The sequence below is a fragment of the Paraburkholderia sediminicola genome (assembly GCF_046027355.1).
In the GTDB taxonomy this organism is placed as follows: Bacteria; Pseudomonadota; Gammaproteobacteria; order Burkholderiales; family Burkholderiaceae; genus Paraburkholderia; species Paraburkholderia sediminicola_B.
Window position 1 is genome coordinate 230,077 of the sequence record NZ_JAQQEK010000007.1, and the last position, 55,611, is coordinate 285,687.

Sequence of the window (55,611 nt, forward strand, 5' to 3'; positions counted from 1 at the left end):
ACCACCAGGCCCTGACGCTTCTGCAGCGTGGCGATGAAGGTCGCCGCTTCGATCAGCGAATCATGCGTGCCGGTATCGAGCCACGCGTAGCCACGGCCCATGATTTCGACTTCGAGCGCGGCGTTGGCGAGATAACGCGAGTTGACGTCGGTGATTTCAAGTTCGCCACGCGGCGACGGCTTGATGTCCGCAGCGATGTCGCACACCTGCTTGTCGTAGAAGTACAGACCCGTGACCGCGTAGTTCGAACGCGGCCTGGCCGGCTTCTCCTCGATCGACAGCGCGCGGAACTGCTTGTCGAATTCGACCACGCCATAACGTTCAGGATCGTGCACGTGGTACGCAAAGACCGTGGCGCCTTCCACTTTCTCATTGGCGCGCTCGAGTTGCTTCGCGAGATCGTGGCCGTAGAAAATGTTGTCGCCGAGAATCAGCGCCGACGGATCGTTGCCCACAAAGTCCCGCCCGATGATGAACGCCTGCGCGAGTCCGTCCGGCGACGGCTGAACCGCGTACTGGATGTTCATGCCCCACTGGCTGCCATCGCCCAGCATCGCTTCGAAGCGCGGCGTGTCCTGCGGCGTCGAAATGATCAGCACATCGCGAATGCCCGCCACCATCAGCGTGGACAGCGGATAGTAGATCATCGGCTTGTCGTAGACGGGCAGCAGCTGCTTGGAGACCACATGCGTGATCGGGTACAGGCGTGTGCCCGATCCGCCCGCGAGAATAATGCCTTTGCGCGCCATTGCCGTGCCTTTACGCGCGCTGCGCGTAGTTGGTCTCAACCCACTTGCGATAGTCACCGGAGGCGACTTCGTCCGACCACTCCTGATTGTCCAGATACCACTGGACCGTCTTCGCCAGACCCGTTTCGAACGTTTCCGCCGGCTTCCAGCCGAGTTCGCGTTCGAGCTTGCGGGCGTCGATTGCATAACGGCGGTCGTGGCCCGGACGGTCCTTCACATAGGTGATCTGATCGCGGTACGACGCGCCCGTCTTCGGACGCAACTGATCGAGCAGGTCGCACAGCGTGTGGACGACCTCGAGGTTCTTCTTCTCGTTCCAGCCGCCGACGTTGTACGTCTCGCCCGGCGTGCCGCGCGCGAGCACTTCGCGGATCGCGCTGCAATGGTCGCCGACATACAGCCAGTCGCGCACGTTCTGACCGTCGCCATAGACCGGCAGCGGCTTGCCGCCGAGCGCGTTGGCGATCATCAGCGGAATCAGTTTCTCGGGGAACTGGTACGGACCGTAGTTGTTCGAGCAGTTCGTGGTGAGCACCGGCAGGCCATACGTATGATGGTAGGCGCGCACCAGATGGTCGGAACCCGCCTTGGTGGCCGAGTAAGGGCTATTCGGCGCGTACGGCGTCGTTTCAGAGAATTGCGGATCGGTAGCGGAGAGCGAGCCGAATACTTCGTCGGTCGACACGTGCAGGAAACGGAACGCGGCCTTGTCGGCCTCGCCGAGCGCAGTCCAGTACTGGCGGGCCGCCTCGAGCAGCGTGAAGGTGCCGACCACGTTCGTTTGCACGAAATCAGCCGGGCCATGGATCGAACGATCCACATGGCTCTCGGCCGCGAAATGCAGCACGGCACGCGGCTTATGCTCGGCAAAGAGCGCGTCGAGCGCGGCGCGATCGCAGATATCCGCACGCACGAAGATGTGCTTCGGATTGTTTTGTTGCGATTTGAGCGTACCCAGATTGCCGGCGTATGTCAGCTTGTCCACGTTCAGTACCGCTTCGTCCGACGCATTGAGCCAGTCGAGCACGAAATTGGCGCCGATAAAACCGGCGCCGCCCGTTACCAGAATCATGAAATTCCCTTCTAGATGTTGGTGGCAGGTCGAAATAGGTTGATTGACCTGCTACCTAGCGTTGTGGTGCGGAATCTTGTCGACGCCCGCCGCCGCCCTTGGCACTGCGGGCGGGCGCTCAAACGCCAATCTTATGAAGCCCCAATTATAAAGCCGCCAAAGGCAAAAACTAGAACCCTAACAACTTGAAACAGCTTGACAAGTTTGGTTTCCATCATTTAATTCGGCCGTCACTTCCAGGACGAATGTCGCTGTGAACGGCCACAAGCATGATGGAGCGCCGCGCCGATGCAACGGCTAGCAGCCTATGCGGCGCGTGATGCGCCGGGAAAACGGGAGGCAGACGCCGCACACGTCTGAACAAATCAGCATGCAATGCGAAGCATTATGATTGTTTATACGCGCACGAAAGCCGCGCGTCACCATAACGCAAAAAGATGGCGGATCGCCGCGCGGATGCGGCCGATTACGCCGCCAGCATCCAGCGCAGCGTATCCATGAACGGAATTGCCTCGACTTTCGGCACGAGCGTGCGCAGTTTGGCGGGCGAACCGGCCAGCATTTTGACATCGGTTTGCCGCACGAAAGCGGGATTGATCTGAATCTCGAGCTCATGCCCCGTCAGATCGCTCGCCGCCGAGAGGATTTCGCGCAACGTAAAGGGCGTGCCGGTGCAGACATTGACTGTTTCCGAGGCGGCCTCGGAGTCGAGCAACGCTTCATAGGCGCTCGCCACGTAGCGCACGTCGGAGAAATCGCGCGCGACGTCGATATTGCCGAGTTCGATCGACGGTTCGCGGCGCGCGAAGTGCTCGACGATCTTCGGCACGAGGAAGTTGGACGCCTGGCCGCGGCCGGTATAGTTGAACGGCCGCACGATCAGGATCGGCAAGCGGTCGAACCAGGTCCGCACCATCGTTTCCATCGCCGCCTTGCTGGCTGCGTAGTGATTGACCGGCGTGACCGGAAAGCTCTCGTCGATGGCGTCGCTCGTCACGTTGCCGTAGACGTTCGCGCTGCTCGCGATCAGCAGCTTGCGCGGCGTATGGCCGACGGAGGCGCACGCCTCCAGCAGATTCAGCGTGCCGATCACGTTGACGCGGTAAAAGTCGAGCGGATCGTTATGGCCTACGAAGCTGATCGCAGCCAGATGGACAATGTAGTCGGGCCGCGCGATTTCGATCACGCGCCGGCAGGCCTCTGGCGACGTGATGTCGAGCCTCAGGCGCGTCGGCGTTTCCGGCTCGTTGCGCCCGGCGACCGTTTCGATCACCGTGTGGCCGCGACCGAGCAGGTTGTCGACCAGATAGCGGCCCGTGAAGCCGCTCGCCCCGGTGACGAGCGTACGGATAGGTTGCCCTGCATGAAAAGACGACATGCTTTCTCCATTCATGAAAGTCATCCTGTTGTGACGCAATATCGCGGGGTCCTGCACCGAGCCGCTTGCCAGCGGCCCCTGACGCGATATCAACCCTTCAAACGGGCTATTATGTCACGCTAATATGTTGCATTGCCCAACGCGGCACGCCTCGTGCGTAACAGCGTGTATCAAACCGCACCCATTTCCTTGATGACACCCGCCACTACGTCTTCCGCTCTTTCCGATCCGCCCCTACTCCCGCTCGCTTTCGGCGATCTGCAGGGTTGCCGCACGCCGTTCCAGCAATTGCTGGCCAAGGCCGCGCCGCCGGCCGGCACGCCGCTGTGGTTCGCAGGCGACCTGATCAACCGCGGCACCGAGTCGCTTGCCACGTTGCGCGACGTCATCGCGCTCGGCGAGCAGGCGGTGCCGGTGCTGGGCAATCACGATCTGCATCTGCTGTCGGTGTCGGCGGGGATTCGCAAATCGAAGAAAGGCGACACGATCGACGAGATTCTCGCCGCGCCGGATGCCGCCGACCTGCTCGAATGGATCCGCCACCGTCCAATCGCGCATTTCGACAACGGCATGCTGATGGTCCATGCGGGCGTGCTGCCGCAGTGGGACGTGAATCTGACGCTCGAACTCGCCGACGAATTGCAGCGCGCCCTGCGTGCGCCAAACTGGAAGGAAACGCTCGCCGGTTTGTACGGCAACGAGCCGAACCGCTGGAAGCCGGGACTGAAGGGCATCGAACGGCTGCGTTTGACGTGCAGCGCGTTGACGCGCATCCGCTTCTGCAACGCCGAAGGCGTGATGGATTTCAGCAGCAGCGGCGGCCTGAACGCGGCGCCGCCGGGTTGCATGCCGTGGTTCGATGTACCGTCGCGCAAGACCGCCGATGTGACCGTGGTGTTCGGTCATTGGGCCGCGCTCGGCCTGATTTTGCGTGACAACCTGATCGGACTCGACTCAGGCTGCGTGTGGGGCGAGCAGTTGTCCGCCGTGCGTCTCGCGCAAAAGCCCGCGGAACGCACACTGACGCAGGTCGATTGCGAGAACTGCCGCGCGCCGAGCGGTGGCAACTAACTAGCCACGCGACCCAGCCTGATGCCAGGCCCGACGGTAGGCCGAGTATCAGGCGGAACGCCCTGACCGGTCGACCTGATCGACCGGTTCTTCGATCAGCGATGCCACGGCGGCGGACGTGGCGGCCTGCTCCGCCATCACCGCGCCGGTCATCGCGGTGCCGCTTTGCATCTCCCGCAATGCGGCCGCAATCACGCCTTCCGCTTCCGCCGCCAGCGTGCGCCGGTCCGCGCCTGGCGCGAGCGGTGCACAGACATAGATATGCGCGGTGAGCGATCCGCCGCGCAGCAGCAGATTCAGCGAATCAGCGAGCGACAGATCGTCGATATAGGCAGGCGCGGTGGATTGCCGGCCCTGCGCGTCCTCATACATGATGCACAGCGGCTGCACCGCCGCCGACGCCGACACGGCCGCCTGAAACATGTTCGCGTGAAACGGCAGCAGCGCGAGGCCATTGGACGTGGTGCCCTCGGGAAACACGCACATCAACTCGCCCGCGCTCAGGCGGTCGGACAGCTCATGCATGATCCGCTTCGCGTCGCTGCGCTTTTCGCGCTGAATGAACACCGTGTCCAGTTGCTGCGCGAGCCAGCCGACCACCGGCCATTGCCGGATCTCGGCCTTCGAGACAAACGGCGTGGGCCGCCACGCATTGATCACGTAGATGTCGATCCACGAGATGTGGTTGGCGACCACCAGCGCGCCGCGATCGAGCCGCGCACTGTCGTTATGCACGACGAGCCGCATGCCGCACAGGCGCAGCATTTTCAGCGACCACTCGCGATTGAGCGTGTGACGCACCTCGGCGCTGGCTTTGGGAAAACGCGTCGCCACGGTCCACATGCCGTGCAGCAGATGAACGACGAGACGGACCTTGCGTAACGCGAGCTTCATGGTCGGAGCGTTCCTGGTTGGGCCAATGAGCTGGCCTATGAGCGGGACAATGAGCGTAGCAACACCGCGGCCATCAGCGCTGTTCGAATGCGACGTGCCCGGACACGATGGTCGCACGCACGCGCGCCGGCAATTCGTAGCCGAGGAACGGCGTGTTGTGCCCCTGGCTCTTCAACGCACGCGGCTCGACGCGCCAATGCGCATTGCGGTCGAACACGCAGAGATCGGCCACGCCGCCCACGGCGATACGGCCGGCCGCGTCCAGTTTGAGCACATCGGCCGGCGCCGTGGTGATACGGTTCAGCGCCTTGGCGAGCGGCACGCCTGCTTCGTCGGCCCACTTCACCGTCAGCGACAGGAACAGTTCCAGCCCGGTCGCACCAGGCGTGGCCTCGGCGAACGGCAGCAGCTTTTCGTCGTCGTCGACGGGCGTGTGGTCGGAGCAGATCGCGTCGATCGTGCCGTCGACCAGACCCGCGCGAATCGCTTCGCGATCGCGCTGTTGACGCAGCGGCGGATCGAGCCGGAACTGCGCGTCGAAATAGCCGATGTCGACGTCGATCAGATGCACGTGATTCACGGTGACGTCGCACGACACCGGCAAGCCCTCGGCCTTCGCCGCGCGCATCAGCGCAATGCCCGCCGCCGACGACACGTGCGACAGATGCACCCGCGCGCCGGTCACGCGCACCAGTTCGAAAATGGTGTGCAGTGCGATGGTTTCCGCCGACACCGGCACGCCCGACAGCCCCAGCCGCGACGCCAGCGCGCCGCTCGCCGCCACGCCGCCCTTGCCGAGATAAGCGTCCACGGGACGCAGCCACACGGTATAGCCGTAGGTGTTCGCGTATTGCAGCGCGCGCATCAGCACCTGGGTATCCACCACCGGCACGTCGGCCTGCGAAAAGCCGATGCAACCCGCTTCGGTCAACTCGACCATCTCGGTGATGACCTGCCCCTTGAGGCCGACCGTCAGCGCGCCGAGCGGATACACGTGCGCCTGGTTCAGATTGCGCGCGCGAAACTTGAGCATCTCGACGAGGCCCGGTTCATCGAGCGTCGGATCGGTGTCCGGCGGACACACGAGGCTCGTCACGCCGCCCGCGAGCGCCGCGGCCATTTCGGATTCGAGCGTCGCCTTGTGTTCGTAGCCCGGCTCGCGCAAACGCGCGGACAGATCGACCAGACCCGGCACGATACAGAGGCCTTTGGCGTCGATCGTTTTCGCCGCGTTGAACTCCGCGGGCGCGTTGCCGATGGCGACGATCTTGCCCGCTTCGATAAAAATGTCCTGCTGCTGTTCTGTGCCCGCTGCCGGATCGATCAGCGTGCCGCCTTGAATATGAATCTTCATGCGCTGCCTTATGTTCAGCTGAGTTCAGCTAGGTTCCGCGTTGTGTGTCGCGGGTTCGTACTGTGCGTGAGTGACGCGGCGCCGTGACGCTCCGCATCTGCAAGATCAATCGTGGTTGCCCGCGACGATCCCCATCACCGCCATGCGCACCGCGATACCGAAGGTCACCTGGTTCAGAATCACCGATTGCGGGCCATCGGCCACTTGCGAATCGATTTCGACGCCGCGATTCATCGGGCCCGGGTGCATCACGATCGCATCGGGCGCGGCGAGCGCGAGACGCTCCGGCGTCAAGCCCCAGCTCTTGAAGTACTCCTGCGCCGACGGCAGCAATGCGCCGCTCATCCGCTCGTTCTGCAGACGCAGCATGATGATCACGTCGACGTCTTTAAGACCTTCGTCGAGGTTGTGAAACACGCGCACGCCCATCTGTTCGAGACCGCCCGGCAACAGCGTGCGCGGACCGATCGCGCGCACTTCCGGCACGCCGAGCGTCGTCAACGCGTGAATGTCCGAGCGCGCAACACGCGAATGCAGAATGTCGCCGACGATCGCCACGCGCAGCTTCGTGAAGTCCTTCTTGTAGTGGCGGATCGTGTACATGTCGAGCAGCCCCTGCGTGGGGTGCGCATGACGGCCGTCGCCGGCATTGATCACGTGCACGTGCGGCGCGCAATGCTGGGCGATCAGATACGGCGCGCCGCTCGATGCATGGCGCACGACGAACATATCGGCATGCATCGCCGAGAGGTTGTTGATCGTGTCGAGCAGCGACTCGCCCTTGCTGGTCGACGACGCGTTGATGTTCAGATTCAGCACGTCCGCCGACAGACGCGTCGCGGCGATCTCGAAGGTGGTGCGGGTACGTGTCGAGTTCTCGAAGAACAGGTTGAACACCGACTTGCCGCGCAACAACGGCACCTTCTTCACTTCGCGATCGGTCACGCTGACGAACTGGTCGGCGGTGTCGAGAATGTGATTGACGATCGCCTTCGGCAAGCCCTCGATCGACAACAGATGTTTCAGCTCGCCGTTTTTCGTGAGCTGCGGGTTGCCCTTCAGGAAGCCATAACGGAAGCGCTCGGTGGCGCTATCGGCGAGATCCTTGGAGGCCTGGGTGGCGGTGTTCATGGTGTACCTGCTTCAAATACGGGCTTCAACGTGATCGGTGTGGATGCTGACTGCGTGTGACGACGCCAAGCCGGCTTTCGCGCGTTGAGCTGCGACGAACGGCTCGACAATTCTCTTTTGCGTGGCGTGTGATGGTTCAATGCGAAGCGCGGAATGCGAGGAGCTCGATGCACACTCGCGCCGCATTTCAATCGATGCGTACTTCAGTGTGAAAAGTGAAACGCTGACCGGGTGCGCCGCCTGCTTCAACGCTTTCCGCGCGCGCCAGCACGAGCGTGGCGTCGGCGGGAATGTTCACCACGCCGCCGACAAAGCGTGCCGCCACCGGCAATTCGCGCCCGCCGCGATCGGCGAGCACCGCCAGTTCGACCGATGCCGGGCGGCCGTAGTCGTACAGCTCGTTCAGCGCCGCACGAATCGTGCGGCCGGTGTACAGGACGTCGTCGACCAGCACGATACGGCGGCCATCGACCGAAAACGGCAGCGAAGTCGGGCTCGCCTGCGAGTGCAGGCCTTTTTTCGCGTAATCGTCGCGATGCAGCGCGACGTTCACCACGCCGAAGCTCGGCAGGTTCAGGTCGCGCGCAAGCCGTTCGGCAAGCCATGCGCCGCCGCTGTAAATGCCGGCCAGCACTGCGCCTTCGGCGCCACCTTGCCCGGCGCCGAGCTGGTCGCCATACACCGCGCGAATCTGGTCGAGCAACGCGCGATAAAGCGCTTCGGCGTCAATGGAACTCATGATCGTCGGAAAGTCCGTCTAGATATTGCTGGAGGATGATGCGGGCGGCTTCGGCGTCGAGCATGTCGGCGCGGCCGTTGCCGGCGCGGATTTCCGCCTTCGCCTCCACCGACGAGTAGCGTTCGTCGATCCACGTGACCGGCAGATTGAAGCGGCCGTTCAGCTGATTGCCGAAGCGCTTCGCGAGTTGGGTCATTTCGTGCGGCGTGCCGTCCGGATGCAATGGCAAGCCAACCACGAGCGCGTTCGGCTTCCATTCGGCGATCAGTTTGCCGACCGCCTCGAAGCGGTATTCGCGGCTGCGGTTCTGCACGATCACGAGCGGCCGCGCGTGACGCGTCAGCGAATTGCCGACCGCCACGCCGATGCGTTTTTCACCGTAGTCGAACGCAAGCAGCGTCGCCTCACGTCCGGCCGGCAGGCTCATGCGTGGCCCGCCTCGCCCGAGAGCATCGACAGGTTGATGCCGAGAAGAGCCAGCGCGGCTTCGAGACGCTCTTCGGCAGGCACGTCGAAGACGATTTTCGGGTCGGCTTCGACCGTCAGCCAGCCGTTCTTCGAAATCTCTTCTTCGAGCTGACCCGCGCCCCAGCCGGCGTGGCCGAGCGTGAGCAGGAAACGCTCGGGACCCGTGCCGCTCGCCACGGCTTCGAGCACGTCTTTCGAGGTGGTCATCTCGAGACCGCCCGGCACCGACATGGACGACGTGTACGCATTGCCGTCTTTCGGATCGTGCAGCACGAAGCCGCGCTCGGTTTGCACCGGGCCGCCGAAATAGACGGGCACATGGAGAAGGGGTTCGATCTCGAGCTTGAGGTCGATGCGACTGAAGAGCGCTTGCAGGTCGATATCGGTCGGCCGGTTGATCACGAGGCCGAGCGCACCGCGCTCACTGTGATCGCAAAGGTAGACCACCGTTCCTGAAAACGTCGGATCCGCCATGTTCGGCATGGCGATCAGGAACTGGTTGGTCAGATTGATGCGATCGGTACTCTTGGACATAGTTCGGATTTTAGCAAAGACGATGCAGGATGGCGGGGCTTTGAGCGTGGAACCGCGATGCGTGCCATGAAGCGTGCCGCGAGCCATCGACGGCGATTCAAGTTCCACTCTATCACGCACGCGAGCACTCGCCACGGTGCAGGTTCGCGGGGCTTCGCGGCACGCGTGTTGCGTGCCGCCGGGTTGTGTCATCGCGGCCCGTTGCTGTCGGCCGGCAGATGGCCCGGCGGGCCGAAGCTGCCACGCATATTGCTCATGCGCCGCCCTGCTCGATCGAGCGCGTCAACGCGGCCAGCGCGGTGTTGCCGCCGGGCGGCGCGACGCCCGCGGCGACTTTGTGCAACGTCGCACGCAAGGCCTCGGCAGCCTGTTCGAGCGTGCTCGCCGCCGGCGCGCCGACGATTACATGCGCGCGCACCGCCGGCGTCGATACGCCGGCATGCGCGCGACGGCGCCACGCAAGCCCCAGCGCATCGGCCAGCAGCGCCACATGGCCGAGGCCCAGCGCACACGCGGCGGAACCGAGCCGGTAGGCTGCGTCGCCCGCTTGCAGCGCTTCAGTGGGATCGGCTTTCTCCGGCTGGTCGGCGGCGCGGGCATGCTCGGTCAATGCGGAAATCGAGGCGTCCGCTGTTTGCAGAAAATCTTCGTACGCGTTCGCGTTGACGGCCAGCACGCCCAACTCGCGCGTCAATGCGCTGCGGGTGGCGTTGATGGCCTGAGCCTCTACCGCGCCCGCTTCCCAAAGCATTTCGGATGCCTGGGTGCCCGCGACGTGCCAGTCGACGGTCAAACCGTAGTCGTGCAGCACTTCCACCTGGTCGGCGTCTTCCGCCGCGGCGCCGAACAACGCGTAGTCGCGCCACAGCAGCGCAAGCGTTGCGCGCACGAGGGAGCGCGGCGCAAGTTCGATGCCGCGAGCATGATCGGCCAGCGCGAGGTTGCAGCGGGCGTAGAAACGCCGCGCATCGGTTTCCCCCGTCGCGCGGCCGCTGACCCGCAAAGCCTTGGCGCAGGCCTTGGCGAGGCGCCAGAAATCGTAGGGGTCCGGGCCGGCGAGTTCGCTGAAAACGGCGTCCAGTTCGTCGAGGGCCGCGTTGGTGACGGCCAGCGCCGCCGCACTGCCGGTATCGGCCTGCGAGCGCAGCACCGGCAGCAGCGCGCGCTCGTAGCGTGCCCGCAAATGCGCCAGTTGATCGGCGGACCGCGCGTGCAGCGAGACCGGCGGCACCGGCCGCGCGGTCAACGCGAGATCTTCGAACGCGACGGCGGAACCGGGTGTGTGCTCGGACAGATGCGTGCAGAGCGCCCGGTAATGATTGAACAGCACGGGCGAGCAGGACAGCTCGCGCAGATTGTGACGCTCAAGGGCAGCGCGGAAATCGCGCAAGGCCGCGCCGAACACGGGCCGTGCGTTGACCGCGTCGGCCGGGTCGCCCTCCGCGAGCGGCGACAGCCGCACCAGCGCGTCAGCGAAGCGCTGCGCGCTCAGCCAGCCGGCTCCGCGCAATGCGTGGGACGCCCGCAGCAACGCCGACGTGCTCTCACTGTGCTGCTCGAATGCCAGCAGCGCCTCAGCCAGCGCCAACTCGGCGGGACGGACAGCGCCGCCGCGCGGATTCGGCAAGGCATCGAAGGAAACGGGTGCAGCGGATCGAAGAGTCATGGGCAGGCGACACGAAGCTGACGGGCCGTCACCTCGCGCCGCACGCAGACTGATCGGCTAACGCGCGAACCGGCGACAGGACAATGACAGACTAACGTTGCGACACGATGCGGCCGAGGACGTTCCGTGTCGACGCGTTGGGGCAAACTTCAGAGCGCACCGGGTGCGTTCGATCCGGCGCGCCACGCCGGCTGCGAAACACCATGCCAATGGCGCGCCGCAGGCATGCGGCACGGCCCGCAGCCGGCATGCCGGCTGCTCCCGGACTTCAGATCTGGACCATCTCGAAGTCTTCCTTACGCGCGCCGCACTCCGGGCAGGTCCAGTTAATGGGGACGTCTTCCCAGCGGGTGCCCGGCGCAATGCCTTCGTCCGGCAAACCGGCTTCTTCGTCGTAAATCCAGCCGCAAATCAGGCACATCCAGCTTTGATATTCCATTCTTGTGTCGCGTCGTAGAGTCCGTGGAAACGGGAGCCATGATGGTACCGTGTTGCCGCCCCAATGCCTAGCAATCAGAAACGCGCAATCGTAGCGTGCGACGGCCTTTGGCTATGCAGTTTGCGTCGGCCGGCACGGTGGTTGCAGCGCCATGCCGCGCGCCCGCCGCGGCTGGCTTGCTGCGACGCATCGCGAGATGCGAAAAAACGCCCTCGCGACGGTTTAGGCCGCATAATTGAGTCGATTGCGCACTCTCTGCGCCTAAATTTAGCTCCTTTCTGTCAATCTTCATGCCCAGCGACACGCCTCCGATCGTCCTCACCTTCGGCCTTTCCGATCCCACCGGCGGCTCCGGCCTGCAAGCCGACCTCATGACCCTTGCCAGCATGGGCTGTCATGGCGTCTCCGTGCTCACGGGCTACACCGTGCGCGACTCGGCGAGCTGCGACGAAGTCACCGGGCTCGACCCTGAAGTGGTCGCGACCCAGGCGCGGATGCTGCTCGAAGACATGCCGATCGCCGCGTTCAAGGTCGGCGCCTGCACCCGCGCGGAAGTGGTGAGCGCGATTGCCGAAGTCGTCGCCGATTACGACGACATTCCACTGATTCTCGCCCCCGATTTCACACTCGACGACGAGCACGTGCTGTCCGCCGACGAACTGCGCGAAGCGATCGCCGATCTGCTCGCGCCGCAAACCACGTTGCTGGTCGCCGATTCGGCCACGCTGCTCGCGCTCGCCCAGCCGGACGGCGACGCCGAAGCGCCGAGCCTCGACGCCGCCATCTCGCATCTTCTGTCGCAAGGCTGCGAATACATTCTGTCAACGGAAACCGGCACGCACCGGCACGTCAATACGCTCTTCAGCGAAGACGGCCAGTTGCGTCAGGACACGTGGGACCGCGGCAGCCATCGGATCATGGGCTTGACGGATACGCTGGGCTCGGCGATCGCCGCGTTGCTGGCCAATGGCCAGGAGCCCGCTGAAGCGGTGCGCGAGGCGCAGGAGTATTTGTACCAGGCCCTGCGCAATGCGTTCCGGCCGGGCATGGGTGCCTATATGCCTGACCGGTTCTTCTGGGCGCGCAGCAGCGACGATGAAACGCCGCCGACAGCCGGCAAGGATGCGGCGCCGGGCGAAGCGCGGCACTGATACCTGGCGCGAAGTGCCGGCTGCGCTCTGATTCGGGCGCGTCAACTGGCAGCAAGCGTCCATAAAAAAACCCGCATTTCTGCGGGTTTTTTCTTTTGGGAAGCACGCCTCGCGACGCACTCCCCCATGTGCTTCCAACTGGACCTCGTAACGAGGCCCAAGTGAAATTACATGTCCATGCCCATGCCGCCCATGCCGCCGGGCATACCGCCGCCCATCGGAGCATCTTCCTTCGGCAGTTCGCAGACAGCTGCGTCGGTGGTCAACAGCAGGCCAGCAACCGAAGCTGCGTTTTGCAGCGCCGTGCGCGTCACCTTCGTCGGATCCACGACACCTGCGTCAACCAGGTCGACGTACTCGCCGGTTGCAGCGTTGTAGCCGTAGTTGCCCTTACCAGCAGCAACAGCTGCCACCACGACGCTGGCTTCTTCGCCACCGTTCGTGACGATCTGGCGCAGCGGCTCTTCCATCGCGCGCAGCACGATCTTGATACCTGCGTCCTGATCGGCGTTCAAGCCCTTCAGGCCGGCGATTGCCGTACGTGCGCGGATCAGCGCGACGCCGCCGCCAGCAACAATGCCTTCTTCCACAGCTGCGCGCGTTGCGTGCAGTGCGTCTTCGACACGTGCCTTCTTTTCCTTCATTTCGACTTCGGTCGCAGCGCCGACCTTGATCACTGCAACGCCGCCTGCCAGCTTGGCAACGCGTTCTTGCAGCTTTTCACGGTCGTAGTCCGAGGTTGCTTCTTCGATTTGCGTGCGAACTTGCTTCACACGTGCTTCGATGTTCGCACCTTCGCCAGCGCCGTCGATGATCGTCGTGTTTTCCTTGCCCACTTCGATGCGCTTCGCTTGACCCAGCTCGGCCAGCGTTGCCTTTTCGAGCGTCAGGCCGGTTTCTTCAGCGATGACTTGACCGCCGGTCAGGATCGCGATGTCTTCCAGCATGGCCTTACGACGATCGCCGAAGCCCGGAGCCTTGACAGCAACGGTCTTCAGGATGCCACGGATGTTGTTCACCACCAGCGTAGCCAGCGCTTCGCCTTCGACGTCTTCCGCGATGATCAGCAGCGGACGGCCAGCCTTGGCGACTTGCTCCAGGACCGGCAGCAGATCACGGATGTTCGACACCTTCTTGTCGTGCAGCAGCACGAACGGGTTGTCCAACACGGCAACTTGCTTGTCCGGGTTGTTGATGAAGTACGGCGACAGGTAGCCGCGGTCGAATTGCATACCTTCGACCACGTCCAGCTCGTCTTGCAGCGACTTGCCGTCTTCAACGGTGATGACGCCTTCCTTGCCGACCTTGTCCATGGCTTCAGCGATACGATCGCCGATCGACGAGTCGCTGTTTGCCGAAATCGCGCCGACTTGTGCGATTTCCTTGTTGGTCGTGCACGGCTTGCTGATCTTGCGCAGTTCTTCGATCGCGGCGAACACAGCCTTGTCGATACCGCGCTTCAGGTCCATCGGGTTCATGCCCGATGCAACGTACTTCATGCCTTCGCGGACGATCGACTGAGCCAGGACCGTTGCGGTCGTGGTGCCGTCACCTGCGTTGTCGCTGGTCTTGGAAGCGACTTCCTTGACCATTTGCGCGCCCATGTTCTGGAGCTTGTCTTTCAGTTCGATCTCTTTCGCGACCGACACACCGTCCTTCGTGACCGTCGGGCCGCCGAAGCTGCGTTCCAGGACAACGTTGCGACCCTTCGGGCCCAGCGTGACCTTCACAGCGTTCGCGAGGATGTTCACGCCTTCAACCATCTTGGCACGGGCGGAATCACCGAATACGACGTCTTTAGCTGCCATCTTCTAACTCCTTGAATTCTTTAAGATATGACCGGGAAAAGTAGCGACTTGCCGCTTACTTCTGCACCACGGCCATGATGTCTTCTTCGCGCATCACGAGCAGTTCGTTGCCGTCGACCTTAACGGTCTGGCCTGCGTACTTGCCGAACAGGACGCGGTCACCAACCTTCACGTCGAGCGCGATTTGAGCGCCCTTGTCGTCACGCTTGCCCGGGCCGACTGCCAGAATTTCGCCTTGATCCGGCTTTTCTGCTGCGGCTTCGGGGATCACGATGCCCGACGCGGTCTTGGTTTCTTGATCCAGACGTTTGACGATCACGCGATCATGCAAAGGACGAAGGTTCATACATACTCCTCTCTTGATTGAGACTGAAGAACGCTGAGAAAACCCGGCTGGCTGAGCCAACCGGCGATGTTGTTAGCACTCTCGTGCAGCGAGTGCTAATTATATGGACGGGTGGTGACAAATTCAAGAAGGGATGCTGCGGTTGGGGCGAGATTCATCTAACTTTGAACTTTGTTCACTGAAGTTTGAACTCGCGACCGACATCCGGACGTCGCCCAAGGCGAACTTTCCGCATAAAAACAATAACTTAGAATATTAATTTCTATTCGGCGTTGCCGCGCGTGGAGTACGATACCCCGTCTTTTCTGGCGGCATCAGCCCGAATATTTTGGCAACTGACCTTTTCACTCCAGGGTAAACCGGTAAAAGATGACGCCCTCAGTCACGCTTGCGGAACTGAAAAAAGCATGATGCGGCTTCCCGGTGGCGATGGTCGGCTTCCATCTGCATCTGGCAACGCAAAAACTACGCTCTCGGACGCTTCGCGGAACGGACCGCCAATAGAAAAAATTGTTACCCGATGGTTGCAGGCGTCGGCGTATGACCAGCGTGAACGGCAGCATGCACCGCAAGTCCGGCGGTCGCGGGCGAGCGGCTGAGATCGGTCCATATCAACCGACCATGTCATCCCGCTCCTGCCAGTCGCATCGACACTGGCGAAGGGCAGCAAGTTGCGGCTGTCGATGCCGGGCATTTTGCTCCGATGCCGTAAGGCCATCCGCCCGTCTTCACCATTCAGGCAGGCATGGAAGGTAGCTCCATCGATATCCCGCTTCGAATCAGCGGAGACAAAGACTGACAGATATCGAAATCTTCAGCGGTCCACTGGATCACGCCGCCCGTCTGCTGCGCACTGGCCGATGCGACAGAGTCGACGTGGTTCCCTCTACCTTTCCCCGCGCAGTCCGGATGGCTTTATCGAAGGTGCTATCCGTGGCCACATGCCTGTTGTCGACACTGACGAGCCAACGGTCACCGCTGCAGCACCAGCGAATCCTCCGCTCTTCGAGGAGCAGCGCGAACCACCGCCAAATAGAGGCATCCTCGGCGTTGGCGGCCAAGGCCGCTGCTGCTCTGGCATGCCCCATATCATTCAGATTGCTCACCTGTCACCTCGTCGAACCTTGACCGTTCCCCGCAGTACGCTCAAGACAGCATGGTCTCGAACTCCGGCACGACCGAGAACAGATCACCCACCAGCCCATAATCGGCGACGCTGAAGATCGGCGCCTCTTCGTCTTTATTGATCGCGACGATGACTTTGCTGTCCTTCATCCCGGCCAGATGCTGGATCGCGCCCGAGATGCCGACTGCAATGTACAGCTGCGGCGCGACGATCTTGCCCGTCTGGCCAACCTGATAGTCGTTCGGCACGAAGCCCGCGTCGACGGCTGCGCGCGATGCGCCCAGCGCTGCGTTCAGCTTGTCCGCCAGCGGTTCGAGCACCTTCGTGTAGTTCTCGCCGTTGCCCAGACCGCGGCCACCTGACACGATGATCTTCGCCGACGTCAGTTCCGGACGATCCAGCTTCGTCACTTCACGGCTGACGAAGGACGAGATGCCGCTGTCCGCCGCCGCTTCGATCTTCTCGACCGCTGCACTGCCACCTTCTGCTGCAACCGGGTCGAAACCGGTCGTGCGTACCGTGATGACCTTGATCGGGTCAGCCGATTGCACTGTGGCGATCGCATTGCCGGCGTAGATCGGACGTTCAAACGTATCCGAGCTATCCACTGCCGTGATGTCGCTGATCTGCGCGACGTCCAGCTTTGCTGCGATACGCGGCGTGATGTTCTTGCCGTAGGCGGTTGCCGGCGCGAGGATATGCGTGTAGTCCTTCGCGATGTTCACCACCGTTGCCTCGATGTTTTCCGCGAGGCCCGCTTCGAGTTGCGGTGCGTCGGCCAGCAGCACTTTGCTAACGCCTGCAATCTTCGCCGCCGCATCAGCCGCGCCTTGCGCGTTGTGTCCTGCCACCAGCACGTGGATATCGCCACCAATCTTCTGCGCCGCTGCGATCGTGTTCAGCGTCGCGGCCTTGATCGACGCGTTGTCGTGTTCTGCAATTACCAGATTCGTCATTTTGCTCTGTCTCCCTCACAGCACCTTGGCTTCGGTCTTCAGCTTCTCGACCAGCGTCTTCACGTCCGGCACCTTCACACCGGCGGAGCGCTTCGGCGGCTCGACAACCTTCAGCGTCTTCAGGCGCGGCGTGACATCAACGCCGAGGTCTTCCGGCTTGACGACTTCCATCGGCTTCTTCTTCGCCTTCATGATGTTCGGCAGCGTCACATAGCGCGGCTCGTTCAGGCGCAGGTCGGTCGTGATGACTGCGGGAAGCTTTAAAGACAGCGTTTCCGCGCCGCCGTCCACTTCACGCGAGACGGTCGCCTTGCCGTCGGCAACAACGACCTTCGAGGCAAACGTTGCTTGCGGCAGATTCGCCAGCGCAGCCAGCATCTGGCCGGTCTGGTTCGAATCGTCGTCAATAGCCTGCTTGCCGAGAATGACGAGCGAAGGCTGTTCCTTGTCGACCAGCGCCTTCAGCAGCTTGGCCACCGCCAGAGGCTGCAGTTCCTCCGACGACTCGATCAGAATCGCGCGATCCGCGCCAATCGCCAGCGCCGTACGCAGCGTTTCCTGCGACTGCGTCACCCCCGCCGACACAGCGATCACTTCCGTCGCCACGCCCGCTTCCTTCAGACGTACCGCTTCCTCAATCGCGATTTCATCGAACGGATTCATCGACATCTTCACGTTCGCGATGTCGACGCCCGTGCCGTCCGACTTGACCCGGACTTTCACGTTGTAATCGACCACTCTCTTGACTGGCACAACAATCTTCATGGTTCCCTCCCCAATCGGTTTGCACGCTAGTGTGCTTACTCGAACCGAGGGTTGGAATTCGGCATTCTGGAACACCGCATTTCAGGCGGTCGAATGCACACGCAAGCCAACACGGAAAGGATCTGTGCGTGAATTCACGTCGGCCAATCCCGTTAACCCCAGCCTAATCGCGCCTTCCGCAATCAGTAATTGAGCGACGACTTTTGCTGATGCACGCTATCACTCATCAAAGCAAGGTAATCGATCAGCCCTGCTTGGCGCGACGGCTATCCGTTTTCATCAACCTACCAAAACTCGTCATCATGTCAGTCAACTGGCCGGAAACAATCTTCGAGCACTTCAAAGCCGCTGACGTGCGGCAAGTGGCATACGTGCCTGATGCGGGGCACAAACGTCTTATCGAGCTCTGCGAGGCAGACGCCGAAATCCACGCGGTTTCGCTGACCACCGAAGAAGAAGGCGTGGCCATGATGGGCGGCGCATGGGTCGGTGGCCAACGCGGTGTATTGCTGCTGCAGTCGAGCGGCGTGGGCAACTGCATCAACATGCTCTCGCTGCAACACGAATGCCGCATGCCCATCGTGATGCTGGTCACGATGCGCGGAGAGTGGGGCGAATTCAATCCCTGGCAAGTCGCCATGGGCAAATCGACCCAGGAAGCCCTCGAATCGGCCGGCGTACATCGATCCTCGACAGGGGTTTGTATTCGATACACTTGAATTGACGCTTACTGCCGCAGCAGAAGGTCATGGGGTTGCAATCGGCGACCCACGCATGGCGCAAGAAAAGCTTGATGCGGGTTCCCTGATGACGCCGTTTCGCGAGGTAGTGCAAAACGGTGCGTCGTACTTTCTGGTATATCCATCTCAACGTGCGGCCCAGCGGAAGATTCGTGCCCTTGCCGACATCCTCGTGCGGCTGGCGCAAGAGGAGTGACTTAAGCGAGTACGCCAAACAAAAAGCAATCGCCACATGCGTCTGCAGATCCGTCCGTCGCGTCATTGGAATTGGAGCCGCTTGCGTTGCTCGATGATATGGAATTTGCCAATACAATCCCCTCAATGACACATCTACCCGACTCCCTCTTCGCTGAACGCATTCGCGCCAGCTTCATGCGCCAGAATGCGATGACGTTGATCCAGGCGACTTTGCCCGTGGTTGAACACGGCCACACCGAAATTCACCTACCAGTTTGGAATGGTGTCGAGCAGCAGCATGGCTTCGTACATGGCGGCGTAGTGGGCATGATTGCTGACTCTGCTGGCGGATACGCCGCTATGACCTTGGTACCGGCCAGCGCTTCAGTCTTGACCGTAGAATACAAGTTGAATCTGGTTGCCGCGGCCGACGGCAACAGCCTCATTGCCCGTGGCCGGGTTGTCCGTCCCGGCCGTACGCTTATCGTCACTCAGGCAGAAGTATTCGCCGTCAAAGGAGGCAATGAAACGCTGTGTGCATTGATGCAACAAACCATTATGGTGATGCACGGCAAGGTAGAGAAGTAGATCGAGGTTGAGAGCGGCCGGCGCAGCATGGCGACTCCGCGTGCAGCTGCACCCGGCCCGTCTGCGGAAGGCGGAGAGCTTGGCCAATCCCGCAGATGCGTACAAAGTGTTGCTCCATATCGGGCGAGTGCACCCGGTCCTTTATCATGGCGCTCCGCGCGTGCGCCGGAAGCATTTGCGAGTTGAACTCAGTCAAAACATGAAATGAGTGCTTTCTCCCCGTTGAAAGCTTGGAAAGCAAGCGACCGGCGCCCCCTTTTTAACGACGAGTAGGAAATATGGCTGGATATCTCCAGGAAGGCGAGAGCGCCGTAAGCCGCAAAGCGGTCACCGTGTCTTCGCTATTGAACATGAAAAATGCAGGCGAGAAGATTGCAATGCTGACCTGTTACGACGCCAGCTTCGCATCGTTGATGGACCGCTGTGGCGTTGATATGGTGCTAGTGGGCGACTCACTCGGCAACGTACTGCAGGGCCACAGCACGACATTGCCGGTCACTCTAGCGGATATCGCTTATCACACAACGTCGGTCACTCGAGGGAACCGATCTGCATTTGTGGCCGCTGACATGCCATTCGGTACTTATGCAACTCCGCAATCTGCATTCGACAATGCTGTGAAACTGATGCAAGCAGGTGCGCAGATGGTCAAACTTGAAGGGGGCGCCTGGCTGGTCGATACCGTAAAGTTTCTCACTGAGCGCGGCGTACCGGTTTTCGCTCATCTGGGCCTCACGCCGCAGTCCGTGCATCGTCTCGGTGGGTTTAAGGTACAGGGGAAAAAAGCAGAAGACGTGGAGCGATTGAAAGCTGATGCCATCGCACTGCAGGCAGCAGGCGCATCTCTTCTCCTTCTTGAGGCCATTCCGACTTCAGTCGGAAGCGAGGTGACGGAGTTGCTGGATATCCCGACAATCGGTATCGGGGCTGGTCCGGACTGTTCGGGGCAAGTGCTTGTGATGCACGACATGTTGGGCGTCTTCCCCGGCAAGACCGCTCGCTTTGTACGCAACTTCATGGACGGGGAGTCGAGTATCGAGGGCGCTATCCGCGCCTATGTCAAGGCAGTGAAGGAGAACCTCTTCCCCGCGTCGGAACACTGCTTTTAAGCGTGACTTATGTGAGCGTTGCGCGGCGAGTGGCCGCGCCTTCCGTTTGGTACTCGGCCTTTTCGGACGTTCGTTGCTGCCTGGTATTGCCGATGAATGTCCGCTTGTGGCTCGTTCCGCGTCACGCTGTAGCCGACCAGGACGAGCCGTTGGATTTGCAAAGCCAAATCGTCAACGAACATCACAACGGAAGTGGCCGATCCTGGCAAATGCTCTTCATCACAAGGGTTGACGACAGCCGCAAGACGTAAGGCAGAACTAGGAGACGGCGGTCATACAGCGTCTGGAACGCCTTGAGATCCTGTGTGACGACGTGCAGCATGTAGTCTGGATCACCGAAAAGACGTTCAGCTCGAGTGATCTCCGGGATGTCCAGCAAGGCGCTCTCGAATGACGAAACATGCTGGCTCGTAACTTCCCGCAACGTCGCAAACACAATCGCTGAGAAGTTTAATCCGACCGATGCCGGATCAATGGTGGCCCGATAGCCACTAATGACCGCCGCCGCCTCCAAGGCTCGAAGACGCCTCTGGCAGGGAGATAGGCTCAAACCTATGCGCTCACTCAATTCCGTAACGGTGAGTCTTCCGTCTTGCTGCAATTCAGCAAGAATCTTGCGATCAATGGCATCCATTCGCAAAATATTAGCTCAAATCTTGACTTGATGACAAGAAACAGGGAGCACTTTCGATTGCCGACGCCGTAACATTTTCCCACTTCGGACAGGTGTGTTTATTAATAGGGATGGCGCGGTGGAAATCAGTTTGTTGACGGCCTTTTGGCTCGTTTCGTTGTCGTTGGTGATGGTTCCGGGTGCAGACTGGGCGTATGCGATTGCGGCAGGCTTACGTGACAGGGCAATTGCACCGGCTATCACGGGAATGCTGTTCGGGTATCTGGCTATCACCCTTGTGGTAGCGGCGGGCATTGGGGCTCTCGTCGCGAGTGTTCCGACCATACTCACCGTTCTGACTATTGTCGGAGCGGGCTATCTAATATGGCTTGGCGGCAATATCCTCGCTCGCCCTTCCGTACCGACTGTCGCTGACGAACGGGTCACGAACACCAGCCTAAAGTGGTCCATTCGTGGATTCGCCACCAGCGGTCTGAATCCAAAGGCGCTTTTGCTCTTTCTGGCGCTGCTTCCTCAATTCACCAGCCGCAATGGTGCGTGGCCGATTTCCGAACAGATAGGGGCAATGGGCATAGTGCACATTGTCAATTGCGCCGTGGTCTATACCCTTGTCGGTGTCGGGTCAAAGATCGTGCTTCGTACGCGTCCGAAGGTTGCGCGCTTGGTCAGCCAAGTTTCGGGAGCCGCTATGATTGTGATTGCCGTGCTTCTGTTGGCCGAGCAGTTGTTAGCGTTTAAGCGATAGATAGCTGCAAAGTTCAACCGGAGGTGTTCGCTGCGATCGTGCAGGTGCCGCAACCAAGGTAGCAACGCGTGCGAAGTGGCTCGCCACAGTCGCGCTGAACCTGGTCATCGCAGCGCCGACCCGCGTTCGGCGTTCGCCGCATTCATATCCTCGACGGAGATCGGCCTCGCTGGCTCCGCGATGATGCCTTTGAGCGCTTTGATACGCCGGGTGGCAGGAGTGCTCACAGTTGCGCTCCTGACGTTATGCGGCCCGGACCTGTTATAGACGCTCCTCTCGCGCCCGGTGATTGGGCAGACGTGCGTCAGCCGCCTCGGCGTGCTCTACGACCAACTGCGCATCGACTTGATCGCCATCTTCTCTTTCCGCCGAGTCCAATATCCTGCGAATTGACTTGCATCCTGGTCAAATACTGTATAAATTTACAGTACTGTTTTTATATACAGGATCGGTCATGAACCAACTCATCCGCATCTTGAACGACGGTGACCGCGAAACGCTTGCGTGGTTGCGCAAGCATGTCGGAGACGTGCGCGTGGCTGCTGCCGCACGACATCTGGGAGGCAACGGCAAACCGTACCTGTCCGCGGTGTGCCGCTATCTCGGCGTACGTCCGCCAACGCCTCATCAACATAGCCGGCCTGTTGAAGACTGTACGGTCGGCGATAACTATCTTGCCCAGATCCGCCAGTTGTTGGCACAGCGAAACCAGGCGTTGTTGAAGCATCAACTTTGATGCTGCGAGTTGCCGCAAGTCTTCAGGAAGATAACCGTATGATTAACGACGCTGCTCTTGATATGGATGTCCACGACACCAATCCTGTCGCCTTCGAACGCGCCCTCCGCAGCGCGTCGCTCGACCTCCAGCAGATCATTGCCACGGTCGCAGGTCGTTACCTCGACAGCGGCCGTCGCCGTTACTCAAGTGGCGCGCGATTGCCAACCTGGCGTACGCTGCTGACAATCGACGAACAGGTCTTTGAGAATCGGGGCTTCCGGTCGAGGCACAACGAGACAGTACGTTCGACGTTTGTCCGGTTTGAGGACAGTCGTTTGTCCGGGATGGATCTCGACGAACCCGTCGACTGGCGACGTGACGACGACAACTTGCCAGCCGTGTATCTGCTCGTGCGCGCACTGGTACAGGCTGACGCTACCGATGTGGCCACTCAGGACTAATGCGCCGATATCAGCCGTTGGCCGTTATGGTTTTGGATGCGCTCCAGAAAGTTCAAAGTTAAACGAACCAAACTCCAGCACCCAATTCTCTGCCCCAGCCAGCTGTGGACGGAATTGACAGTCGACTCGCCACGCCCGGCTGTCACCGCCCTTCCCCAGAGACAAATTGTACGTTGTGTCTGTATTGGCTCGGTGTCACGCCTTGCTGACGAGCAAAGAAGCGCGTGAAGTTTCCAGGCGAGTCGAAGCCCAGATTGAGCGCAATATCCTGAAGTGCCATTTCCTGCTGCGAAACACTTTGAATCGACAGGTCCATCCTCAGCATGCTGCTGAATGTCGCCGGCGTCATGCCTGTCTCCTTGCGGAACAGATGGAAGAAATGTGGACGCGATAACCCAACCGTGTCCGCAAGATCATCGAAGTCAGGTGCGATGCCCCTCACCTGTTTCATCGCCTCGATCGCGCGACGAATCCTGATGTCGTAAGCGATTCCGCCAACGGATCCGGCCGCTGACAGTTCATTCCTTTGGGGCAATACACCGACGAGTTCGCCGGTCATGTCGGCGATCAACCCTTGGACCGCTTGAAGCGACTGGCCTTCACGGTCGGTCAGAATGTCGAGCAGATCAGTATGAAGGCGGCCAAGCTTCCCCTGCAACGCTACGGACGGCCTCGGAAAAAACCGGGGATGAATGCTGTACGCGAAGCGCCGGTCGACCTCCCTCAACCAGTCCGGCTCCAGGTACAGGGCCAGCAGCACGGTCGGCTGCGATTGTGGGCGATGCTCATAGAAGTGCGGCTCCCACGCATTCACGAGTAACACGTTCCTGTCTGACAAAACGTGCTCACGAGCGCGGACTCCGAACTGGATGTCCGGACCGCCTTCCTTGAAGATGACGTGAGAAACCCGATGTGCGTGCAAGACCATGCTTTTGTCCAGCAGCAACAACGCCACTCTTCCAAACGGCCCGTGAATGATTCGCAAAGGCTCCGACATGTTGATTGGGCTCCTGCCGTCCCGATGAATTCAAAGCGCTCCTATTGGCTCAGCCGCTTCGCGCAAAAAATCATCATCCGGAATGATAAATCGGCCTCGTCGGTGACAAGTTTGCATACGGCCGGGACAAGGACAAGTGGGAAATTCGCCTACTCTGGCGTATAGGTTCGCCGCTATCGAAGTTTGATCCCGCGGCCGATCAACACGTTTCGAAGTCCGAACGTGAATGGCGTCTGCTGCAACGCAGAACGCCTCTCGTTACATTCGCACATCAAGGAGACGATCATGGCTGGTGTCGGCAGTGAAAAGGTGTTTGAGAATGACAAGGTCATCGTATGGAATTTCGTTCTCGCTCCGGGCGAGGAAACACCAGTACATACCCATACGCATTCCTACATGTGGTACGCGATCGAAGGTGCCCCCTTGCATATCTTCGACGAAAACGGCGGGGACCTCGGTATCTTCGACGTGCCAACGGGCGCGATTTATTCGCTCAAATGCGAGGACGGGTATCTGGAAGTCCTGTCCGAGATCGGCAAGGGCGCCAAGGTTCCTGCGACGCACAAGGCGCGCAACGAGGGAAGCAAGCCATACCGCGAGGTGCTCGTCGAATACAAATAGCAGCGCGCCTGATTGGGACGCCCTGCTACCCAATCACCGCGAAACTAACGCAGAGGGTACGAGCGTGAGCCTTCACACGCTCGACGGGACTGGCAACGTAACGTCGTCAGCACGAGCGGAGGCCGCCGGTGGGTTCGTTGCGGTCCGGAAACCAGTGGCTCCCGATCACACCATGGCTTAAGCCCGCTGCTGCAGGAGTGCGTTCATGTTGCGCGTCTCGAGTTCGGTGAACTGGGCCACGGCATCAGCGCCATCGAGCGTCAGATCCGCGTCGAGCCCATCCGCCAGACGTTCGAGTTGCATGTTGTTCCATGGCAGAAGATGGAACGGATGGAGCGTGGCTTCGGGACTGGACGCGCGATCAACCTCGCCCGAAAGAATGCGCTTCGGAACTTCAGGATCGGCGATGATTGGGCGGCCGAGTCCGATGACGTCCAGTTCGCCGCGCTCCAGCGATTCGACCATCGCGGCCGTCGTGCGAAACCCGCCGACCACCATCACCGGCATCTTCGCCGCGGCACGAACCGAAGCCGCGAAATCCACGAAAAATGCTTCGCGCTTGACAGTACTTTCGCGCGGCGCGTCTTCTCCTTCGTCCTTTAAGGTAAGGCCGGCGATCTTCGGCTGCTCAAGCGAGCCGCCCGAAAGTTCAAGCAGATCAAGTGTCGAATCGTTGAGCTTCTTCACCAGCTCGATGCACTCGGCGTTGGTAAAGCCGCCCTTTTGAAAGTCGGACGAATTGAGCTTGATCGCAACCGGAAAATCCGGCCCAACGGTGGAGCGGACCGCCGCCAGCACCTCGAGCAGGAAGCGGGAACGGTTTTCAAGCGAACCGCCCCAACGGTCAGTGCGTTTGTTGGCGAGCGGGCTCAGGAACTGCGAAATCAGGTAGCCGTGTGCCGCATGCAGCGAGACACCCGTGAAACCAGCCTCGCGGACTTTCCCCGCCGCGAAGGCGAATTGCCCGATGGCCTGCTGGATCTGCTCCTCGGTCATTTCGCGTGGCGTGGCAAACGAAAAACCGGCGCCCCGCATCACATCGATATCCACGGAGGACGGCGCCAGTGGCGACGTATTGATCGCGTCTTGCACCTGCCGGCCGGTATGGCTGAGCTGGGCCCAGAAATGCGCGCCCTCCGACGTGCCCGCCGCGGCGAGCCGCACCAGTTGCTCCTGTCCGCTATCGTCATGTATCACGATGTTGCCCGGGCGCTCGAGGTGCCACCGATCAACCTGGATATTGCCGGAAAGCAGAAGGCCTGCGCCGGAATGCGCCCAGCGGCGGTACAGCGCTTCGAGACGCGGTGTCGAATGATTGTTGGCATCGGCCATGCCTTCGCTCATGGCCGCTTTGGCCAGGCGATTTGTCAGGATTGCGCCGCCGGGTAACCGGAGCGGCTGTGAGAGTGCGTTGTTCATCCGAATGTCCATCAGGGAAAATTGTATGAAGTCCAGGCGCTTCCGCTGCAAAGCAGGAGCGGTTCGAGCGTCAAACGACAGTGATCGCTGTCGTTTGTAGTATAGTGATCGCTGTCGTATGATGCGTCAAGTAGATAAAAGAGGGACACGTTATGGTCAAGACCTGGTCGGATGACAATCCGAAAGCCGCGCTGATGTCGCGCAAGCGCACGATGATCGTCGACGCCGCGCTGCGGGCGTTCCTTGAGAATGGCTACGCGGAAAGCTCGGTGAACCGGATCGCCGAGGAAGCTGGCGTATCGATCAAGACGCTTTACCGGCACTTCGAAAGCAAGGACGATCTGTTCAGTGCGGTGATGGAGGCGGCCTGCTCGACGACCGACGCGCAGTCCGGTTCGGCAGAGGGAGTCGCAGCGGTTGACGAGCCGGCTTGGTTTAGCGAACCGCCACCCGTCGCGTTGCCGATCGCGGGGGGCGAATATCTTCGGCACGCGCTTTCGGAAGAACAGTTGGCGCTGTATCGCGTCGTGACCCGCGATGCCCCTCGCTTCCCCGAACTCGCGCGCCGCTATCGCGAACAGGTTACGGGTACACGCGATGCGCTATTCGCGAGCTATCTCGACCGATGGCTACCTGTCACAGGCTGGAAAGTCAAAGACAAGTACCGTGCCGCCGCAACCTTCGCGGCACTCCTTAAAGCCACGCTTTTCGACGAGGCGTTGTTCGGCGTGAAGAGCGCAAGCGAGGAAGAAATTGCATCATCCGCCAGAAACGCGGCCGTCCAGATGCTGGCTCTCATCGAAGCCGGTGATGTCTAGCTCGTTCCGCTGATTCCAAACCGCATGCATGCCCGACTCGAACGAAAAGACAGGCATCATCGACGCGATCCCCGATCGGCACGCTACGCCGCTTCGTCGAATGCAGTACTTCGTGTCAGCGTCTCCCACCCGTCAAACTCCTTGAGCATGGCAACAAGCTGTTTGCGCGCAAGGTCAAGCGCGTCAGCGCCGAGCAGCAGATGCATTGGCGGCTGCTTCGCCTTTAATGTCTCGATGATTGCAAGCGCGCCTTTGGCCGAATCGTTGTGTTGCTTTCCGTGCGCGTCGCTCGCGCTCTGACGTCATGCCGCGGGCAAGGCCGCTCCCACCTGCTGGTACACCGCCGTCTCGAAGCCCATGAGTGTCTCGATGACAGGCATGTCGAAGAAGGGCAACAGCTGCGCCATAAGCACCGCGCCGATGCCCTTGGAGCGGTCGATCCAATAGTAGGAGTTGAAGACGCCGGCCCAGTCGCCCGTGCCGCTGCTGCGCATGCCCGGCAAGTCGGCGAGCGTGAGGTGGAAGCCTAGGCCCCGTTCGGCTCGAACTTCCAGACGCCTTTGAATGTCCGGTTCGAGGCGCCACGTGCCTGTGAAAGCTTGGCGGAAGTGCTCCATGACGGCATCCCTGCCCCAGAACCGGTATGCGCGAGCCACGAACGACAAGGCCGTACTGGCGGCGCAAAAAGCCCTCGAAAATATCGAGGCGGAGCGCGATATCACTCCAACCGGTCAATGGGAAACCAGCGCAGTCGACCAATGAGGTGAAGACCGCTACCCGCCCCCGTAACGACGTTTGAGTGACCAATCACGTCGTGCTTCGCGGCTCCTGAATCATCTTCCAGCCGTTGCCGGCGGGGTCGCGGAAACCGGCGTCGACGCTGCCGAAGCGATCGACCGGCTCCTGGGTGAATTCCACGCCGCTCGCCTTTAGCCGGGCGTAGCTGGCGCGGCAATCGGACACCAGCAGGACGAGAGGCGGCATGGCCCCCTTCGCGACCATCGCGCGCAGGGTCTGCGCGGTGGCATCGTCGTGGATGGGCGGGCCGGGTTTGAACAGTCCGAGCTGGAACGAGGGCTGGTCCGGATGCTGGACTGTGAGCCACCGGTAGGAACCGTTGACCACGTCCGTGTGGACGCGGAATCCGAGTTTGTCGACGTAGAACTTGAGCGCTTCGTCCTGATCGTCGACGTACAAGCCCACCACACTAATACCTTGGTTCATGACACCTCCTTGGTTGATGGCCGGAATGTACCTTTGGCCGCGCGGCGGCGCTTCTCCAAAACTGCGATGGTGAGATCGGGACGCTGCGCGGCCCTCAGAACGCAGGCGGGTACGCGGTCGGGCTGCTGCATGGCGGCCTGCGCCTCCCGGCGCATGGCGCCGGGGCTTAGCCCGGTGATGTCGCGGAAGATGCGGCCAAAGGTACCCAGGCTCTCCCAGCCGGTGGCGAAGGCTATTTCCGTAATGCTGAGCGCAGTGTCGCGCAGCAGGGTATTGGCCTGCTCGATGCGCCGTGTCAGCAGGTAGCGATGCGGCGGGATGCCGAAGGCCCGCTTGAAGGAGCGAGCGAAATGAGCCTCGGAGACGCCACTGACCGCGGCCAGGCGCTCGACGGGCCAGGCCTCGTGCGAGGCGGCATCCATGCGGTCTTTGGCGCGTAGCAGGCGGCGCAGCAGGGCTGGATCCTGCAATGGGTCGGCGTCCGCCGGCGCCGGGGACGAGGCAGGCGGTTGATTGGATTCGGCCATGATCAGCCCTTCCATGCGCGGTATCGGTCGTGCAGGGTCAGGTAGGGAAGAACCAAGGCGACTTCATCAATTGCATCGGTATCGATATTCATGGTGTTCCCGCCGCAGCGTTCCTGACCCGCGCACAAAACCGTTCGAGGCTGGCTAGTATCTCATCAGCCGACTTGCTCCAGACAAACGGTTTGGGATTGGCGTGTAGACGTCCGGGCAGTGACGTCTGCATGACGCCATCCATCGCCAGGCGCGATCCGGCGCATTGGATCGCGCTTGCGGTTTTTGCGGGCGGGCGTGATCGACTGCCGATACGGCTCGTGATCGATCAGTAGTGCTCTGTCGCTGCCGCGGTATCCGTTGTGGACGCGGGACCTGATGTCGCTACGCCGTGACTGTCAGCGACCGGTCGCGCACCGGCGCCGCCCGGCTGCCCAGGACGCAACAACAAGCCGCCCAGCACACCCGCCGCCGCAGCGAAGATCGCACCGAACAGAAACGCCACGTGATAGCCGCTATTGAGCGCCGCCGTGGCGCTTTCGGAAGCCTGCATCACGTCGCTGCGCGCGGCAGCAAGACTTGCGAGCACCGCGAGCCCAAGCGCGCCGCCCATCATCAACGACGTATTGACGATACCGGACGCGAGGCCCGAATCGCCCGGATCGACGTCGCTCATGGCAGCCAGCAGCACGGCATTGAATGCGATGCCCGCACCGAAGCCGAACAGGATCATGCCGGGCAGCACGTCGAGCACGAAGCTGCCGTTGATCGGTGCCCGTGCGAACAGCGCGAGGCCACACGCCGCGACCAGCAGCCCGACGGCAAGCGGAAGGCGCAGACCGAAGCGCATCACCACGCGCGCCGATAACCCCAGCGAAAAGAACGCCATGATCAGACTGGCCGGCAAAAACGCGAGTCCGACCTGCAAGGGCCGGTAGCCAAGCACGCGCTGCAGATACAACGCGCAGATGAAGAACCACGCGAACATCGCCGCCGCCCAAAGTACGCCGACCACATTGGCAGTCGCGACATTGCGCAAGCGGAACAGACCGAGCGGCATCAACGGATGCGCCACGCGCGCTTCGATAATGAGGAACACGGCCAACAGCGCCAGCGCGGCAAACAGCAGACCCAGCGTCTGCGCCGAGGTCCAGCCCGCTTCATTGCCGTTCACGACTGCGTACACGGCGAGCATCAGCGAAGCAGTCACCGTCACCGCGCCGGCCACGTCGAGCCGTTCGCCATGCGCATGACCACGTGCCGACGGCAAGAGCGCGACGCACAGCGCATAGACGACGATGCCAATGGGCAAGTTGACGAGAAAGATCCAATGCCAGCTCAGCAGGTTGGTCAGCAACCCGCCGAGCAACACGCCGATGCTGCCGCCCCCCGCGCAGACAAAGCCGTACACGCCCATCGCTTTGGCCCGTTCGCCCGTCTCGGTGAACAGATTCATGATCAGCGACAGCGAAACAGCGGAGACGACCGCGCCGCCCAAACCCTGCACGGCACGCGCGCATACCAGCAGGATTTGCGAATTAGCCATGCCGCATGCAAGCGACGCCAGCGTGAACAGCGTAATGCCGCCGAGGAACAGCTTGCGGTGGCCGTAAAGATCGCCTAGCCGCCCACCGAGCAGCAGGCAGCCGCCGAAGGTCAGCATGTACGCATTGACCACCCATACCAGCGAGGTTTCGGTAAAGCCGAGGTCCGCGGCGATCGACGGCAATGCAACGTTCACGATCGTCGTGTCGAGCACGATCATCAGCACGCCGAGGCATAGAACGATCAGCGCTAGCCAGCGTTTATTGCCGTGGATGGAATGCGTCATGCAGGGGCTCCTTTGCCTTGGTCAACGGGTGTAACCGGATGCCGGACGTGCCGATACCCGCAGAAGGGCATCGGCATGGCCGGCTCCCTTCCGGTTTCGATCAACGCTTGCTCAGCATCGCAAACTGCTCGCGGAAAGCGTCCGCCATGTACGACCACGAACCCGCACCGTGACCCAGGAAGCAGGTAGGCAAGCGTGGAACGGACATGGCGGTGCTACCTCATGCAGCGAGCGCGGCGGTCTCTTTCTTCGCCGAGGCAATCGCCCCACTGCGTGCCTCCTCACCCATCGCCACGCCTTCCGCGCGAATGAAGGTGATATCCGTGATGCCCAGAAAGCCGAAGGCCGCCTTCAGATAGGTTTCCTGATGATCGAAGAAGGCGGCAGGCGTGCCTTCGCTGTAAACGCCGCCGCGCGACGAGGCGATGATCAGCTTCTTGCCGCCGCACAGTCCGGCCGGGCCGTGCTCCCCGTAGCTGAACGTCTTCCCGGCGACAGAGATGCGGTCGATCCAGGCCTTCAGTTGAGAAGGCACGCCAAGGTTGTACATCGGCGCGCCAATGACCACGATATCGGCGGCCAGGAACTCCTCGAGCGCGACCTGGCCCGCGGCGACGTCGGACTTCAATGCCTCGTCGACCGGCGCGCCTTGCGCGGCCGCGAGGTGCGCTGCCGTCAGATGGCCGATCGGTGTGACGGCAAGGTCGAGATGAGTGACAGCAAGGTCGGAATGGCGGGCCCGGAAGGTCGCGGCCACCTCCGCTGACAGATCACGGCTGACGGAGCCTTGCCCGAGGATGCTGGAATCTACGTGTAGCAGTTTCATGCGAATTATCTCCGAAGTGGCAGACGGTGCGTTTGCCGGAAACTCGCACGATAGGCTTCGACATTCGATCTGGATAGCCTATATTTCTAGATGAAACCTATCGCTCTAGTAGATATCTGCTCGACGGGCTGACGCTGAGTCAATGTGCCTTCAAAGTTGGGCGAGCCGAGCCAAAAAGGCGTCGACCTGGTGCTCTTGCGTGGCCCAGGACGTTACCAGGCGAATCACAGAATGATCGTTATCCGACTTTCTCCAAACGTAGAAGGCAAAGTGCTGCGTCAAAGCCGAAATGACAGAATCGGGCAAGATTGGAAATACTTGATTCGTAGCCGTTTCCGCTTCGAGCGCGTAACCGCTGGACACGATCCCAGAGGCGAGCTTTGCCGCCATGGCATTGGCGTGCCTTGCATTTTCAAAGAAGAGATTCTTCACGCCAAATAACTCCTGAAACTGGATACCCAGTAGCCGTCCCTTGGCTAACATGCCGCCGCGTTGCTTGACATGAAAAGCAAAATCCTCCGTCAACGCCGGATTGCACACAACAATGGCTTCACCCAGAAGCGCGCCTGCCTTGGTTCCACCAATCCAGAAAATGTCGACGAGGGAAGCAATATCGGCCAAAGTCACGTCACTTTTGTCTGACGCCAATGCCGCGCCCAAGCGCGCGCCATCGAGAAATAGAATGAGGCCCCGTTGCTTTGCGAGCGCCGAGATCTCCCGCAGTTCCTCGAGGGAGTAGACGGTGCCTGTTTCGGTGGCATTCGACAGATAGATAAGTCGAGGCTTTGCCATGTGCGGAAAATGAGCATTGCTGGCAAGCGCGGCCTCGATATTGGCGGGCGTGAGCTTCCCGTCCACAGCGGGAACGACGATGAGCTTATGGCCAGTTGCCTCAATAGCACCGGCCTCCCTGACTACGATATGTCCCGAGCTCACGGCAATGACGGCTTCGTGCGGACGCAGGCAGCTGGATATCGAAACGATGTTGGCCATGGTCCCGCTTGCGACGTAGTGGATCGCTCCGTCGAACGTGTCCCCCAAGCGGGCCTTGATGCGAGCCGTTGCCTCGGCAGAGTACGAGTCTTCCCCGTAGGGTGCCTGTTGGATGGTGTTGGAGTCCGTCAGGGCGCGGAGAATGTCGGGATGTGCGCCCTCGCTGTAGTCGTCGAGAAAGCTGAAAGTAGTCATTCGGTGTTTCTGCCTTGTATGGAGGCCGCCCAGGATGGGTCCGAGGCCAAAAACCGAAGGCTACCGATCTGTCAGCAAAACGCCTTGTAAAAAATTGCTGCCCCGCCGTCAGAAGCGAGCGGGAGTGACACCATACGCCTCGCGAAACGCCCGCGTGAAATGGCTCTGATCGAAGAAGCCAACGGCGTGCGCGATTTCAGTGATCGGCATGTTCCTATTCGCATTGATCAACGCCACCGCTTTTTCCAGCCGCATGCGCAGTAACCAGGCGTGAGGCGTCATGCCGACAGTGCGTTTAAACAGTTTCAGGAACCGGAATCGAGCGAGGCCAACAAGAAGAGACAGATCTTCCAGAACGATTTTGTCGGCAAGATGCGCCTCGACGAATTCTCGAACAAGTCGCAGTTGCTGAGACGACAAGGCGCCGGCGATGGTTTGAGGAGAGGGTTGCTTCAAACGGGCGAACAGCGACTCCAGCAATTCCAGAACGTAGGTTTCGTTCATGATCGGATCGTTTATCCCCTGCCGAAGGGTTGAGTGCATTTTGAGCAACTGATCTGCGAGGCGGCTATCTTGCAGCACCACCGCGGCCTGCGAGGGGAAATAGTGCTTGCCCGTGATTTCCTCCCCGAAACCATTCAGTAGCGCAGGCGACAGTCGAAAGGTTTGAAGCGTGTACGACTCGTCCGCATTAGCAACCCCGTCGTGAACCTCGCCCGGAGGCATGAGCTGAATTGCGCCACGCGTGAGCAACAGCGATTCCCCACGGAACGATTGACGTTGCACGCCGCTGGCAATGAGTGCGATATGGCTGTCGAGATGATAGTGCGGCTCAAAGCGAAACTCGGCAAACCGAGCCGTGCTAAGGATCAAACCGGGGATGTCGGCTGAGTGACTATATTGGACTTCTTCGGGCATGACTCACCTCCGGTTCGCCGCCGACACCTTGGAGACTAGCCCCGAAAGTTGCGTTGTGAGGCCTTCATTATCCCAGCTTCCTGTGGTCTGCACTTACGCTGTCAGACTTCGCGCTTTCATGTGATCTCCCGACCAACCTGGTTGGCCGATTCGTTAGCGTAATCGGATTTCAAGCTTCTCCTGGGAGCGCCTCCCGTCGACTCCTTCAACAAAGCGATAAATGCCCGCAGCCCCGCGGGAATATGGCGATTGCCAGGAAAGTAAAGGAACAGACCGGGTATGAGCGGACACCACTCGTCCAGCACGGTAACGAGCCGCTTGCGGGCAAGCGCAGCGCGTGCGTATATCTCGGGTACGTAGGCGACCCCGAGTCCGTCGATCGCAGCCTCGATCATCAACGCATTGCTATCCAGTGTCAGCGCACCGGGCGGGTCGATCGTGAATTCCTGGCCGTGACGCGAGAACTCCCAACGATACCGTTTGCCGCTCGGCAAACGCTGCCGGATGCACCGGTGACGAAGCAGATCTTCTGGCGCGACCGGCTTTCCTTGCTTGCGAAGGTAGGCCGGCGACGCGACCGTCAGAAAGCGCATGTCGTCGCCGACTCGCACTGCAATCATGTCCTTGTGCAGCGCCTCGCCAAGCCGGACGCCCGCATCGAATCCGCCCTCGACGATGTCGACAAGACGTCCGTCGGCGACCAGGTCGAGTTCCATCGCCGGATAGAGCGCGAGAAAGCGCGGCACGACTGTCTGCAACAGTAACCTGATTGCCCCTTCACTCCCGTTGATTCTGAGCGTTCCGCTCACTTGCCCGTCGGTACGCGCGACGTCCTCCAGCACTTCATCGAGATCGCCCAGCACCGGATTGAGACGCTTCAGGAAACGCTCGCCCGCGTCGGTCAACGACACGCTGCGCGTGGTCCTATGCAGAAGACGCACGCCCAGGTCGTTTTCCAATCCACGCATGGCGTGGCTCAGAGCTGAGCGGGACACGCCCAGCTGATCAGCGGCCTGCCGGAAACTGCGTCTTGCGGCGACCTCCATGAACGCCTGGAGGTCGGCCAGAGTTGGCTTGTTCATTGGTGAAAATTCCTCACCTCGTCATGCAAATTGAAGGCGGTTCTCATCACAATCATACCGCTCTAGTATGAATGGCAAGAACTCAACAGGAGCTGAGCATGGCAAAGAACTGGTTGATTACCGGCGCGTCGAGCGGGCTTGGGCGCGAACTCGCCGAACGGCTGCTGGCACGCGGTGACGGTGTCGTGGCGACAATACGCAAAAAAGGGGCGCTGGACGATTTGCAGGCGCGGTATCGCGAGCGTTTGCATGTGGCGGAGTGCGACGTGACCAACGCGAATGCCGTCAGGGCCACTGTCGCCCAGGCGTTCGAGGTCATGGGACGGCTCGATGTTGTCGTCAGCAACGCGGCCTACGGGTTATTCGGTGCCGCGGAGGAACTGACTGACGCGCAGATCGACCGTCAGATCGCAACCAATCTGACCGGCTCGATTCAGGTGATTCGTGCTGCCATTCCGTTCCTGCGGAATCAGCGCGGTGGCCGTATTGTCCAGGTGTCATCGGAAGGCGGTCAAATTACGTACCCGGGTTTCAGCCTTTATCACGCGACCAAATGGGGTATCGAGGGCTTTGTCGAAGCGGTCGCAAAGGAAGTCACATCTTTCGGCATCGATTTTCTGATCGTGGAACCCGGTCCGACGCGGACGAATTTCGGCGCCGGTCTCGATCACGCGACGCCGATGAGTTGCTATGAACCTACGCCCGCCGGCGAGATTCGGCGTGCGATTGCGTCGGGGAACTTTGCCAGCTACGGGGACGCCGGGAAAACGGTGGACGCAATGATCGCCGCGATTGACAGCCCGAATCCGCCGCTGCGCCTGGCTTTGGGCCAGTCCGCTTACCATTCGATACGCGAGGCGCTCCTTGGCCGATTGAAGGTATTGGAAGCGCAAAAGGACGTAGCGCTGTCAGTCATGGAGCAGTCTTAGAACCCAGCGACTGTTCAATATGTCCCGCTGCGCCTAACATTACTGCAAGAGCAGGAAGGAGGCGCATGGACAACTTTGGTACCGACACTCGCTTCACTGGCTCGATCCCCGAGCTTTATGACAGCCTCCTTGTTCCGCTGATCTTCGAACCCTATGCCGCAGATCTCGCGAACAGGGTAGCTGCGCGTCATCCATCGCGTGTGCTTGAGACCGCTGCCGGCACTGGCGCAGTGGCCCGCGCGATGGCCCATGCATTGCCCCTGCATGTTGATCTGGTTGCGACCGACCTGAATCAGCCGATGCTGGATCGTGCGGCGGCATCGGCACCCCAAGGCCGGTAAAGTGGCAACAGGCAGACGCGACGCGGCTGCCGTTCGACGACGCGAGTTTCGACGTCGTGGTCTGCCAGTTCGGGGTCATGTTCTTTCCGGACAAAGCGCGTGCGTTTTCCGAAGCTCGGCGCGTACTTCGGCACGACGGCGTGCTGTTGTTCAACGTCTGGGATCGCATCGAGGAAAACGAGTTTGCCAATGCCGTCACAGCAGCGCTTGCTGGTCTCTTCCCCGCGGATCCTCCACTTTTCATGGTGCGCACGCCGCACGGCTATTTCGACCCGGAAGTGATCTCGCGCGACCTCGCGGATGCGGGCTTCAGCGCGGCGCCACGCTCCGAGACGATCGCGGCGCGTAGCCGCGCGGCATCGGCTCGCGTGCCGGCCGTCGCCTATTGCTAGGGAACGCCCTTGCGCAATGAGATCGAGGCCCGTTCTGGCGTAAGTGTGGACGACGCTACGTCAGCGTGCGCCACTGCGATCGCTGAGCGATCCGGCACGGGACCGGTCGACGGGAAGATTCAGGCACACGTGGTCGTCGTCCAGCGCTGACACGCCCGGCATTGCCGCGGCATCTGATGGCCGCGATCGGGCCGACGATACTCCGTGCCAGCGACGGCCGGTTGCAAAGTCAAACGGTCATTCACGCAGCGACTTTCCTCCAACGGATATGGGTCCGCGAACGCTAACTCCGTTACATACGCCCGTGTGACCGAAGCCAATACGCAGACTGGCTGTATCGATGGCGCGGGTAATCGCCACTAACCCGGCATAAAGAGGCGTCCACCCATCCATGCTGACAATCGTCGGCGCGGCCTCGCGAATCACTTCCACTTCTGCCGTCTTTGCACTCCGAGCCCCAATCTCCAACTCCAGAATTTCCCGTGCCGCGTTAATATGGATAGCTGAATGACAACGTGAGGATAGTCTATGAATGCATCGGTTATCTCTGCCCTGGCTGCACTTGTCGGCGCCGCCATCGGCGGCATGACTTCGGTTCTTGCCTCGTGGCTGACCCAACGCACCCAGGTTCGCGCGGAGTGGCTAGCGCATGACCTCACCTGGCGGCAGGAGCTGTACAAGGCGTTCATCGAGGATGCGACGAATTGCTATGTCGACGCGCTGCAACACACCCAGCCCGATCTCGCCGGGCTCGGCAACCTCTACGCGAAGATCAGCCGTATGCGCATCCAGTCGTCGCGCGAAGTCGCGGACGAAGCCGACGTGATCGGACGCAAGATCGTGGACACCTATCTCGCGCCGGACAAGTCCTTCATCGAGATTCGCGAGATGCTCGCGGATGGCTCGATCGACATTCTCGGCAAGTTCGGCGACGTGTGCCGCGCGGAACTCGAATTGCTGCGCGCACAGCAGTTCTGACCAGCACACGTGCGCCGTTCAACGCGGCTTCAGTTCGACAGGCGGATCGGCGAGATAGCCGCCGCCGAGCTCCTTCGTCAACGCAATCTCCTGACTGAGCACTTGACCATTGAGCGTGAGCAGCGCGACCTTTTCCACGATCACGGGCTGGCGCGCTTCGAGCGCCGCAAGCCGGCTCGTCAGTCCGCGTTGATAATAGGCTTCGACACTGTCCCTCGTGAACGCCACCGATTCGATCCGTTGTTTCTGCAACGCGGTCTTCGCATCGAGGGACTGCAGACGGCTGCCCGTCTGAGCGACATCGCGTACGGCGTTGAGAACGGCCTGGTTGTACTGCTCGATCAACAGGTTGCTCCCCTCGCGTACGCCGCTCAGGTTCGCGTTGAGCCTGCCGCCGTCGAAGATCGGCAAGGTCAGGCCCGGAATCAGGTTGATCTGCTGGCTTGCATGCGTGAAGAGGTCGGCGAGGTGCAAGGCTTTGAAGCCGAAAAATGCCTTGATGTCGAAGCTCGGATAAAACGCCGCCTTCGCCGCATCGATCCGGTCGAACGACGCCTCGACATACCATCGCATCGCCTGCAGGTCAGGACGCCGGGCCAGCAGTTCGTACGAGAGGGTCGCCGGCAAGGCCGCGTGCGAGCGCGGTAGCGCGACGGGTTCGATGGCGGGCAGGCCAGCGGGTCCCGCGCCGACCAACGCGCGCATCGATTCGCGCAGCTGCTTGATCTGCCCTTGCGCCGACACGATCTGCCCTTCGATAGCCAACTGCTGCGCGCGCGCTTCTTCGAGCTGTGTGCGGGCCTCGAGGCCTCGCGCCGCTCGCCCTTCGTGTGCTTCCACCGCGAACGCCGCGATCTCATGCGATTCGTCCAACAAATCGATGAGCTGATAAGTCGTTTGGATACCGTAGTAAAGCTGCGCGACATCCGTCGAGATTTCGAGTTCGACAGCGGACGTCTCGGCGAGCCGCGCATTGCTCACGCCGAGCGACGCGGCGACCTCCGCACGTTGCTTGCCCCAGATGTCGACGTCCAGGCTCGCGCCAAGCCCGACGACACCTTCCGTGTACCACGGCCCCGTCAACCCCGCAGCCGGTTCGTTCCTCGCGAACGGGCCGAGAAAACCGTTCGCGGAAATATGCTCGCGATCCAGCGACGCCAGCGCCGCCACCTGAAGGTTGGATCCCGCTCTGGTAAGCTCCACATCCGACTTCGCTTGCGCGACGCGCGTGCGCGCAATCACCATCGTCGGCGCATCGGCGAGCGCCTGATCGATCAGCGCGTCGAGCTGGGCATCGCGATAGCGCGTCCACCAGCGTGCGGCGGGCCAGCCGTCGCGCGCGAGATGAATGTCGTCCGCGAGATTGATCTGCTCGGGCGCGATCTCGGTGTAGGGCGTGCCGTTATGATGAATCAGCGCGCAACCCGATAGCACAGACGATATCCACGCGACGCATAAAAAGCATCGACGCCATCGCCAATCGCACAAACCCGATCGCGCGTTCATGCTCGTACCGCCGGTGATGCCGGGGCCGCGACGGCTGCCTCGACGCGCCAGTCCGGCAACCCCGCAATCTGCCGCGACAGTTCGTCCGCTGCGGCGATGAGCGGCTGATCGGCCAGTGGAGCCGGTTCGACCGCATGCGCGGCGATCTCGATGCGCCGCGGCGCGTGTGCATCGGGTGGGTTGGCCGCGAGCTCATCCGCGTACCGGTTGAGTTCGGCGCTGGCCTGTTCCTGGGCCGCATGCACTGCGTCGATGGTGCGTGGGCTCGACGATCCCGCTTGCACCACGAGCGCGTTGCGCAACGCATTACCCGCCAGCATGATCTCGCGTCCTTGCGCGAGCACCGTTTGCGCGAGCAGTGTCAGTTGCGACTGCTCGCCTTCCTGCCAGCCGGGTTCGAGCGCGACACGCGAGAGCGTGGTCTCGCAATCGGCCAGCACGGCCCACGCCTGCAACTGGCGCTGTGCATGCGGCATCTCATCCCCTTTCTCGGCGCCAGCCTGCGATGGGCGCAACAGGGTCGCGAGCTTCTGCCGCAGCACGTCGCCCTCGCCCTCGCGCCAGAACGACATCTGCACGAAGGTCGCCACGCAAACGCCCAGCAGAATGCCGACCATCCGGTCGCGGATTTCAGTGAGATTTGTGGTCGGGCCGAACTCGCCAAGCAGCGCTAGCGAAAACGTAAACATCACCTGGAGGCCGGCATAACTGATCCTCTCCGAACCCGCCGTTACCCACGCCCCGAGCGCCACGACAGGCAACGCAATCAGCAGAAGGCCGGCAATGTCGTCGAAATGCGGAATGATGAACACAACCATGAACAGCGCCAGCGCGCTACCGACGGCGGCCCCCGAGAGCCGCAGCAACGCACGCTGCGTCGATGCGCCAAGGCTTGGCAGCGCGACGATCAGGCAGGTCAGCATGACTGTGTGGACGCCTTGCCAGTCGACGGCGTTGTAGAACACGTAGCAGACGAGAACAGCGAGCAGCGTCTTCAGCGAAAAGCGCGTGTACGCCGGATTGGTCCATGCGTCGGGCGCGACCATCGGCTCGCTCGCGGGTGGCTTGCCGGCCGCGGCGGCACCGCTTGTGACAAGATCGGCGTACGCGCGCAGCGCCCGCTGCGATTCGGCAGCGGCAGGAATCGTGTCGGCGGCATTGCGCTCTTCAGGTGTCGCCGTGCTCACGTAGCGATAGGGCTCGCCGGTCATGACCGAGTCGTCGAGCGCGCGGCAGTTCGCACGCAACTCGCGCAACATCGCCAATTGCGCTGCCGACATGCCTGGCCAACTGAGCGGCAGTTCACTCGCTCCGCGATAAAGCCGCGACACGGTCGCAATGCACGCAAGCTGTGACGCCTGATGCTCGCGATAGTGAGCATCACGCATCGTCGTGAACCGTAGCAGTTTCTGCAGCGTAAGCGCTCCCTGCTGGACGGCCGCCAGCGTGATCGGCGCGGCGCTCGCGGTGCCGTCGATCAGCTGCGTCAGGCGCGCGTCCAGCGTCACGAGTTGCCGATGGATTTCCTCCTTGAGTTGCAATTGCGGTTCGGCAGGCAGCAGCAACGTATTGACCACGAGCGTCAGCGCGATCGGATAGTTGACGGCGACCCACACCCACAACACCGCGCGGATCAGCAGGTCGGCCTGGTCGGTCTGGTCCACGAAACTCTGCACGTAGATCACGACGATCGCGACGATGAAGAACACCACGCCGATCTTGAGCACCCGGAGCAGGTACACGCTGCCGAAAAACATCAGACTCGCGATGACGATGCGCAGCAACGGATAGTCGAATGTAAACTTCAGCAGCAAGATCGACAGGCCGATGGCGAGCGTCGATCCGACCATGAACATCACGCCGACCAGCCGCGTGAGCACCACGTTCGACTGCGTGACGTAGAACACCACCAGCAGCGACAGCGCGAGTTCGGGCACCTCGAGCGCCATCGACACGACGATCACGATGGCGCTTGTCAGCATGCAACGCAACATCACGTTGAGACGCCCGGGGAACGGCGCCAGCTCGCGCCTCAGGAAAGCGCCTGCATCGCGCAGCGTGACGGGCAGATAGTCGGCGGCGGTCATGGGTTTCTCAATGGCGCTCACCGTTATCGCCGCGCCCGGGTTCCAGCACCGCCACCGCCGACGTACCGACGCGAAACAGTTCCGGATTCGGCTTGTCGATACGGATCTTCACAGGGAAACGCTGCGATACATGCACCCAGTTAAGCGTGCGTTGAATGCGGGGCAATCCGCCAGGCAATGCAAGGCCGGCTTCATCGGGCGCGATGCCATAGCTGATCGAATCGACGCTGCCCTGAAAACGCTGGCCCGTATCGCTCATCAGGTAGACCGTGGCAGGCGTCCCCGCCCTGACGCCCTTGAGTTCGGTCTCGCGAAAGTTCGCGACAACGTACCAGTGGCGCGTATCGATCAGGGTGAAGACCGGTTTGAGCGCCGTGGCAAACTGGCCTGTCGACGTTTTCAATGACACGATGCGTCCGTCGAACGGTGCTCGCACCGTCGCATACTCCAGATTCAGCTCGGCAGTCGCGATCTCCGCCATGACGACGGCACGTTGCGCCACCAGCGCATCGACGCCGCTCACGGCCGCCGCCGCCTGCTGCGCCTGCAGTTGCGCGGCGCTGAGTTCGGCCTGCGTGGAGCGTTGCGCGGTGCGTGCACGGTCGACGTCTTCAGCCGACACATAACCGTGTGACAACAGTGGCTCCATGCGGTGCAGCGTATCCGACGCCTGGCCGGCTGCGGCTCGCGCGCGCTCGACGGCCGCACGCACCGACTGCGCGTTGTACTGCTGCGCATTGACCGTGCGCTGGGTCAGCTCGATCTGGCGGTCGAGCGCGACGAGGGATGCGTTGCCCCGCGCGAGCGCATCCTGATACGGGCGCGGATCGATACGGAACAGCAGATCGCCTTGTTTCACCGCTTGATTGTCGCGCACGGCCAGTTCGACGATGCGGCCGCTGACCTCGGGCACCACGTCGATCGTATCCGCGTAGACATAGGCGTCGTCGGTGCGAGGCGCGCGGTCCCACAGCCGGATGACGTAGACGAGCAGCAACAGCGTCACCACGACCATCACGATGGCCGGCCATTTTCTCTTCGATGTCCTGCTGGCTGGGGTCGCCATTCATCCACCCGACAAAGATTCAATGTTGGAAGAACATCAACCAGACAGCGAGCGCCAGGAAAGCGACAAGCGTGGGATACACCACGGCTGAAGGTCCCATCAGATGGTCGGCCTGTAAGCGCTTGAGGATCAGATAGATGACGACCGTGAGCACGACGCCCGCGACGATACAGAACAGCCAGTCGGGAAAATACGCGCCCAGCACGCCAATGGATGGCGAATTTGCACACCCTGACATCGGAATCGCGGCAATCGCGGCCGCGCCGATTGCACGCTTTGAACATCTGCCTCTGGCTAGTGGCATGTGTTGTTTCAAAGTCGTCTCTGTGGTTGAAATCAATGTCACGTCTTGCAGATACGCCGATGCGTCTCGCCTCGGATTTCGGGTTTTGGGCAGCGAGGGAAACGGCTTCGGGCACACCGAAGATGTGACGCTTGCTTTGCATCTCCAACACAGCGCCGTCATCCAAAGGCCTTCTGAAGAAAACGATAGCGCATTTTGCAAGGTCGCAGCCCGTTGGGCCGCCCGTCGACAGATGGCAGGCGCACCAAGTCGTCACAATAACGCCGAAAAAGGTATTCCGCATTACATGAATATGTAATGTCGCCGCAGTGGTTCCCCTCCCTGGTCAAACCCCACGCACTCCACATTCATGTAGTAGCGGCCCGCAAGTCCGCTGACTATCATCAAGCCAGGGTCGAACGTCGGCTCGAGAATCCGGCCCGTCACATTGATTGCGCACGGCATCTTTTTGTCTAATGAGAATCGAGGAACCGCGTCATGCAAGCTCCCTTTGAAGAAGACAGAACGTGGCAGTCCACGATGGCGCTCCTCTCGAGCGAAGGCGAAATGCAACTGTCTATTGTGTCCAGTCGCGTCCGTCCGATGCGCGGCAAAGGCAAATTTTCAAAATGTGCGATCCGGATTCTGGAGCGCAATGGACAGATCTCGGCAACTATTGCGTGGAGCGATGCGACCTCCTGCTGCTACGGCGAACAGCTATGGCGGCGCTGCATCGCGAGGAAAGCCGGGGTTTGCGCGCTGAGCGGCCAGGCCATTGCAACAGGCGATGCTGTGTATCGACCCAGGCGTGGCCGACCTCCACCACGAAACGTCGAAGCGATGATTCTGGCTACTATTATGGACGCGACCCCTGTGGAGGAAGCTGTCTAACGGATCAAATCCGGCTCTGCGTCAACAACAGATAACGTCATGCTCGGCCGGGACATGTCATATCTATGTAATCCGAAGCATGTCCAAGTGTCCTGCCATTACTCAAAAAGTGTCAAGCGCCAATAGCTGGCCAGGCTGATTCCAGATTCATGTAATAGCCGTGCTTCGCCGCGCTCACTAACATCAAGAACCTGACACTGCGGACCGTTCAAATCAGCCAATACGGCTGGGCGATTGCACCGCGCTCGCGCGGACGCGCCTTCTTTGTCTCTCTGCGAAAGCATCGCACTCGTAGTAATTCATTCACCTATGGAGATGTGAAATGGCGACGATAGCTGCCGACTACATGGTTGGTGCACTAGTCAACGCGGGCGTGAAGCGCGTGTTCGGTGTCGTGGGGGATTCGCTCAATGGATTCACGGACTCGCTGCGCCGGGATGGTTCGATTGAATGGGTTCACATGCGGCATGAGGAAAGCGCCGCTTTCGCCGCTGGCGCCGAGGCTCATCTCACGGGGCAACTCGCAGTCTGTTGCGGAAGTTGCGGGCCGGGGAATCTGCACCTCATCAACGGCTTGTTCGACTGCCAACGCAGCGGCGTTCCCGTTCTCGCTATCGCCGCGCATGTCCCAAGTACGGAAATAGGCATCGACTATTTTCAGGCTACTCACCCCGAAATCCTGTTCAAGGAATGTAGCCACTACGTCGAACTCGTCCACAGTCCCGACCAACTACCGCAAATTCTGGGTCGTGCGATCCGGACAGCGGTTGCGCGTAAAGGCGTCGCTGTTGTCGTCATACCTGGAAATGTGGCACTCGGGCCTCTCACCAAACCCGTGCCGAGCTGGAGCGCACCTTCTGCTCCGGTGATCCACCCATCGAACGACGAGATCACGGAACTCGCAGGTCTGCTGAACCGGTCGTCGCGAGTGACGTTGCTGTGTGGGGCCGGCTGCAAGGATTCTCATGCGGAAGTCGTGGAACTCGCCCGCAAACTGCAAGCGCCGATCGTGCACTCGCTGCGAGGAAAGGAATACATCGAATACGACAACCCGTTCGATGTTGGCATGACGGGCCTTGTCGGCTTCGCTTCCGGTTATTCCGCGATGAAGAGTTGCGACATGCTCCTGATGTTGGGCACCGACTTCCCTTATCGGCAGTTCTACCCGGAGAAGGTGACTATCGCGCAGGTCGATACAAGGGCGGAAGCGCTCGGCAATCGATGCCCGATAGAGCTTGGCGTATTGGGAACCGTCAAGGATACGCTCAACGAACTTCTTCCCAGGATTCAGCAGAAAACGGACAGCAGCTTTCTGAATCGCGCACTCGACGACTATCGCAAGGCTCGCCAGAGCCTGGACGCGCTGGCGGAGCCGGAAGCGGGCAGCAGCACGATCCATCCGCAGTATGTGACGCGGCTCGTCAGCGAACTCGCGGACGAGGACGCGATCTTCTCCTGCGACGTGGGCACCCCTATCGCATGGACCGCCCGATATCTGAAGATGAACGGCAAACGACGACTGGTCGGTTCATTCAACCACGGCTCGATGGCCAATTCGCTATTGCACTCGATCGGCGCGCAGGCCGCTTTCAGGGACCGGCAGGTGATTTCGATGTCGGGTGACGGCGGCTTCACCATGATGATGGGCGAGTTCCTGACGCTGATTCAAACCGGTTTGCCGGTCAAGGTCGTCGTGCTCAACAACGGAACGCTGGGCTTCGTGGAAATGGAGATGAAGGCCAGTGGGTTCATCGACACGGGATGTGACCTGAAAAATCCGAACTTCGCCGCGATGGCCAACGCGATAGGAATCAAAGGCGTGCGCGTCGAGCATCCTGCGGAGCTGGAAGGCGCTTTGGCCGAAGCATTCGCCCATCCGGGTCCGGCTCTCGTCGATGTAGTGAGCGCACGCCAGGAGCTCGTGATGCCTCCTGCGACGACCGCTGACCAAACTTATCACTTTGGGCTCTTCATGCTTCGTGCGGTCATGGACGGTCGAGGCCAGCAGCTCATCGACCTCGCAAAGGTCAATCTGTTCCGGTAACGCGATTAGCAAAACTCAACGGAAACCGAACCATGTCCAGCAAGGTCGTCAGCACTGTCAATGTTGCATCAGACCGCCAGCCCATCCACATGGGTTTCGTCATCGCCTGGCTTTTCTGTGCCGCGTTCTACTTCATGCAGTACATGCTGCGTTCCGCGCCGGGCGTGATGATACCCGAGCTGAGTGCGGCGTTCGCCCGCGATGCGCTGGGCGTGGGTGCGCTCGTCGGCCTGTACTACTACACCTATGCGCTGTTCTCGATCGTTTGCGGTGCGTTGCTCGATCGGCTCGGCGGCAAGGCCGTCATTCCGGCCGGCATCGTGCTCGTTGCCATCGGCGCGGCGCTCTTCGGTCTGGGCAGCGTGGAGGCGGCGCAGGTCGGCCGCCTGCTGCAAGGCGCGGGTTCGGCGTGTGGGTTCATCGGCGCGGTGTATCTCGCCACGCACGGTTTTCCTCCACGTTCTCTCGCGACAGCGGTGGGATTCACTCAATGCTTCGGCATGCTGGGCGGCTCCGCGGGTCAGTTCGCCGTGGCCCCGCTGATTCACGGCCTCATCAAGTGGCAGCAGTTCTGGTGGCTGTCCGGCCTCGTCATCCTCTTGATCGCCGTGCTGGTGTTCTTCGCGACGCCCGCAGCCCATGACGACAGTCCAGCCAGCCAGGGCTCGTGGATGAAGATGTTCGCGCCGTACAAGGAAGTGCTGTCCAATCCGCAGTCGTATCTCTGCGGTTTCTGCGCCGGCCTGCTGTTCTTGCCGACGACGATCGGCGACATGATCTGGGGCATTCCCTTTCTGCACAACGGTCTCGACGTCAGCTATGCGGAAGCTGTCAATCGTGCGAGCATGGTGCCGCTCGGCTGGGTGATCGGCTGCCCCCTGTTAGGTTACCTGTCTGACCGTCTGGGCCGTCGCAAGCCGGTGTTGATCGCCGGCGCACTGCTGATGCTTGTGTCGGGCGCGGGCATTTTCTATCTGCCTGCCGGTGTGGCGCCGCCTTACGTGCTCGGCCTGCTTCTCGGCATCGGCTCCGGTGCGGCAATGCTGCCCTACACAGTGATCAAGGAAGTCAATCCGGACAACGTCAAGGGCAGCGCCAGCGGCGCGATTAATTTCCTGGTGTTCACGTTCAGCGCCTTGCTCACGCCTGTGTACGGCAAGGTGCTCGCCCACGTCGCGGGCGGCGGCGCAATGAACCTGCCGGTGTTCCGCGCAGCCGGCTCATGGCTGCTCGGCGGCATCGTGCTTGCAATGGTGCTGGCGATGTTCATGCGCGAGACCGGACCGCGCGGACGCGCGAACGCGTGAGGCTTTACAGCCAGGCTAGCGTTTTGGGATCCTATCCGAAGGGTGAGCCGCCGACGTTTGGGCGTTCGGGCGTTCGTCGGCCACAAATTTTCCGTATCGGGTCGGTGATAATGCGTGTCTGACGTCAGGCATCGAACGTGGTGGTCGACGATGTTTCAAGTTGCAGTTTGCTTGCCTGCCTGACAAGCGTGGCAAATGAATCCGCCTGCATTTTTCTCATGATGTGGCCACGATGAACCTGCACGGTGTATTCAGTGATGCCAAGGATTGCCGCCGCCTGCTTGTTCAGCAAACCGCTTGCGAGTAACGGCAACAGCTCCTGCTCACGAGGCGTCAACGATTGATAGAGGGCCTGTAGTATCGCTGCATTCGCCGCCTCCTCGCGAAGAACGTGCGCCCTGGCGAGGGCTCCGTCGACCGCGCGCATCAAGGCATCTTCATCGACAGGCTTTGTGAGGAAGTCGACAGCGCCGCCCTTCATGGCAAGAACTACGGACGGCACGTCTCCCATTCCGGTGATGAAAATGACGGGAATCGGCGAGTCCATGCGGACAAGCTTCTGGACTTCCAGGCCATTCATGCCTGGCATTCGCATGTCCAGGATCAGACATGCCACGACATTTCGATGCGGGGTGTCGAGAAACTCTCCACCCGAGCTGAATGCCTGGACGTTTCTTCCGTTTGCGCGCAGCAGCGTAGAGAGTGCTTCCCGCACCCGGCTGTCGTCGTCCACCACATAGACCAGTTCGTTTGCGGATTCCATGGAACCCCCTGTAGTCAGGCGAAACTTCCCCTAACGTCGGTACAGTCGGTCTGCGATAGACGCGCCGAATGTGCCTCTCCTCGCGCGTGCCGACGAGAAATTATAGCCGTCGGAGTCGTTGCCAGGAAGCGTGGGAAGCCGTGTCGCGCATTACATGATCATGTAATGTCACCGCCGTATATGAAATTGTAGGCTTGGCGTTCCGCCTCGTCGGCTTGATTGGAAATCCCGATGCGGCGCACTCGAAAACACGTCATTGCTATCAGCCCGACTATGCTCTTCCAAACCGTGTCTTCGAAAAGCTTTGGTCCCCAAACGCAGGCAGCGATTCACTATCGTATGACGGATCGCTGTCTCCTCATATTCGATTCGTGCGCACCGCACTACGCGTGACCAGGTCTCGCACGTACTACATAAAACAACCGGCGACGCCCCGCTCAATTTGCGCGCAAGGCACCGTTGCGCTGGAAGATTCTGCCATCGGCGGAGACATGCAAAGTACCACTGTTCAATGCACCGACGAACTCGGAGGTTGACATGCTTACCGTGTTGATACCACGCTCGTCTCGGCATGTTGCCCTCAGCGTCGCCATATCGAGTGTGTCAGGTGTGGCGGCGTCAATAGAGCCGATTTCCGGCATCTTCCTTGTTGTCCTGATCGCGCACTTTTTCGGCAGGAGCTTCGGGCGTCTGGCCGCTGGGTTCGCTTCGCTTGGAATTGCCGGGGCGGCGTTGACTGCCGGTCACCCTCCTCTGGCCTTCTGCTCTATCGCCCGTTCCGTCGTCGCAATCGCGGCGGCATGGCTTTGTGCCGAGTTGGCCTCTCGGCGCCCCCGGCAGCCAGACTCGATGGCCGGATTGAAGGATGAGCCGTTCGGCGAGCAGCTCCGCCAACTGGACCAGACACTTCAAAGCATTAGCAGTCTCTTTCCCGGTCATGTGTGGACCGCGCTGCCCAATGGTGACATCGAATACCTGAGTCCCAGCCTATGCGAATACACCGGCATAAAAGAGGCACATCACTGCGACTCTTTCCGAGCCGCCATCCACCCTGACGACCTGCGGACAAACGACCGATACTGGGCCGCTCTCCGGGCCGGAAACGACATGGGAGAGCTGGAGCTTCGACTCCGACGTATTGACGGCGAGTACCGGTGGTTTCTCTGCCGCGTCAAAGCGATAAGAAACGACAGTGGACGGCTACTGCGATGGATCGGTGTGAGCTGGGACATACACGACAGGAAGACGGCGGAATCCCTTCTTCGAATCGAAGAAGAAACCTATCGGCGCATTGTGGATAGTGTACCGGCATGCGTATGTGTCGGTGGCCCCACCGGCGAGCTTGTCTACGTGAATAAAGTCGGCGTTGCCGCGCTGGGAAGACCGATGGAGGAAATAGTCGGCGACCGATGGATGGCTTACATTCACCCCGATGACATGCTGGCCGCACGACAGCAATGGAAAGCGTGCATCGCCGCGCGCGAACCGGTCGACATTGCCGTGAGGATGCAGCAGCACGACGGCATATACCGCTGGCAGCGTCTTCTAGCCGAGCCGTCCCGGTCGTCGAACGGAGAGGTCATCAACTGGTACCTCGTCGGAATAGAAATCGAAGCGACCATCAGGGCTCAACAGGCATTGGCCGCCAGTGAGAGAGAAGCCAGAGAGCTCCTCGATCGATTACCCGGCCGCTTCGCTACCCGCACAGCCGACGGTTTCGACTTCATCAATCAGCAGATTCTCGAGGAAACAGGAACTACGCTTGAGGGCATACAGAAGCGTGGCTTTCTGAGTTTCGTTCACCCCGATGACCGCGACAGGATAAAGGAGGGGCATCTTCGCTCTGTTCAGGAAAAGAGCGCGCACGATACGACCTACCGATGGGCAGACCGCGACGGTGATTATCGGTGGCGGCACTCGCGCTCCGTCCCTTACTTCAACGATGACGGTAGCGTCTACAAGTGGTATTCCGTGACCATCGACATTGATGAGCTTTACAGATCCAAAGAGGTCATCCGTGACCGCGAAGCGCAACTGAATTGGCTGACAGAGAATGTTCCCAGCCTGCTCTGGCGTACGGACTCCCACGGCCGTCTGGAATACGTAAGCAAGCGCACTGAAGACTACACTGGCCTACAGCTCAATGATTTGATGGCGACCGGCTGGCTTCACCTGGTGCACCCAGATGACTCTGCGTCAACCGTTGAAGCCTGGCAGGATTCCATCGAAAGCGGGAGACCTTATGACTGGGTCTATCGGCTCCGCGCAGCCGACAACACGTATCGATGGTTTCAATGCAAAGGCACACCTATGCGGGATGCCAACGGTGATATTGTGAATTGGTATGGTCTTTCAACGGATATCCACGACCGCCAGTTGGCTCAAGAGGCTATTCGCACCGAAGAGCTCAATTTGCGAAGGCTCGTAGACGCATTGCCCGTGATGATCTGGCGGGCCACACCGCAAGGAGATGTCGACCGATGGAATCGGCAAATGCTGACGTTCATGGGCAAAAGCGGGGAAGAATTCGACAGAGAAATGTTACTTAACCTCATCCCGGAAGCTGACCGCCTTCGTGTCCGTTCGCGCTGGAGGCGAGCTGTCCAGGAAGGTGCGTCCTATCAGGACACCTACCAGGTGACTGGCGCCGATGGGAAACTGCGCTGGTATCTCGCTCGCGGCGAACCGTTTCGCGACGAAAGCGGACAGATCCTGCACTGGTACGGCGTATGTACGGACATCAATGATCTCAAGCAAACGGAAGCAGTACTCGAACAGCGGGAGCACCAGCTACACGAGCTTATCGAGACCATCCCGGCCATGCTCTGGTGCAATGACCCACAAGGCGGGCTCACTTACATCAATCGGAAAACCTCCGAATTTGTTGGCCTGGATATTTCGCAACTCGCAAACCTCGGCTATCGGAAGACCTTCCATCCTGACGACCTGGGCAGCGTGCTTCACGCGTGGGCACACTCGATCGAGACTGGCGAACCGTACTGCCATGTTGCCCGCCTTCGCCGAAAAGACGGCGTTTATCGGTGGTACCAGAACACTGCCGAAGCAATGAGAGACTCCGACGGCAACATTGTTCAATGGTATGGGCTTAGTCTTGATATCGACGAACGCAAGCGCGCAGAGGACCGGCTCAGGCAGACTCAGGCTGAACTCGCGCGTGCAACCCAGATTGCCACGGTCGCAGAACTCTCGGCGTCGATCGCACACGAACTCAATCAGCCTCTCACGTCCGTTATCGCCAATGCGCAGGCTTGCAAACGGTGGCTCGCAGCGTCTCCGCCCAATCTGGGCGAAGCCAGGGTTTCCGTGGAAAGCGTCGTTCGGGATGCCCGTTCCGCCGACGAGACGATGCAAAGCATACGTGCACTGTTTAAGCGGCAAGCATTCCAGAAGCGGGAACGGAATGTGAAAGACATGGTACTCGAAGCCGTCCGACTGCTACGGGAAGACGAAACCAGGCGTAGCGCCCACATCGAGTTCGACTTGCCCGATGGCCTGCCTGCAGTGTTCGTCGACCAGATACAGATTCAACAGGTTCTTCTTAACCTCATCACGAACGGAATAGAGGCCACGGAAAACTCGGGACGCACACCCAGGATTCTCATTGTCGCAAGCTCCGTTGACGACCGGTCCGTGCTGCTTGAGGTCATCGATAACGGTTCGGGAATCGTTGACGACGACAGCATATTCGACGCGTTCGTCACGACCAAGTGCAAGGGAATGGGCATCGGGCTTGCGGTGTCTCGTTCCATTATCGAAGCTCATGAGGGTCAGCTTATTGCCTCCAATAACGAGGGCTGCGGAGCGACCTTCGGCGTCGTCCTCCCCATCTTGCCTGTCCAGATTTCCCAACAGGAGGTAAGCGCCAGATAGTGCAGCCTTGACTCCAGTTTCATGTAATAGCGCTTAGACTTACGGCCAACTACCATCGAAACCAGGTAGAACACTGGAGCGACCAAGGCTCGATGGCTTCAACGCTACTATCGGAGTCGCCGGTCTGCGCCGGTTACTGTCCAAATTCAGCGGTCTCAAACGAATGGACATTTAAAGCAATGATTCGCATTGGAAATCTGACTGTCTTCCCGGACCGGCGAGAGATATTCGTCGACGGCTCTCCTGTCGAACTCGGCTGCAGAGCGATGGATGTGTTGCTCGTCCTTATCGAAGCAAACGGCGCATTAGTGACAAAGGAGAAGCTGATAGACGAGGTGTGGCCGACCACTGTAGTCGTGGATAACAATCTTCACGTGCACATCTGCGGGATTCGTAAAATGATGGGCAAGGATCGTAAGTGGCTTGTATCTGTACCTGGCCGCGGCTATCGTCTGTTGAGACCGGTTCAGCTACCGCACGCCGCTTCGATTTTCGTCGAATATACTGACTCGAGACGGGGTGCGCAGTAGTCTTTTATCTTCGAATGCGCGACTCGCCGGGCGCGACGACTGACCACCGACGCCTTCAGGCGATACTATCGAGCAGGTCCAGCAGCGCGTCCCCGTCGACAGGTTTTCTGAAGAAACCTAGTGCGCCTCTTTGTAGATAGTAGTTTTCCGTCTGCTCGCCCGGTTTGCCTGTGATAATGATGACGGGCATTGCCGCGCCAGAATGAATCACACGCTCAAGCACTTGCAAACCGTCGATGGGCCGCATTCCCAAATCCGTAATAACGCATAACAGACCCAGGTAGCCGTCGGAAAAGAGATCCTGTGCCGATTCGTAGAGCCTTGTTCCATACCCGCCAGAGGCCAGCAGATTCGCAAGAGAGGTCAGAACCCGTCGATCATCGTCAATCACGGCAACGGTTCGAACCGGAGGCACGAGCATTTCTTTCCTCCGGGACATGGAGTCTCACAAAGGTTTGACGTTGGCGTCGGGCGTCGAACGTGGTAGTCGACCAGATAGACCAGTTCGTTTTCGGATTCCATGGAATCCCTCTGTGGTCAGGTAAAAAAACTCCCCTAACGTCGGTATGGCTGGTCTGCGATAGACCCGCTAAATGTGTCTCTCAAGCGGGTGTGCCGATGAGAAATTATAGTCATCGGAATCGTCGTCCGGAAGCGTGGGGAGCCACGTGGCGCATTACATGATTATGCAATGTCACCACCAGGTAAGAAGTTGTAGGCTTATTGTTTCGTCAAACCGCCGTCATTGATACCGGCCATCACTGTATTCTCAGCGAGCCAATGGCGTGTTCACCTGGCCTCTGAACGATGAGCGAGTGCGATCGCATCGAGACCCGCCAGCACGAATCGCACAAAATCCTCTGCAAGCGCATCCTTGTCCTTTGCGACCGCGGGCAATAGAGCAGACTGCATCTGCTTTGGCGCGATCATCATGGCAATGCAGGGCAACACCGTAAACATCAAAGCCCGCTGAACCACGGGCGTGATCGGGTCCAGTCCCAGCACGTTGCCGATCACCTTGAGCAGGAATGCGGCTTTCGGACGTACCGCTTTCTCGATGAGCGCCGGGATGGCTTTCGACGGTGACAGCACTTCGCGCAGCATCAGCATAAAGCCCCAAGGCGTGTCCGCGCTCGTTGAAAGGCCGACGAAACGGGAAAGGACCGCGCGCAACTGATCCTTGGGATCGTCGAGGCCCGCGGCAAGCGCTGCTAGCTCGTCAAGACCCACGACTTGCCGGTGCGCCTCGACCAGCGCTGCTTCGTAAAGCGCATCCTTGCTTCCAAAGTGATAGTTCACCGACGCCATCGGTGTGCCCGCGCGCTCGCAAATTTCCTTGCTGGTGGCATCCGCGAAACCACGTTCGGCGAACACCTGGCCCGCAGTCTCGAGCAGGTGCTGACGGGTCGCCGCGCCGTCAGGGCGCGAGGCCCGTTTAGGCTGCGTCGCGGCTGTCTTTTTCGGGCTGGTCGGCATGGTTGAACACTTACGTTCCAAACAATAGTTTGAATTTGAATTCAAATTCGCATAGTATCCATTCTACTTCATCTGCGTCCGGTCCGCGAACGGACGCGCCGGCATGGAATGCTGAGTCATCAACGCCGCCGGAACGCCCTCGCGGAGACTGCGGATCGAACTCGACGCGCGCTTTCCGTCGTGTTGAGTCGATCCGCCTAGTGTCCCGATCGCGATACGACAGGGTTTTAATTATGGATGACTTAGTAAATAAACGCCTCTCGGTTGGAGTTTCGTCTAACCTCACGCGAACGCGGCGATTTGCCGGCGCCGTACTTTCCGTGCTGCTCGTCGCCCTGCTATCGGGCTGTTCGCGGCACGAAGCGGCGACTTACCAAGGCTACGTCGAAGGTGAATTCGTCTACCTCGGCTCCTCGCAAGCCGGCAAGCTTACGGGGTTGTCGGTCTCTCGCGGACAAACGATCAAGGTGAACGCCTCGCTATTTTCCCTTGAGTCCGACGATGAAACCCACGCGCTCGCCCAGGCGCAGCAGCAACTCGCGGCGGCCCGCGCTCAACTCGCCGATATCCGGACCGGCAAACGCGTGCCCGAAGTGGACGTTAGCCGTGCGCAACTGGCCGAGGCCGTCGCCAACGCCCGCAAGGCCGCGCTGCAACTGACGCGGGACGAAGCCCAATACCGCGCAGGCGGCATCGCTAAAGCTCAACTCGACGATTCGCGCGCCAACGCAGACGCCACCGCCGCGCAGGTCCGGGAACTCACCCATCAGGTCGACGTGGCTCGCCTGCCCGCCCGTTCACAACAGATCGTCGAACAGGAGGCGCAAGTAGCCGCCGCCGATGCCGTGGTTGCGCAGGCCCAATGGAAGCTCGACCAGAAACGCGTCAGCGCCCCCTCAGAAGGCCTTGTCTATGACACGCTCTATCGCCAGGGTGAATGGGTGCCCGCCGGCAGTCCGATCGTCCAGATGCTGCCGCCGCAGAACGTCAAGGTGCGTTTCTTCGTTCCGGAGTCGATCGTCGGGCAACTGGCACTCAATCGTGGCGTAGCGCTGCATTGCGACGGCTGCGCGGCTGACGTGCCTGCGAAGATTACTTACGTGTCGAGTCAGGCTGAATACACGCCGCCCGTCATCTATAGCAACGAAAGCCGCGCCAAGCTCGTGTTCATGGTCGAAGCCCACCCGTCGATTGCGGACGCAACGAAGCTTCATCCGGGCCAACCCGTCTCGGTGGTGCTGCAATGAACGACGATGCCCAACCGTACGTGATCGACGTGCATGACCTGAACAAGCGCTTCGGCAACAAACACGTTGTCAACAACGTCTCGTTGCAGGTCAGCCGCGGCGAGATCTTCGGCTTTCTCGGGCCGAACGGCAGCGGCAAGACGACGTCCATCCGCCTCATGTGTGGATTGCTCACGCCGGATTCGGGCAGCGGCACCTGCCTCGGCTACGACATCGTGCGTGAGAGCGAGCAGATCAAACGCAATGTCGGGTACATGACCCAGCGCTTTTCTTATTGGGAAGACCTGACCATCCGCGAGAATCTCGACTTTGTCGCGCGCATCTACCAGATGCGCAACCGGCGCGAAGCGGTGGATCGCTCGCTGGAATCGCTCGGCTTGCAAACGCGCGCGAACCAGCTGACCGGTTCCCTGTCGGGCGGCTGGAAGCAGCGGCTCGCGCTTGCTGCCTGCATGCTGCACGAGCCGAAACTGCTGCTGCTCGATGAACCGACCGCCGGCGTGGATCCCACCGCACGGCGCGACTTCTGGGAGGAACTGCATCGCCTTGCCGCGACCGGCATATCGGTGCTTGTCAGTACCCACTACATGGATGAAGCGGAACGCTGTCACAAGCTCGCTTATATCGCTTACGGGAAGATGCTCGCCCGCGGCACCGCGAGCGAGGTGATCGAATCACAAGGTCTTTCGACGTGGGCCATCCACGGTGAACACCTGAGCAAGCTATCCGAGCAGCTCCGCACGACGCCCGGCGTCGACCAGACCGTCGTGTTCGGTTCCGCCCTGCACGTCAGCGGCCGCGATCATGAAGCGCTCGAAGCCGCGGTGCGGCAAGCGGTTGCCGGAACCTCGCTGCGCATCGAACCGATCGGCACGGGACTCGAGGATGTGTTCATCTATCTAATGAGCCATTCGAAAGACAACTTCGGAGCGCCGTCATGAAGAATCGCACCGTCTTCTCTCTGACACGCTGGTGGAGCATCGTCCTCAAGGAGTTTCTTCAGTTGAGGCGTGACCGCGTCACCTTCGGCATGATCATCGGGCTGCCGATCATCCAACTGGCACTGTTCGGCTTCGCGATCAATACCGACCCGAAGCATCTGCCGACAGCCGTCATCATCCACGACCAGAGCGAATTTTCTCGCAGCTTCGTTGCGGCGATGGCGAACTCAGCTTATTTCGACATCGTCGAAACCTTGCCCAACGAAGAGGCCGGGCGCCGCGCGCTCGCCCAGGGCAAGGTGCAATTCGTGCTCAATGTGCCAGTGGATTTCTCGCGCAAACTGCTGCGTGGCGAGCATCCGTCGCTACTGGTCGAAGCCGACGCGACCGATCCCACCGCAACGAACACCGCCGTCAGCGCGCTGCCGAAACTCGTCCAACCAGTCGCTGACAAAGATCTCACGGGCCCGCTTGCACACCTGAACGGCACGCAAAACGCATTCGACGTGCAGATTCACAACCTCTACAACCCCGAAGGCGTTACACAATACAACGTCGTGCCGGGGCTGATGGGCGTGATCCTCACCATGACGCTCGTCATGATGACCGGTCTCGCGGTGACTCGCGAACGCGAGCGCGGCACGATGGAAAACCTGCTCGCCACTCCTGTTCTGCCAA

At 60.6% G+C, this 55,611-nt stretch carries 56 protein-coding genes and 3 pseudogenes (2 of these 59 cut by a window edge); 24 read left to right on the plus strand and 35 right to left on the minus strand.

Features of this window, described 5'->3' with window-relative positions; translation table 11 throughout:
• The 3 genes from rfbA to PQR42_RS14785 form a co-directional block, all read right to left on the minus strand.
• Positions 1-749 carry the 5' portion of a glucose-1-phosphate thymidylyltransferase RfbA gene (gene rfbA / locus PQR42_RS14775; RefSeq protein ID WP_408214865.1) on the minus strand. 145 nt of this gene lie to the left of the window's left edge, so only the first 749 of its 894 coding nucleotides appear in the window; its start codon is at positions 747-749; its stop codon lies beyond the left edge, outside the window.
• 10 nt (positions 750-759) lie between these two features.
• Entirely contained in the window at positions 760-1,821 is a 1,062-nt protein-coding gene (rfbB, locus tag PQR42_RS14780; protein WP_408385347.1) for a dTDP-glucose 4,6-dehydratase, read from the minus strand.
• A gap of 466 nt (positions 1,822-2,287) precedes the next feature.
• A complete protein-coding gene (locus tag PQR42_RS14785; protein WP_408385345.1) occupies positions 2,288-3,199 on the minus strand; it encodes a GDP-mannose 4,6-dehydratase in 912 nt (303 codons plus the stop codon).
• Positions 3,200-3,391: 192 nt separating this feature from the next.
• On the opposite strand from PQR42_RS14785, the gene PQR42_RS14790 reads away from it, so the two are divergent.
• The gene (locus tag PQR42_RS14790) at positions 3,392-4,270 is read left to right on the plus strand and encodes a symmetrical bis(5'-nucleosyl)-tetraphosphatase (protein WP_408385344.1); all 879 of its coding nucleotides are present in this window, start codon (positions 3,392-3,394) and stop codon (positions 4,268-4,270) included.
• A 48-nt stretch (positions 4,271-4,318) separates the two neighbouring features.
• Here PQR42_RS14790 and PQR42_RS14795 read toward each other — a convergent pair whose 3' ends face one another.
• The 8 genes from PQR42_RS14795 to PQR42_RS14830 all read right to left on the minus strand — a co-directional run bounded on the left by PQR42_RS14795 (position 4,319) and on the right by PQR42_RS14830 (position 11,495).
• Entirely contained in the window at positions 4,319-5,164 is an 846-nt protein-coding gene (locus tag PQR42_RS14795) for a lysophospholipid acyltransferase family protein (protein ID WP_408385342.1), read from the minus strand.
• 73 nt (positions 5,165-5,237) lie between these two features.
• A complete protein-coding gene (locus PQR42_RS14800; protein ID WP_408385340.1) occupies positions 5,238-6,518 on the minus strand; it encodes a dihydroorotase in 1,281 nt (426 codons plus the stop codon).
• Between the two features lie 105 nt (positions 6,519-6,623).
• Positions 6,624-7,649, minus strand: a complete 1,026-nt coding sequence (locus PQR42_RS14805; RefSeq protein ID WP_408385338.1) for an aspartate carbamoyltransferase catalytic subunit — start codon at positions 7,647-7,649, stop codon at positions 6,624-6,626.
• A gap of 187 nt (positions 7,650-7,836) precedes the next feature.
• A complete protein-coding gene (gene pyrR, locus PQR42_RS14810; RefSeq protein WP_408214882.1) occupies positions 7,837-8,388 on the minus strand; it encodes a bifunctional pyr operon transcriptional regulator/uracil phosphoribosyltransferase PyrR in 552 nt (183 codons plus the stop codon).
• Positions 8,375-8,815, minus strand: a complete 441-nt coding sequence (gene ruvX, locus PQR42_RS14815; RefSeq protein WP_408214885.1) for a Holliday junction resolvase RuvX — start codon at positions 8,813-8,815, stop codon at positions 8,375-8,377. Before ruvX ends, pyrR begins: the two co-directional genes overlap by 14 nt.
• Positions 8,812-9,390 (minus strand): YqgE/AlgH family protein, encoded by a 579-nt coding sequence (locus tag PQR42_RS14820; protein ID WP_007178990.1) that lies wholly within the window; start codon positions 9,388-9,390, stop codon positions 8,812-8,814. The genes ruvX and PQR42_RS14820 overlap by 4 nt, the downstream gene beginning before the upstream one ends.
• 253 nt (positions 9,391-9,643) lie before the next feature.
• The gene (locus PQR42_RS14825) at positions 9,644-11,056 is read right to left on the minus strand and encodes a FimL-related protein (protein ID WP_408385336.1); all 1,413 of its coding nucleotides are present in this window, start codon (positions 11,054-11,056) and stop codon (positions 9,644-9,646) included.
• A 268-nt stretch (positions 11,057-11,324) separates the two neighbouring features.
• Positions 11,325-11,495, minus strand: a complete 171-nt coding sequence (locus tag PQR42_RS14830) for a rubredoxin (protein WP_006047743.1) — start codon at positions 11,493-11,495, stop codon at positions 11,325-11,327.
• Between the two features lie 290 nt (positions 11,496-11,785).
• Here PQR42_RS14830 and PQR42_RS14835 point away from each other — a divergent pair, with 290 nt between their 5' ends.
• Complete coding sequence (locus PQR42_RS14835; protein WP_408214892.1) at positions 11,786-12,646, plus strand: hydroxymethylpyrimidine/phosphomethylpyrimidine kinase; 861 nt, start codon at positions 11,786-11,788, stop codon at positions 12,644-12,646.
• A gap of 167 nt (positions 12,647-12,813) precedes the next feature.
• Here PQR42_RS14835 and groL read toward each other — a convergent pair whose 3' ends face one another.
• The 4 genes from groL to PQR42_RS14855 form a co-directional block, all read right to left on the minus strand.
• On the minus strand, positions 12,814-14,454 hold the full coding sequence (gene groL, locus PQR42_RS14840) for a chaperonin GroEL (protein ID WP_132375877.1): 1,641 nt from the start codon (positions 14,452-14,454) through the stop codon (positions 12,814-12,816).
• 55 nt (positions 14,455-14,509) lie between these two features.
• Positions 14,510-14,800 (minus strand): co-chaperone GroES, encoded by a 291-nt coding sequence (gene groES, locus PQR42_RS14845; RefSeq protein ID WP_007178996.1) that lies wholly within the window; start codon positions 14,798-14,800, stop codon positions 14,510-14,512.
• Between the two features lie 1,146 nt (positions 14,801-15,946).
• The gene (locus PQR42_RS14850) at positions 15,947-16,882 is read right to left on the minus strand and encodes an electron transfer flavoprotein subunit alpha/FixB family protein (RefSeq protein WP_408385335.1); all 936 of its coding nucleotides are present in this window, start codon (positions 16,880-16,882) and stop codon (positions 15,947-15,949) included.
• Positions 16,883-16,897: 15 nt separating this feature from the next.
• Positions 16,898-17,647: an electron transfer flavoprotein subunit beta/FixA family protein gene (locus PQR42_RS14855; protein WP_408385333.1), complete on the minus strand. Its 750-nt coding sequence runs from the start codon at positions 17,645-17,647 to the stop codon at positions 16,898-16,900.
• Between the two features lie 209 nt (positions 17,648-17,856).
• Here PQR42_RS14855 and PQR42_RS14860 point away from each other — a divergent pair, with 209 nt between their 5' ends.
• From PQR42_RS14860 to panB, 4 genes and pseudogenes are all read left to right on the plus strand, one after another.
• Positions 17,857-18,366 (plus strand): thiamine pyrophosphate-binding protein, encoded by a 510-nt coding sequence (locus tag PQR42_RS14860; protein ID WP_408216985.1) that lies wholly within the window; start codon positions 17,857-17,859, stop codon positions 18,364-18,366.
• Positions 18,323-18,583: pseudogene (locus tag PQR42_RS14865) on the plus strand (LysR substrate-binding domain-containing protein); the annotation flags it as partial. The gene PQR42_RS14860 and the pseudogene PQR42_RS14865, both read left to right, overlap by 44 nt.
• Before the next feature lie 125 nt (positions 18,584-18,708).
• Positions 18,709-19,152, plus strand: a complete 444-nt coding sequence (locus PQR42_RS14870) for a PaaI family thioesterase (protein ID WP_408217220.1) — start codon at positions 18,709-18,711, stop codon at positions 19,150-19,152.
• 278 nt (positions 19,153-19,430) lie between these two features.
• Complete coding sequence (gene panB, locus PQR42_RS14875; RefSeq protein WP_408385331.1) at positions 19,431-20,261, plus strand: 3-methyl-2-oxobutanoate hydroxymethyltransferase; 831 nt, start codon at positions 19,431-19,433, stop codon at positions 20,259-20,261.
• Between the two features lie 181 nt (positions 20,262-20,442).
• Here panB and PQR42_RS14880 read toward each other — a convergent pair whose 3' ends face one another.
• Positions 20,443-20,895 (minus strand): Lrp/AsnC family transcriptional regulator, encoded by a 453-nt coding sequence (locus PQR42_RS14880; RefSeq protein WP_408385329.1) that lies wholly within the window; start codon positions 20,893-20,895, stop codon positions 20,443-20,445.
• A 169-nt stretch (positions 20,896-21,064) separates the two neighbouring features.
• On the opposite strand from PQR42_RS14880, the gene PQR42_RS14885 reads away from it, so the two are divergent.
• The 3 genes from PQR42_RS14885 to PQR42_RS14895 all read left to right on the plus strand — a co-directional run bounded on the left by PQR42_RS14885 (position 21,065) and on the right by PQR42_RS14895 (position 22,819).
• The gene (locus PQR42_RS14885; protein ID WP_408217222.1) at positions 21,065-21,640 is read left to right on the plus strand and encodes a LysE family translocator; all 576 of its coding nucleotides are present in this window, start codon (positions 21,065-21,067) and stop codon (positions 21,638-21,640) included.
• A gap of 454 nt (positions 21,641-22,094) precedes the next feature.
• On the plus strand, positions 22,095-22,376 hold the full coding sequence (locus PQR42_RS14890) for a CppA family protein (protein WP_408216994.1): 282 nt from the start codon (positions 22,095-22,097) through the stop codon (positions 22,374-22,376).
• Between the two features lie 38 nt (positions 22,377-22,414).
• A complete protein-coding gene (locus PQR42_RS14895) occupies positions 22,415-22,819 on the plus strand; it encodes a DUF2471 domain-containing protein (RefSeq protein ID WP_408385327.1) in 405 nt (134 codons plus the stop codon).
• Positions 22,820-22,961: 142 nt separating this feature from the next.
• On the opposite strand, the gene PQR42_RS14900 is transcribed toward PQR42_RS14895, so the two are convergent.
• Positions 22,962-23,816 carry a helix-turn-helix transcriptional regulator gene (locus PQR42_RS14900; RefSeq protein ID WP_408385325.1) on the minus strand — a complete coding sequence of 285 codons (855 nt, stop codon included), beginning with the start codon at positions 23,814-23,816 and terminating at the stop codon, positions 22,962-22,964.
• A gap of 285 nt (positions 23,817-24,101) precedes the next feature.
• On the opposite strand from PQR42_RS14900, the gene PQR42_RS14905 reads away from it, so the two are divergent.
• Positions 24,102-24,437, plus strand: coding sequence for a cupin domain-containing protein (locus PQR42_RS14905; RefSeq protein WP_408217002.1), 336 nt, complete (start codon positions 24,102-24,104; stop codon positions 24,435-24,437).
• A gap of 177 nt (positions 24,438-24,614) precedes the next feature.
• Here the strand turns inward: PQR42_RS14905 and PQR42_RS14910 are convergent, their stop codons facing one another.
• Positions 24,615-25,856, minus strand: a complete 1,242-nt coding sequence (locus PQR42_RS14910; RefSeq protein WP_408385324.1) for an NADH:flavin oxidoreductase/NADH oxidase family protein — start codon at positions 25,854-25,856, stop codon at positions 24,615-24,617.
• Between the two features lie 212 nt (positions 25,857-26,068).
• Here PQR42_RS14910 and PQR42_RS14915 point away from each other — a divergent pair, with 212 nt between their 5' ends.
• Positions 26,069-26,674 carry a TetR/AcrR family transcriptional regulator gene (locus PQR42_RS14915; protein WP_408385322.1) on the plus strand — a complete coding sequence of 202 codons (606 nt, stop codon included), beginning with the start codon at positions 26,069-26,071 and terminating at the stop codon, positions 26,672-26,674.
• Between the two features lie 83 nt (positions 26,675-26,757).
• On the opposite strand, the gene PQR42_RS14920 is transcribed toward PQR42_RS14915, so the two are convergent.
• Together PQR42_RS14920 and PQR42_RS14925 are read right to left on the minus strand one after the other, a co-directional pair.
• A complete protein-coding gene (locus tag PQR42_RS14920) occupies positions 26,758-26,880 on the minus strand; it encodes a hypothetical protein (protein ID WP_408217010.1) in 123 nt (40 codons plus the stop codon).
• 96 nt (positions 26,881-26,976) lie between these two features.
• A complete protein-coding gene (locus PQR42_RS14925) occupies positions 26,977-27,291 on the minus strand; it encodes a hypothetical protein (RefSeq protein ID WP_408493658.1) in 315 nt (104 codons plus the stop codon).
• Here PQR42_RS14925 and PQR42_RS14930 point away from each other — a divergent pair.
• Positions 27,290-27,436 (plus strand): hypothetical protein, encoded by a 147-nt coding sequence (locus tag PQR42_RS14930; RefSeq protein ID WP_408385319.1) that lies wholly within the window; start codon positions 27,290-27,292, stop codon positions 27,434-27,436. The genes PQR42_RS14925 and PQR42_RS14930 overlap by 2 nt on opposite strands.
• A 45-nt stretch (positions 27,437-27,481) precedes the next feature.
• Here PQR42_RS14930 and PQR42_RS14935 read toward each other — a convergent pair whose 3' ends face one another.
• From PQR42_RS14935 to PQR42_RS14965, 8 genes and pseudogenes are all read right to left on the minus strand, one after another.
• Positions 27,482-27,898, minus strand: a complete 417-nt coding sequence (locus tag PQR42_RS14935; protein WP_408385317.1) for a VOC family protein — start codon at positions 27,896-27,898, stop codon at positions 27,482-27,484.
• Complete coding sequence (locus tag PQR42_RS14940) at positions 27,895-28,425, minus strand: helix-turn-helix domain-containing protein (protein WP_408385591.1); 531 nt, start codon at positions 28,423-28,425, stop codon at positions 27,895-27,897. Before PQR42_RS14940 ends, PQR42_RS14935 begins: the two co-directional genes overlap by 4 nt.
• Before the next feature lie 5 nt (positions 28,426-28,430).
• Positions 28,431-28,517: pseudogene (locus tag PQR42_RS45790) on the minus strand (DUF6429 family protein); the annotation flags it as partial.
• 227 nt (positions 28,518-28,744) lie between these two features.
• Positions 28,745-30,247 carry a DHA2 family efflux MFS transporter permease subunit gene (locus PQR42_RS14945; RefSeq protein ID WP_408385314.1) on the minus strand — a complete coding sequence of 501 codons (1,503 nt, stop codon included), beginning with the start codon at positions 30,245-30,247 and terminating at the stop codon, positions 28,745-28,747.
• A gap of 220 nt (positions 30,248-30,467) precedes the next feature.
• Positions 30,468-31,073 (minus strand): FMN-dependent NADH-azoreductase, encoded by a 606-nt coding sequence (locus PQR42_RS14950; protein WP_408217024.1) that lies wholly within the window; start codon positions 31,071-31,073, stop codon positions 30,468-30,470.
• Positions 31,074-31,223: 150 nt separating this feature from the next.
• Positions 31,224-32,261, minus strand: coding sequence for a threonine aldolase family protein (locus PQR42_RS14955; protein WP_408385311.1), 1,038 nt, complete (start codon positions 32,259-32,261; stop codon positions 31,224-31,226).
• Positions 32,262-32,369: 108 nt separating this feature from the next.
• Positions 32,370-33,179: a helix-turn-helix transcriptional regulator gene (locus tag PQR42_RS14960; protein ID WP_408385308.1), complete on the minus strand. Its 810-nt coding sequence runs from the start codon at positions 33,177-33,179 to the stop codon at positions 32,370-32,372.
• A 116-nt stretch (positions 33,180-33,295) separates the two neighbouring features.
• Positions 33,296-34,261, minus strand: a complete 966-nt coding sequence (locus PQR42_RS14965) for a LysR family transcriptional regulator (protein WP_408217031.1) — start codon at positions 34,259-34,261, stop codon at positions 33,296-33,298.
• Positions 34,262-34,359: 98 nt separating this feature from the next.
• Here PQR42_RS14965 and PQR42_RS14970 point away from each other — a divergent pair, with 98 nt between their 5' ends.
• The 3 genes and pseudogenes from PQR42_RS14970 (at position 34,360) to PQR42_RS14980 (ending at position 36,901) form a co-directional block, all read left to right on the plus strand.
• Positions 34,360-35,190, plus strand: a complete 831-nt coding sequence (locus PQR42_RS14970; protein WP_408385305.1) for an SDR family oxidoreductase — start codon at positions 34,360-34,362, stop codon at positions 35,188-35,190.
• A gap of 65 nt (positions 35,191-35,255) precedes the next feature.
• Positions 35,256-36,073, plus strand: a pseudogene (locus PQR42_RS14975) (class I SAM-dependent methyltransferase).
• A gap of 378 nt (positions 36,074-36,451) precedes the next feature.
• Positions 36,452-36,901: a hypothetical protein gene (locus PQR42_RS14980; protein WP_408217040.1), complete on the plus strand. Its 450-nt coding sequence runs from the start codon at positions 36,452-36,454 to the stop codon at positions 36,899-36,901.
• Positions 36,902-36,919: 18 nt separating this feature from the next.
• Here the strand turns inward: PQR42_RS14980 and PQR42_RS14985 are convergent, their stop codons facing one another.
• The 4 genes from PQR42_RS14985 to PQR42_RS15000 are packed head-to-tail and all read right to left on the minus strand — an operon-like array spanning position 36,920 to position 41,798.
• Positions 36,920-38,407, minus strand: a complete 1,488-nt coding sequence (locus PQR42_RS14985) for an MdtP family multidrug efflux transporter outer membrane subunit (protein ID WP_408493659.1) — start codon at positions 38,405-38,407, stop codon at positions 36,920-36,922.
• On the minus strand, positions 38,404-40,494 hold the full coding sequence (locus PQR42_RS14990; RefSeq protein ID WP_408385300.1) for an FUSC family protein: 2,091 nt from the start codon (positions 40,492-40,494) through the stop codon (positions 38,404-38,406). The genes PQR42_RS14985 and PQR42_RS14990 overlap by 4 nt, the downstream gene beginning before the upstream one ends.
• A 7-nt stretch (positions 40,495-40,501) precedes the next feature.
• The gene (gene mdtN, locus PQR42_RS14995; RefSeq protein ID WP_408217048.1) at positions 40,502-41,560 is read right to left on the minus strand and encodes a multidrug transporter subunit MdtN; all 1,059 of its coding nucleotides are present in this window, start codon (positions 41,558-41,560) and stop codon (positions 40,502-40,504) included.
• A gap of 19 nt (positions 41,561-41,579) precedes the next feature.
• Positions 41,580-41,798: a YtcA family lipoprotein gene (locus PQR42_RS15000; protein WP_408493660.1), complete on the minus strand. Its 219-nt coding sequence runs from the start codon at positions 41,796-41,798 to the stop codon at positions 41,580-41,582.
• On the opposite strand from PQR42_RS15000, the gene PQR42_RS15005 reads away from it, so the two are divergent.
• From PQR42_RS15005 to PQR42_RS15020, 4 genes are all read left to right on the plus strand, one after another.
• A complete protein-coding gene (locus PQR42_RS15005) occupies positions 41,770-42,162 on the plus strand; it encodes a hypothetical protein (protein WP_408493661.1) in 393 nt (130 codons plus the stop codon). The genes PQR42_RS15000 and PQR42_RS15005 overlap by 29 nt on opposite strands.
• Before the next feature lie 179 nt (positions 42,163-42,341).
• Complete coding sequence (locus PQR42_RS15010) at positions 42,342-42,734, plus strand: DUF3331 domain-containing protein (protein ID WP_408385297.1); 393 nt, start codon at positions 42,342-42,344, stop codon at positions 42,732-42,734.
• A 322-nt stretch (positions 42,735-43,056) separates the two neighbouring features.
• Complete coding sequence (gene poxB, locus PQR42_RS15015) at positions 43,057-44,778, plus strand: ubiquinone-dependent pyruvate dehydrogenase (protein WP_408385294.1); 1,722 nt, start codon at positions 43,057-43,059, stop codon at positions 44,776-44,778.
• A gap of 134 nt (positions 44,779-44,912) precedes the next feature.
• A complete protein-coding gene (locus PQR42_RS15020; RefSeq protein WP_408493664.1) occupies positions 44,913-46,085 on the plus strand; it encodes an MFS transporter in 1,173 nt (390 codons plus the stop codon).
• Positions 46,086-46,209: 124 nt separating this feature from the next.
• Here the strand turns inward: PQR42_RS15020 and PQR42_RS15025 are convergent, their stop codons facing one another.
• Complete coding sequence (locus PQR42_RS15025) at positions 46,210-46,848, minus strand: response regulator transcription factor (protein ID WP_408385288.1); 639 nt, start codon at positions 46,846-46,848, stop codon at positions 46,210-46,212.
• A 537-nt stretch (positions 46,849-47,385) separates the two neighbouring features.
• On the opposite strand from PQR42_RS15025, the gene PQR42_RS15030 reads away from it, so the two are divergent.
• Together PQR42_RS15030 and PQR42_RS15035 are read left to right on the plus strand one after the other, a co-directional pair.
• The gene (locus PQR42_RS15030) at positions 47,386-50,739 is read left to right on the plus strand and encodes a PAS domain-containing protein (RefSeq protein WP_408385285.1); all 3,354 of its coding nucleotides are present in this window, start codon (positions 47,386-47,388) and stop codon (positions 50,737-50,739) included.
• A gap of 179 nt (positions 50,740-50,918) precedes the next feature.
• Positions 50,919-51,269 (plus strand): winged helix-turn-helix domain-containing protein, encoded by a 351-nt coding sequence (locus tag PQR42_RS15035; protein WP_408217065.1) that lies wholly within the window; start codon positions 50,919-50,921, stop codon positions 51,267-51,269.
• Between the two features lie 55 nt (positions 51,270-51,324).
• On the opposite strand, the gene PQR42_RS15040 is transcribed toward PQR42_RS15035, so the two are convergent.
• Both PQR42_RS15040 and PQR42_RS15045 read right to left on the minus strand, forming a co-directional pair.
• Positions 51,325-51,690, minus strand: coding sequence for a response regulator (locus PQR42_RS15040; protein WP_408217068.1), 366 nt, complete (start codon positions 51,688-51,690; stop codon positions 51,325-51,327).
• 368 nt (positions 51,691-52,058) lie between these two features.
• Positions 52,059-52,745, minus strand: a complete 687-nt coding sequence (locus PQR42_RS15045) for a TetR/AcrR family transcriptional regulator (protein ID WP_408217071.1) — start codon at positions 52,743-52,745, stop codon at positions 52,059-52,061.
• Positions 52,746-53,065: 320 nt separating this feature from the next.
• Here PQR42_RS15045 and PQR42_RS15050 point away from each other — a divergent pair, with 320 nt between their 5' ends.
• The 3 genes in view from PQR42_RS15050 to PQR42_RS15060 are tightly spaced (each overlapping or abutting the next) and all read left to right on the plus strand, a layout consistent with a single transcriptional unit that may run on beyond the window.
• Complete coding sequence (locus PQR42_RS15050; RefSeq protein ID WP_408385282.1) at positions 53,066-53,992, plus strand: HlyD family secretion protein; 927 nt, start codon at positions 53,066-53,068, stop codon at positions 53,990-53,992.
• The gene (locus PQR42_RS15055) at positions 53,989-54,933 is read left to right on the plus strand and encodes an ABC transporter ATP-binding protein (protein WP_408217077.1); all 945 of its coding nucleotides are present in this window, start codon (positions 53,989-53,991) and stop codon (positions 54,931-54,933) included. Before PQR42_RS15050 ends, PQR42_RS15055 begins: the two co-directional genes overlap by 4 nt.
• Positions 54,930-55,611, plus strand: partial view of an ABC transporter permease gene (locus PQR42_RS15060; RefSeq protein WP_408385279.1) — the 5' portion only. The gene runs 461 nt beyond the window's last position; only the first 682 of its 1,143 coding nucleotides appear in the window; its start codon is at positions 54,930-54,932; the stop codon falls past the right edge of the window. The genes PQR42_RS15055 and PQR42_RS15060 overlap by 4 nt, the downstream gene beginning before the upstream one ends.

Bases quoted from the DNA above. Each gene is read 5' to 3' on its own strand.
- PQR42_RS15020 (WP_408493664.1), top strand. From the start codon at position 44,913: ATGCAGTACATGCTGCGTTCCGCGCCGGGCGTGATGATACCCGAGCTG.
- PQR42_RS14800 (WP_408385340.1), bottom strand. From the start codon at position 6,518: ATGAAGATTCATATTCAAGGCGGCACGCTGATCGATCCGGCAGCGGGC.
- PQR42_RS14890 (WP_408216994.1), top strand. From the start codon at position 22,095: ATGAACCAACTCATCCGCATCTTGAACGACGGTGACCGCGAAACGCTT.
- PQR42_RS14870 (WP_408217220.1), top strand. From the start codon at position 18,709: ATGACACATCTACCCGACTCCCTCTTCGCTGAACGCATTCGCGCCAGC.
- PQR42_RS14950 (WP_408217024.1), bottom strand. From the start codon at position 31,073: ATGAAACTGCTACACGTAGATTCCAGCATCCTCGGGCAAGGCTCCGTC.
- PQR42_RS14790 (WP_408385344.1), top strand. From the start codon at position 3,392: ATGACACCCGCCACTACGTCTTCCGCTCTTTCCGATCCGCCCCTACTC.
- PQR42_RS14825 (WP_408385336.1), bottom strand. From the start codon at position 11,056: ATGACTCTTCGATCCGCTGCACCCGTTTCCTTCGATGCCTTGCCGAAT.
- PQR42_RS14795 (WP_408385342.1), bottom strand. From the start codon at position 5,164: ATGAAGCTCGCGTTACGCAAGGTCCGTCTCGTCGTTCATCTGCTGCAC.
- PQR42_RS14940 (WP_408385591.1), bottom strand. From the start codon at position 28,425: ATGGCCGAATCCAATCAACCGCCTGCCTCGTCCCCGGCGCCGGCGGAC.
- PQR42_RS15005 (WP_408493661.1), top strand. From the start codon at position 41,770: ATGGATGGCGAATTTGCACACCCTGACATCGGAATCGCGGCAATCGCG.
- PQR42_RS15040 (WP_408217068.1), bottom strand. From the start codon at position 51,690: ATGCTCGTGCCTCCGGTTCGAACCGTTGCCGTGATTGACGATGATCGA.
- PQR42_RS14990 (WP_408385300.1), bottom strand. From the start codon at position 40,494: ATGACCGCCGCCGACTATCTGCCCGTCACGCTGCGCGATGCAGGCGCT.
- PQR42_RS14945 (WP_408385314.1), bottom strand. From the start codon at position 30,247: ATGACGCATTCCATCCACGGCAATAAACGCTGGCTAGCGCTGATCGTT.
- PQR42_RS14920 (WP_408217010.1), bottom strand. From the start codon at position 26,880: ATGCATCTGCTGCTCGGCGCTGACGCGCTTGACCTTGCGCGCAAACAG.
- PQR42_RS14930 (WP_408385319.1), top strand. From the start codon at position 27,290: ATGACGGCATCCCTGCCCCAGAACCGGTATGCGCGAGCCACGAACGAC.
- PQR42_RS15000 (WP_408493660.1), bottom strand. From the start codon at position 41,798: ATGTCAGGGTGTGCAAATTCGCCATCCATTGGCGTGCTGGGCGCGTAT.
- PQR42_RS14910 (WP_408385324.1), bottom strand. From the start codon at position 25,856: ATGAACAACGCACTCTCACAGCCGCTCCGGTTACCCGGCGGCGCAATC.
- rfbB (WP_408385347.1), bottom strand. From the start codon at position 1,821: ATGATTCTGGTAACGGGCGGCGCCGGTTTTATCGGCGCCAATTTCGTG.
- PQR42_RS14885 (WP_408217222.1), top strand. From the start codon at position 21,065: ATGGTTCCGGGTGCAGACTGGGCGTATGCGATTGCGGCAGGCTTACGT.
- PQR42_RS14880 (WP_408385329.1), bottom strand. From the start codon at position 20,895: ATGGATGCCATTGATCGCAAGATTCTTGCTGAATTGCAGCAAGACGGA.
- PQR42_RS14970 (WP_408385305.1), top strand. From the start codon at position 34,360: ATGGCAAAGAACTGGTTGATTACCGGCGCGTCGAGCGGGCTTGGGCGC.
- groES (WP_007178996.1), bottom strand. From the start codon at position 14,800: ATGAACCTTCGTCCTTTGCATGATCGCGTGATCGTCAAACGTCTGGAT.
- pyrR (WP_408214882.1), bottom strand. From the start codon at position 8,388: ATGAGTTCCATTGACGCCGAAGCGCTTTATCGCGCGTTGCTCGACCAG.
- PQR42_RS15030 (WP_408385285.1), top strand. From the start codon at position 47,386: ATGCTTACCGTGTTGATACCACGCTCGTCTCGGCATGTTGCCCTCAGC.
- PQR42_RS14860 (WP_408216985.1), top strand. From the start codon at position 17,857: ATGCACGCTATCACTCATCAAAGCAAGGTAATCGATCAGCCCTGCTTG.
- PQR42_RS14895 (WP_408385327.1), top strand. From the start codon at position 22,415: ATGATTAACGACGCTGCTCTTGATATGGATGTCCACGACACCAATCCT.
- PQR42_RS15045 (WP_408217071.1), bottom strand. From the start codon at position 52,745: ATGCCGACCAGCCCGAAAAAGACAGCCGCGACGCAGCCTAAACGGGCC.
- PQR42_RS15055 (WP_408217077.1), top strand. From the start codon at position 53,989: ATGAACGACGATGCCCAACCGTACGTGATCGACGTGCATGACCTGAAC.
- PQR42_RS14805 (WP_408385338.1), bottom strand. From the start codon at position 7,649: ATGAACACCGCCACCCAGGCCTCCAAGGATCTCGCCGATAGCGCCACC.
- PQR42_RS14985 (WP_408493659.1), bottom strand. From the start codon at position 38,407: ATGAACGCGCGATCGGGTTTGTGCGATTGGCGATGGCGTCGATGCTTT.
- PQR42_RS14850 (WP_408385335.1), bottom strand. From the start codon at position 16,882: ATGACGAATCTGGTAATTGCAGAACACGACAACGCGTCGATCAAGGCC.
- PQR42_RS14855 (WP_408385333.1), bottom strand. From the start codon at position 17,647: ATGAAGATTGTTGTGCCAGTCAAGAGAGTGGTCGATTACAACGTGAAA.
- PQR42_RS14965 (WP_408217031.1), bottom strand. From the start codon at position 34,261: ATGAACAAGCCAACTCTGGCCGACCTCCAGGCGTTCATGGAGGTCGCC.
- PQR42_RS14935 (WP_408385317.1), bottom strand. From the start codon at position 27,898: ATGAACCAAGGTATTAGTGTGGTGGGCTTGTACGTCGACGATCAGGAC.
- PQR42_RS15025 (WP_408385288.1), bottom strand. From the start codon at position 46,848: ATGGAATCCGCAAACGAACTGGTCTATGTGGTGGACGACGACAGCCGG.
- PQR42_RS14955 (WP_408385311.1), bottom strand. From the start codon at position 32,261: ATGACTACTTTCAGCTTTCTCGACGACTACAGCGAGGGCGCACATCCC.
- poxB (WP_408385294.1), top strand. From the start codon at position 43,057: ATGGCGACGATAGCTGCCGACTACATGGTTGGTGCACTAGTCAACGCG.
- PQR42_RS14925 (WP_408493658.1), bottom strand. From the start codon at position 27,291: ATGGAGCACTTCCGCCAAGCTTTCACAGGCACGTGGCGCCTCGAACCG.
- PQR42_RS14900 (WP_408385325.1), bottom strand. From the start codon at position 23,816: ATGTCGGAGCCTTTGCGAATCATTCACGGGCCGTTTGGAAGAGTGGCG.
- PQR42_RS14830 (WP_006047743.1), bottom strand. From the start codon at position 11,495: ATGGAATATCAAAGCTGGATGTGCCTGATTTGCGGCTGGATTTACGAC.
- PQR42_RS14905 (WP_408217002.1), top strand. From the start codon at position 24,102: ATGGCTGGTGTCGGCAGTGAAAAGGTGTTTGAGAATGACAAGGTCATC.
- groL (WP_132375877.1), bottom strand. From the start codon at position 14,454: ATGGCAGCTAAAGACGTCGTATTCGGTGATTCCGCCCGTGCCAAGATG.
- PQR42_RS14785 (WP_408385345.1), bottom strand. From the start codon at position 3,199: ATGTCGTCTTTTCATGCAGGGCAACCTATCCGTACGCTCGTCACCGGG.
- PQR42_RS14835 (WP_408214892.1), top strand. From the start codon at position 11,786: ATGCCCAGCGACACGCCTCCGATCGTCCTCACCTTCGGCCTTTCCGAT.
- PQR42_RS14960 (WP_408385308.1), bottom strand. From the start codon at position 33,179: ATGCCCGAAGAAGTCCAATATAGTCACTCAGCCGACATCCCCGGTTTG.
- PQR42_RS14820 (WP_007178990.1), bottom strand. From the start codon at position 9,390: ATGTCCAAGAGTACCGATCGCATCAATCTGACCAACCAGTTCCTGATC.
- mdtN (WP_408217048.1), bottom strand. From the start codon at position 41,560: ATGGCGACCCCAGCCAGCAGGACATCGAAGAGAAAATGGCCGGCCATC.
- panB (WP_408385331.1), top strand. From the start codon at position 19,431: ATGGCTGGATATCTCCAGGAAGGCGAGAGCGCCGTAAGCCGCAAAGCG.
- PQR42_RS15010 (WP_408385297.1), top strand. From the start codon at position 42,342: ATGCAAGCTCCCTTTGAAGAAGACAGAACGTGGCAGTCCACGATGGCG.
- PQR42_RS14980 (WP_408217040.1), top strand. From the start codon at position 36,452: ATGAATGCATCGGTTATCTCTGCCCTGGCTGCACTTGTCGGCGCCGCC.
- PQR42_RS15035 (WP_408217065.1), top strand. From the start codon at position 50,919: ATGATTCGCATTGGAAATCTGACTGTCTTCCCGGACCGGCGAGAGATA.
- ruvX (WP_408214885.1), bottom strand. From the start codon at position 8,815: ATGAGCCTGCCGGCCGGACGTGAGGCGACGCTGCTTGCGTTCGACTAC.
- PQR42_RS14915 (WP_408385322.1), top strand. From the start codon at position 26,069: ATGATCGTCGACGCCGCGCTGCGGGCGTTCCTTGAGAATGGCTACGCG.